At 65.2% G+C, this 56,356-nt stretch carries 50 protein-coding genes and 1 tRNA gene (2 of these 51 cut by a window edge); 28 read left to right on the forward strand and 23 right to left on the reverse strand.

Annotation, left to right across the window (positions count from 1 at the left end):
- The 3 genes from ACM1PE_RS25615 to ACM1PE_RS25625 all read right to left on the reverse strand — a co-directional run.
- Window positions 1–342 carry the start of an MFS transporter gene (locus ACM1PE_RS25615; protein ID WP_419341367.1) on the reverse strand. 858 nt of this gene lie to the left of the window's left edge, so 342 of the gene's 1,200 nt are visible here — the first part of the coding sequence; the start codon lies at window positions 340–342; its stop codon lies beyond the left edge, outside the window.
- A 183-nt stretch (window positions 343–525) separates the two neighbouring features.
- Window positions 526–1,299: an IclR family transcriptional regulator gene (locus tag ACM1PE_RS25620; RefSeq protein WP_059373923.1), complete on the reverse strand. Its 774-nt coding sequence runs from the start codon at window positions 1,297–1,299 to the stop codon at window positions 526–528.
- Complete coding sequence (locus ACM1PE_RS25625; protein ID WP_059374027.1) at window positions 1,289–2,086, reverse strand: IclR family transcriptional regulator; 798 nt, start codon at window positions 2,084–2,086, stop codon at window positions 1,289–1,291. Before ACM1PE_RS25625 ends, ACM1PE_RS25620 begins: the two co-directional genes overlap by 11 nt.
- Window positions 2,087–2,261: 175 nt before the next feature.
- Here ACM1PE_RS25625 and ACM1PE_RS25630 point away from each other — a divergent pair, with 175 nt between their 5' ends.
- From ACM1PE_RS25630 to ACM1PE_RS25655, 6 genes are all read left to right on the forward strand, one after another.
- Window positions 2,262–3,428 (forward strand): acyl-CoA dehydrogenase family protein, encoded by a 1,167-nt coding sequence (locus ACM1PE_RS25630; RefSeq protein ID WP_419341368.1) that lies wholly within the window; start codon window positions 2,262–2,264, stop codon window positions 3,426–3,428.
- A gap of 62 nt (window positions 3,429–3,490) precedes the next feature.
- Window positions 3,491–4,474: a Bug family tripartite tricarboxylate transporter substrate binding protein gene (locus ACM1PE_RS25635; protein ID WP_118931493.1), complete on the forward strand. Its 984-nt coding sequence runs from the start codon at window positions 3,491–3,493 to the stop codon at window positions 4,472–4,474.
- 18 nt (window positions 4,475–4,492) lie between these two features.
- A complete protein-coding gene (locus ACM1PE_RS25640) occupies window positions 4,493–5,464 on the forward strand; it encodes a tripartite tricarboxylate transporter substrate binding protein (protein ID WP_419341369.1) in 972 nt (323 codons plus the stop codon).
- A 3-nt stretch (window positions 5,465–5,467) separates the two neighbouring features.
- Window positions 5,468–6,631 (forward strand): acyl-CoA dehydrogenase family protein, encoded by a 1,164-nt coding sequence (locus tag ACM1PE_RS25645; RefSeq protein ID WP_419341370.1) that lies wholly within the window; start codon window positions 5,468–5,470, stop codon window positions 6,629–6,631.
- Between the two features lie 18 nt (window positions 6,632–6,649).
- Entirely contained in the window at window positions 6,650–7,645 is a 996-nt protein-coding gene (locus tag ACM1PE_RS25650) for an acryloyl-CoA reductase (protein WP_419341371.1), read from the forward strand.
- Between the two features lie 17 nt (window positions 7,646–7,662).
- Entirely contained in the window at window positions 7,663–9,801 is a 2,139-nt protein-coding gene (locus ACM1PE_RS25655; protein ID WP_419341372.1) for an acetate--CoA ligase family protein, read from the forward strand.
- Window positions 9,802–9,901: 100 nt separating this feature from the next.
- Here the strand turns inward: ACM1PE_RS25655 and ACM1PE_RS25660 are convergent, their stop codons facing one another.
- The 3 genes from ACM1PE_RS25660 to ACM1PE_RS25670 all read right to left on the reverse strand — a co-directional run bounded on the left by ACM1PE_RS25660 (window position 9,902) and on the right by ACM1PE_RS25670 (window position 13,759).
- Window positions 9,902–10,171, reverse strand: coding sequence for a helix-turn-helix domain-containing protein (locus tag ACM1PE_RS25660; RefSeq protein ID WP_059373930.1), 270 nt, complete (start codon window positions 10,169–10,171; stop codon window positions 9,902–9,904).
- A gap of 112 nt (window positions 10,172–10,283) precedes the next feature.
- Complete coding sequence (gene htpG, locus ACM1PE_RS25665) at window positions 10,284–12,182, reverse strand: molecular chaperone HtpG (protein WP_419341373.1); 1,899 nt, start codon at window positions 12,180–12,182, stop codon at window positions 10,284–10,286.
- Window positions 12,183–12,355: 173 nt separating this feature from the next.
- Window positions 12,356–13,759, reverse strand: a complete 1,404-nt coding sequence (locus ACM1PE_RS25670) for a DKNYY domain-containing protein (protein WP_419341374.1) — start codon at window positions 13,757–13,759, stop codon at window positions 12,356–12,358.
- Between the two features lie 181 nt (window positions 13,760–13,940).
- Here ACM1PE_RS25670 and ACM1PE_RS25675 point away from each other — a divergent pair, with 181 nt between their 5' ends.
- From ACM1PE_RS25675 to ACM1PE_RS25685, 3 genes are all read left to right on the forward strand, one after another.
- Window positions 13,941–15,329 carry a uracil-xanthine permease family protein gene (locus ACM1PE_RS25675; protein WP_059373933.1) on the forward strand — a complete coding sequence of 463 codons (1,389 nt, stop codon included), beginning with the start codon at window positions 13,941–13,943 and terminating at the stop codon, window positions 15,327–15,329.
- A gap of 169 nt (window positions 15,330–15,498) precedes the next feature.
- Window positions 15,499–15,583, forward strand: a tRNA-Leu gene (locus tag ACM1PE_RS25680).
- Between the two features lie 256 nt (window positions 15,584–15,839).
- Window positions 15,840–16,469, forward strand: coding sequence for an HAD family hydrolase (locus ACM1PE_RS25685; protein ID WP_419341376.1), 630 nt, complete (start codon window positions 15,840–15,842; stop codon window positions 16,467–16,469).
- Between the two features lie 74 nt (window positions 16,470–16,543).
- Here the strand turns inward: ACM1PE_RS25685 and ACM1PE_RS25690 are convergent, their stop codons facing one another.
- Window positions 16,544–18,019, reverse strand: a complete 1,476-nt coding sequence (locus ACM1PE_RS25690) for a cytochrome P450 (RefSeq protein ID WP_419341377.1) — start codon at window positions 18,017–18,019, stop codon at window positions 16,544–16,546.
- Between the two features lie 173 nt (window positions 18,020–18,192).
- Here ACM1PE_RS25690 and ACM1PE_RS25695 point away from each other — a divergent pair, with 173 nt between their 5' ends.
- Window positions 18,193–18,993, forward strand: a complete 801-nt coding sequence (locus ACM1PE_RS25695; RefSeq protein ID WP_419341379.1) for a helix-turn-helix domain-containing protein — start codon at window positions 18,193–18,195, stop codon at window positions 18,991–18,993.
- Between the two features lie 154 nt (window positions 18,994–19,147).
- Here ACM1PE_RS25695 and ACM1PE_RS25700 read toward each other — a convergent pair whose 3' ends face one another.
- A complete protein-coding gene (locus ACM1PE_RS25700) occupies window positions 19,148–20,137 on the reverse strand; it encodes a tripartite tricarboxylate transporter substrate binding protein (protein ID WP_419341381.1) in 990 nt (329 codons plus the stop codon).
- Window positions 20,138–20,271: 134 nt separating this feature from the next.
- A complete protein-coding gene (locus tag ACM1PE_RS25705) occupies window positions 20,272–21,087 on the reverse strand; it encodes a LysR family transcriptional regulator (protein WP_419341383.1) in 816 nt (271 codons plus the stop codon).
- 111 nt (window positions 21,088–21,198) lie between these two features.
- On the opposite strand from ACM1PE_RS25705, the gene ACM1PE_RS25710 reads away from it, so the two are divergent.
- Window positions 21,199–21,933 carry an SDR family oxidoreductase gene (locus ACM1PE_RS25710; RefSeq protein ID WP_419341384.1) on the forward strand — a complete coding sequence of 245 codons (735 nt, stop codon included), beginning with the start codon at window positions 21,199–21,201 and terminating at the stop codon, window positions 21,931–21,933.
- A 28-nt stretch (window positions 21,934–21,961) separates the two neighbouring features.
- On the opposite strand, the gene gstA is transcribed toward ACM1PE_RS25710, so the two are convergent.
- Window positions 21,962–22,567 carry a glutathione transferase GstA gene (gene gstA / locus ACM1PE_RS25715; RefSeq protein WP_059373941.1) on the reverse strand — a complete coding sequence of 202 codons (606 nt, stop codon included), beginning with the start codon at window positions 22,565–22,567 and terminating at the stop codon, window positions 21,962–21,964.
- A 97-nt stretch (window positions 22,568–22,664) separates the two neighbouring features.
- Between gstA and ACM1PE_RS25720 the strand changes: the two genes are divergently transcribed.
- Together ACM1PE_RS25720 and ACM1PE_RS25725 are read left to right on the forward strand one after the other, a co-directional pair.
- Window positions 22,665–23,573: a LysR family transcriptional regulator gene (locus ACM1PE_RS25720; protein ID WP_419341386.1), complete on the forward strand. Its 909-nt coding sequence runs from the start codon at window positions 22,665–22,667 to the stop codon at window positions 23,571–23,573.
- A gap of 109 nt (window positions 23,574–23,682) precedes the next feature.
- Entirely contained in the window at window positions 23,683–24,531 is an 849-nt protein-coding gene (locus ACM1PE_RS25725) for a DMT family transporter (RefSeq protein WP_059373943.1), read from the forward strand.
- 9 nt (window positions 24,532–24,540) lie between these two features.
- On the opposite strand, the gene ACM1PE_RS25730 is transcribed toward ACM1PE_RS25725, so the two are convergent.
- The gene (locus tag ACM1PE_RS25730) at window positions 24,541–25,665 is read right to left on the reverse strand and encodes an FUSC family protein (RefSeq protein WP_419341388.1); all 1,125 of its coding nucleotides are present in this window, start codon (window positions 25,663–25,665) and stop codon (window positions 24,541–24,543) included.
- A gap of 140 nt (window positions 25,666–25,805) precedes the next feature.
- Between ACM1PE_RS25730 and ACM1PE_RS25735 the strand changes: the two genes are divergently transcribed.
- Complete coding sequence (locus tag ACM1PE_RS25735; RefSeq protein WP_059373945.1) at window positions 25,806–26,822, forward strand: amino acid ABC transporter substrate-binding protein; 1,017 nt, start codon at window positions 25,806–25,808, stop codon at window positions 26,820–26,822.
- A gap of 32 nt (window positions 26,823–26,854) precedes the next feature.
- On the opposite strand, the gene ACM1PE_RS25740 is transcribed toward ACM1PE_RS25735, so the two are convergent.
- Window positions 26,855–27,775 (reverse strand): LysR family transcriptional regulator, encoded by a 921-nt coding sequence (locus ACM1PE_RS25740; protein ID WP_059373946.1) that lies wholly within the window; start codon window positions 27,773–27,775, stop codon window positions 26,855–26,857.
- 192 nt (window positions 27,776–27,967) lie between these two features.
- On the opposite strand from ACM1PE_RS25740, the gene ACM1PE_RS25745 reads away from it, so the two are divergent.
- The 6 genes from ACM1PE_RS25745 to ACM1PE_RS25770 all read left to right on the forward strand — a co-directional run bounded on the left by ACM1PE_RS25745 (window position 27,968) and on the right by ACM1PE_RS25770 (window position 34,199).
- On the forward strand, window positions 27,968–28,942 hold the full coding sequence (locus tag ACM1PE_RS25745) for a Bug family tripartite tricarboxylate transporter substrate binding protein (RefSeq protein WP_059373947.1): 975 nt from the start codon (window positions 27,968–27,970) through the stop codon (window positions 28,940–28,942).
- A gap of 11 nt (window positions 28,943–28,953) precedes the next feature.
- On the forward strand, window positions 28,954–30,399 hold the full coding sequence (locus ACM1PE_RS25750; RefSeq protein ID WP_419341391.1) for a M81 family metallopeptidase: 1,446 nt from the start codon (window positions 28,954–28,956) through the stop codon (window positions 30,397–30,399).
- Between the two features lie 239 nt (window positions 30,400–30,638).
- Window positions 30,639–30,992 carry a nucleotide pyrophosphohydrolase gene (locus ACM1PE_RS25755; protein ID WP_306637406.1) on the forward strand — a complete coding sequence of 118 codons (354 nt, stop codon included), beginning with the start codon at window positions 30,639–30,641 and terminating at the stop codon, window positions 30,990–30,992.
- A gap of 28 nt (window positions 30,993–31,020) precedes the next feature.
- Complete coding sequence (locus ACM1PE_RS25760; protein WP_419341393.1) at window positions 31,021–32,916, forward strand: DNA/RNA helicase domain-containing protein; 1,896 nt, start codon at window positions 31,021–31,023, stop codon at window positions 32,914–32,916.
- Window positions 32,917–33,094: 178 nt separating this feature from the next.
- Complete coding sequence (locus ACM1PE_RS25765) at window positions 33,095–33,628, forward strand: HNH endonuclease (protein WP_419341395.1); 534 nt, start codon at window positions 33,095–33,097, stop codon at window positions 33,626–33,628.
- Window positions 33,629–33,917: 289 nt separating this feature from the next.
- Entirely contained in the window at window positions 33,918–34,199 is a 282-nt protein-coding gene (locus tag ACM1PE_RS25770) for a peptidylprolyl isomerase (protein ID WP_059373949.1), read from the forward strand.
- An 86-nt stretch (window positions 34,200–34,285) separates the two neighbouring features.
- Here the strand turns inward: ACM1PE_RS25770 and ACM1PE_RS25775 are convergent, their stop codons facing one another.
- The 4 genes from ACM1PE_RS25775 to ACM1PE_RS25790 all read right to left on the reverse strand — a co-directional run bounded on the left by ACM1PE_RS25775 (window position 34,286) and on the right by ACM1PE_RS25790 (window position 38,555).
- Window positions 34,286–35,026, reverse strand: a complete 741-nt coding sequence (locus ACM1PE_RS25775) for an ATP-binding cassette domain-containing protein (protein ID WP_059373950.1) — start codon at window positions 35,024–35,026, stop codon at window positions 34,286–34,288.
- Between the two features lie 12 nt (window positions 35,027–35,038).
- Window positions 35,039–36,001 (reverse strand): substrate-binding domain-containing protein, encoded by a 963-nt coding sequence (locus ACM1PE_RS25780; protein WP_059373951.1) that lies wholly within the window; start codon window positions 35,999–36,001, stop codon window positions 35,039–35,041.
- Between the two features lie 19 nt (window positions 36,002–36,020).
- Window positions 36,021–36,962 (reverse strand): ABC transporter permease, encoded by a 942-nt coding sequence (locus ACM1PE_RS25785; protein WP_059373952.1) that lies wholly within the window; start codon window positions 36,960–36,962, stop codon window positions 36,021–36,023.
- A gap of 84 nt (window positions 36,963–37,046) precedes the next feature.
- Window positions 37,047–38,555 carry a xylulokinase gene (locus tag ACM1PE_RS25790; RefSeq protein WP_419341397.1) on the reverse strand — a complete coding sequence of 503 codons (1,509 nt, stop codon included), beginning with the start codon at window positions 38,553–38,555 and terminating at the stop codon, window positions 37,047–37,049.
- Window positions 38,556–38,893: 338 nt separating this feature from the next.
- Between ACM1PE_RS25790 and ACM1PE_RS25795 the strand changes: the two genes are divergently transcribed.
- From ACM1PE_RS25795 to ACM1PE_RS25805, 3 genes are read left to right on the forward strand one after another with little or no spacing between them, the layout of a single operon-like run.
- Window positions 38,894–39,829 carry a 3-keto-5-aminohexanoate cleavage protein gene (locus tag ACM1PE_RS25795; RefSeq protein ID WP_059373954.1) on the forward strand — a complete coding sequence of 312 codons (936 nt, stop codon included), beginning with the start codon at window positions 38,894–38,896 and terminating at the stop codon, window positions 39,827–39,829.
- Between the two features lie 29 nt (window positions 39,830–39,858).
- Window positions 39,859–41,058: an ABC transporter substrate-binding protein gene (locus ACM1PE_RS25800; RefSeq protein ID WP_419341400.1), complete on the forward strand. Its 1,200-nt coding sequence runs from the start codon at window positions 39,859–39,861 to the stop codon at window positions 41,056–41,058.
- A 22-nt stretch (window positions 41,059–41,080) separates the two neighbouring features.
- Window positions 41,081–41,899, forward strand: a complete 819-nt coding sequence (locus ACM1PE_RS25805) for an SDR family oxidoreductase (RefSeq protein WP_419341401.1) — start codon at window positions 41,081–41,083, stop codon at window positions 41,897–41,899.
- Window positions 41,900–41,908: 9 nt separating this feature from the next.
- Here ACM1PE_RS25805 and ACM1PE_RS25810 read toward each other — a convergent pair whose 3' ends face one another.
- Window positions 41,909–42,838: a LysR family transcriptional regulator gene (locus ACM1PE_RS25810; RefSeq protein WP_118931467.1), complete on the reverse strand. Its 930-nt coding sequence runs from the start codon at window positions 42,836–42,838 to the stop codon at window positions 41,909–41,911.
- Window positions 42,839–42,935: 97 nt separating this feature from the next.
- Window positions 42,936–44,465 (reverse strand): DUF1254 domain-containing protein, encoded by a 1,530-nt coding sequence (locus tag ACM1PE_RS25815; protein WP_419341403.1) that lies wholly within the window; start codon window positions 44,463–44,465, stop codon window positions 42,936–42,938.
- A 144-nt stretch (window positions 44,466–44,609) separates the two neighbouring features.
- Here ACM1PE_RS25815 and ACM1PE_RS25820 point away from each other — a divergent pair, with 144 nt between their 5' ends.
- Window positions 44,610–45,197: a hypothetical protein gene (locus ACM1PE_RS25820; protein ID WP_059373958.1), complete on the forward strand. Its 588-nt coding sequence runs from the start codon at window positions 44,610–44,612 to the stop codon at window positions 45,195–45,197.
- A gap of 22 nt (window positions 45,198–45,219) precedes the next feature.
- Here ACM1PE_RS25820 and ACM1PE_RS25825 read toward each other — a convergent pair whose 3' ends face one another.
- The 3 genes from ACM1PE_RS25825 to ACM1PE_RS25835 all read right to left on the reverse strand — a co-directional run bounded on the left by ACM1PE_RS25825 (window position 45,220) and on the right by ACM1PE_RS25835 (window position 47,767).
- Window positions 45,220–46,881, reverse strand: coding sequence for a hypothetical protein (locus tag ACM1PE_RS25825; RefSeq protein WP_419341404.1), 1,662 nt, complete (start codon window positions 46,879–46,881; stop codon window positions 45,220–45,222).
- 101 nt (window positions 46,882–46,982) lie between these two features.
- A complete protein-coding gene (locus tag ACM1PE_RS25830) occupies window positions 46,983–47,531 on the reverse strand; it encodes an ureidoglycolate lyase (RefSeq protein ID WP_059373960.1) in 549 nt (182 codons plus the stop codon).
- Window positions 47,528–47,767, reverse strand: a complete 240-nt coding sequence (locus ACM1PE_RS25835; RefSeq protein WP_059373961.1) for an Arm DNA-binding domain-containing protein — start codon at window positions 47,765–47,767, stop codon at window positions 47,528–47,530. The genes ACM1PE_RS25830 and ACM1PE_RS25835 overlap by 4 nt, the downstream gene beginning before the upstream one ends.
- Before the next feature lie 83 nt (window positions 47,768–47,850).
- Between ACM1PE_RS25835 and ACM1PE_RS25840 the strand changes: the two genes are divergently transcribed.
- Window positions 47,851–48,231 (forward strand): cupin domain-containing protein, encoded by a 381-nt coding sequence (locus tag ACM1PE_RS25840; protein ID WP_059373962.1) that lies wholly within the window; start codon window positions 47,851–47,853, stop codon window positions 48,229–48,231.
- Window positions 48,232–48,253: 22 nt separating this feature from the next.
- On the opposite strand, the gene ACM1PE_RS25845 is transcribed toward ACM1PE_RS25840, so the two are convergent.
- Window positions 48,254–49,495 carry an MFS transporter gene (locus ACM1PE_RS25845; protein WP_059373963.1) on the reverse strand — a complete coding sequence of 414 codons (1,242 nt, stop codon included), beginning with the start codon at window positions 49,493–49,495 and terminating at the stop codon, window positions 48,254–48,256.
- On the opposite strand from ACM1PE_RS25845, the gene ACM1PE_RS25850 reads away from it, so the two are divergent.
- Genes ACM1PE_RS25850 through ACM1PE_RS25860 form a run of 3 tightly spaced genes read left to right on the forward strand, consistent with a single transcriptional unit; the run spans window position 49,494 to window position 55,773 of the window.
- A complete protein-coding gene (locus ACM1PE_RS25850) occupies window positions 49,494–49,823 on the forward strand; it encodes a hypothetical protein (RefSeq protein ID WP_419341405.1) in 330 nt (109 codons plus the stop codon). The genes ACM1PE_RS25845 and ACM1PE_RS25850 overlap by 2 nt on opposite strands.
- On the forward strand, window positions 49,820–52,906 hold the full coding sequence (locus ACM1PE_RS25855; protein ID WP_419341407.1) for a WG repeat-containing protein: 3,087 nt from the start codon (window positions 49,820–49,822) through the stop codon (window positions 52,904–52,906). The genes ACM1PE_RS25850 and ACM1PE_RS25855 overlap by 4 nt, the downstream gene beginning before the upstream one ends.
- Complete coding sequence (locus ACM1PE_RS25860; protein WP_419341408.1) at window positions 52,903–55,773, forward strand: WG repeat-containing protein; 2,871 nt, start codon at window positions 52,903–52,905, stop codon at window positions 55,771–55,773. Before ACM1PE_RS25855 ends, ACM1PE_RS25860 begins: the two co-directional genes overlap by 4 nt.
- Before the next feature lie 10 nt (window positions 55,774–55,783).
- On the opposite strand, the gene ACM1PE_RS25865 is transcribed toward ACM1PE_RS25860, so the two are convergent.
- Window positions 55,784–56,356: the 3' portion of an isocitrate lyase/PEP mutase family protein gene (locus tag ACM1PE_RS25865; protein WP_251878851.1), read on the reverse strand. It continues 288 nt past the right edge of the window; 573 of the gene's 861 nt are visible here — the last part of the coding sequence; its start codon lies off the right edge, out of view; the stop codon is at window positions 55,784–55,786.

Genomic DNA, 56,356 nt, shown 5'->3' on the forward strand with positions numbered 1-56,356 from the left:
GTTCAGACTGGTGACCAGGCGCGCGAGCAGCAGCGTCGTGTAGTTGGGCGACAGCGCGGACAGCACGTTGCCCACCGTGAAGATCGCCATCAGCACCAGCAAGGCGTTGCGGCGCGACCAGCGCGACAGGGCCAGCGTCATCAGCGGCGCGCCCACCATCACGCCGATGGCGTAGGCGCTGATCAGCATGCCGGCGCTGGGAATGGACACGCCCACCCCTTCGGCGATGACGGGCAACAGGCCCATGGGAGAAAACTCGGTCACGCCGATGCCGAAGGCACCGACGGCGAGCGCCAGCAATGGCAGGCCGGCCTTCACCGGCTGGGAGTCCTGGGGATTCATGTGGTTTCCTTGGGTTCGATTGCGCCGACCAGGGACCGGGCCGGCGCGAAGGGCCGGAGCGCGGGACAACCCGATCGGAAGGCAGGCGGCCAGTATGCCGCCGTCATCCTTGCGGAAAAAGGCAGGAAACAGCGAAACACTTTTGACTTGGAGTCACGAATCCGGGCGGCTAGCCGAGTCGTCTCAGGCCAGCCCGAGCAGCCTTTCCGTCTCGCGCGCCAGGGCGACCAGCCGCGGGCCGATGTCGGCTGCGCGCTCGCGGTAAGGCCCGTCCTGCGCCGGCACGCCGCAATTGAAGACGTACAGCAACGACTGATAGGGCCTGCCCAGCGGCGCGGCAAAGCCATAGGCGTCCGGCCGCCACTCCAGATTGTTGCCGCAATAGCCTTTGCGCTCCAGATCGCGGCGCGCAGCCGCCAGGCTGGGAAAGTGGACCTCGTAGTGCCGGGGATCCGCCACGCGCAGCTGGTTCAGGACGACCGCCCTCTCCTCATCCGACGCCCGCGCCAGCCACGCCTTGCCGGCGGCGCTGGACAGCAGCGGCAGCGACGCGCCTATGTCGGGCCGCGTCTGCAAGGCCTCGTTGGAGCGGGCGGTTTCCACGTACACCATCTGCAGGCGGTCGCGCACCACCAGCGACACGGCGCCGCGCGCGTGGTCGGCCAGCTGCTTCATCAACGGCCGCGCCAGCTGCCGGATCTGCATGCTGGCCAGCAAGGGATAGCTCAGCGCCAGGACCGAGGCACCCAGCCGGTAGCGCGCGGGCTCGCCTACGCTCTGCAGAAAACCCAGCTCCACCAGCGTGTGGGTCAGCCGCGCCACGGCACTGCGGGACAACCCGGTCTGCTGCGCGAAGTCCTTGTTGGCCAGCACCGGCCGGTCGGCGCGAAAGCACGCCAGGATGTCGATGCCGCGCGCCAGCGTGGTGGTGAATTCGCGGTCCTGGTCATGCGTCATGCTGGCGCTCCAGCATTTTTTCCACGCGCGCCACCAGCGTCAGCAGGCGCGGCGCGATGCGGCCGCGCAAGTCGCCCGGCCGCAACCGCGTCACGGGCACGCCGCAGTTGAACACCAGCGCCTGGCCGTCGACGGGGGTGCGCATGGGTACCGCCACCGCATGCACGTCGGAATGCCAATCGCCCTGCCCCACGCAATAGCCGTGTTCGGCGTAGTCGCGCTGAGCCTGCTCCCAGTCCGGCGCGTGGCGTCGCCAGATGGCGGGATCCTGGCGCCGCAACGCCGCCAGCAAGGGCTCCGCCTCGTCCGCCGGCGCCTGCGCCAGCCAGGCCCGTCCCATGGCCGAAGGCAGCAGCGGCAGCAAGGCGCCGATATCCGGCCGGAACGACACGGCGTCGTGTCCGCGGCAGGTTTCCACGTACACCATGTTCAGGCCGTGATGCATGCCCAGCGAGGCCGAGCCGCCCGCCGCGTCCGCCAGGCGCTTCATCAACGGGCGCGCCAACTGGCGAACCTTGATGCTGGCCAGAAGCGGATAGCTCAGCGACAGCACCGCCGTGCCAAGCCGGTACCGCCGCAAGCCCCCGTCGTAACGCAGCAAGCCGCGCTGCATCAGTGTGGTGGTCAGGCGTGAAATCGTGGCCTTGGACAGGCCGGTGCGGTCCGCCAGCTCGCGGTTGCTGAGCGCGGGTTCGCCATGCCGGAACGCCTGCAGCACCGACAAGCCGTGCGCCAGCGTGGTGGCGAAGGCGGGGTCGGCATGGCGCTCGCCGGGGCGGGTGGTCATGGTGGAGGTCCTGGGCGCGGAATGCGCGGTCTGTCCCTGCCGATCATAGAGCAGCGACGGCTCGCCATGCATTCAAGATATCGAAACACTTGTCTCAAATCCCTTGGCCTTTTGCTAGCCTGGATTCAACACGGCGCGGCACGCATCAGCGCCCATGATGAAACGGAGACTAGCCATGATCAGGGACCCCGACGGATTCCCGCAATTCCTAGCATCGCTGCGCCGCTACGTGCGAGAGCAACTGGCGCCGCGCGAAGCCGAGATCGCCCGCCTGGACGAGGTGCCGCAGGATCTGGTCGCCAGCATGGCCGCGCAGGGGCTGTTCGGGTACTCCATTCCCGAGGAATACGGCGGCGCGGGCATGACGACCGAGGAGCTGATCCTGGCCGCCATGGAACTGTCGCAATGCTCGGTGGCGTTTCGCGCCCGGGTCGGAACCAATACCGGCATCGGCTCCGAGGCGCTGGTGGCCGACGGCACCGACGCGCAGAAGGCCCGCTACCTGCCGCGGCTGGCCTCCGGGGAACTGACCGGCTGCTTCGCCCTGACCGAGCCGCAAGCGGGTTCCGACGCCACGGCCCTGCGCACCACGGCCGTGCGCGACGGCGACCACTACGTGCTGAACGGCGAGAAGTGCTTCATCACCAATGCGCCGCTGGCGGGGCTGTTCACCGTCATGGCGCGCACCGATCCCGATGCGCCTGGCGCCAAGGGCATCACCGCCTTCATCGTGGAGCGCGGCACGCCGGGCCTGTCCACCGGCCAGCCCTACGACAAGATGGGCCAGGCCGGATCGCCCGTGTCCGCCGTGCATTTCGAGGACTGCCGCGTGCCGGCCGACTGCATCATCGGCGGCCAGGAAGGCTTGGGCTTCAAGACCGCGATGAAGGTCCTGAACAAACAACGCATCCATCTGGCCGCGCTGTGCATCGGCCCGGCGATCCGCATGCTGGACGACACGCTGCGCTTCGTGGCCGAGCGCCAGCAGTTCGGCAAGCCGTTGATGGACTTTCAGCTGATCCAGGCCATGCTGGCCGACTGCCAGACCGAGATCCAGGCCGCCCGCGCCCTGGTGCTGCAAACCGCCCGCGAGCGCGATGCCGGCGCCGACGTGACGCTGAACGCCTCGATCTGCAAGTATTTCGCGTCCGAGATGTGCGGCCGCGTGGCGGACCGTTGCGTGCAGATGCATGGCGGCTACGGCTACATCGCCGATCACGGCATAGAACGCTTCTACCGCGACGTACGCCTGTTCCGCCTGTACGAGGGCACCAGCCAGATCCATCAATTGAACATCGCCCGCCATACGCTGAGCCAGGCGGGCTACACGCCCGGCCGCTAGGGCAATACAGGGACCGCAGCCGCAAGAAGCCGGCGGCCCGCCAACCAAAGGAGACTTCCATCATGCTGCACAAGCACCTGCCGAAGTGGATCGGCGCCATGGCCGCCGCCTTCGCCTGCGCGGCGCTGCCGCCGCAAGCCGCGGCCGCCTATCCCGACAAGCCCGTGAGGCTGATCGTGCCGTTCGCCCCCGGCGGCTCGACCGACATCCTGGGCCGCCTGCTGGCCGAAGCGCTGCATCCCATCCTGGGCCAACCCGTCATCGTCGAGAACAAACCCGGCGCCGGCGGCAACATCGGCGGCGACTTCGTTGCCCGCGCCGCGCCCGACGGCTACACGCTGCTGTTGGCGGCGGCCGGACCCACCGTCATCAATCCCAGCCTGTACGCCAACATGCCGTTCAATCCGGCCAAGGACCTGGCGCCCATCACCTGCCTGGAGCGCGAACACAATCTGATGGTGGTGACCAAATCCATGCCGGTGAAGACGCTGCAGGAATTCCTGCAGTACGCGCGCAACAACCCCGGCAAGCTGTCCTTTGGCTCTCCCGGCAACGGTTCGCCGGCGCAGCTGGCCGGCGAACTGCTCAAGCAGCAGACCGGCATCCAGGCCGAGCACGTGCCCTACAAAGGCACCGGCCCCGCCGTCACCGACCTGGTGGCCGGCCACATCGATTTCATGATCGACAACATGCCGGCGCTGCTGCCGCAGGTAAAAGCCGGCGGCCTGCGCGCGCTGGCGGTGCCCAGCGACCAGCGCGCCACCGCGGCGCCCGACATCCCCACCTTCGATGAAGCTGGGCAGAAGGGCTTTGTGGTGATGGCCTGGAAGGGGTTGATGGCGCCTGCCGGCACCGATCCGGCGGTGATCGAACGGCTGCACGCGGCAGTGGTCAAGGCGCTGCAGGACCCGCAGTTGCGCACCCGCTTCCAGGAGCTGGGCGCGGAACCGCTGGCCAGCACGCCGGCCGAGTTCGCCAAGCAGATCGCGGACGAAACCGCCTGGTGGGGCAAGCTGGTGCAGTCCACCGGCACCCGCATCCAGTAGGCCCGCCGGGAGACCGCCATGCAAATCCTGATCCGAACGCTACGCGCGCTGTGCGCCGTCGCCCTGCTGGGCGCGGCCGGGGCGGCACAGGCCGCCGCCTATCCCGACAAGCCGATACGCCTGATCGTGCCCTACGCGGCCGGCGGCGGCACCGACACCGCGGCGCGCATGATTGCCCGCAAGCTGGCCCCCTTGCTGGGCCAGCCCGTGGTGGTGGAAAACAAGCCCGGCGGCGCGACGCAGATCGGCACCGCCTTGGTCGCCAGCGCCGCGCCCGACGGCTACACCCTGCTGATGGGCACCGCCAATCTGGCGACCAACAGCGTGCTGTACGCCAAGCTGCCCTATGACGTGAAGAAGAACCTGACGCCCGTGGTCTGGGCGACGGACGTGCCGGTCTACCTGCTGCTGCCCGCCGCCAGCCCCATACGCAGCCTGGAAGACTTGAAGCGCGCCGCCGCGCAGCAGCAGGGCCTGACATTCGCCACGGCGGGAACGGGCAGCATCCCCCATCTGGCGGGCGAGCAGTTCGCCCACCAGACCGGCATCGGATTGCGGCACATCCCCTACAAGGGCAGCAGCGAAGCCGCCACCGCGCTGGTCGGCGGCCAGGTCCAGATGAGCTTCGACAACCTGCCGCCGGTGTATGCCCAGGTCAAGGCCGGGCGTCTGCGCGCGGTCGCCATCGCCTCGCAAACGCGCAATCCCGAGCTGCCCGACGTGCCCACGCTGGCTGAACTGGGCGTGCCGTTGTCGGCCTCGTCCTGGTGGGGCGTGATGGCGCCCGCCGGTACGCCGAAGGACGTGATCGCGCTGCTGAACCGGCAGATCAACGTCGTGCTGGCCGATCCGGAAGTGCGCAGCTACTTCAACGGGCTGGGCATGCAAGCCACCGGCGGCACGGCCGAAGCGTTCGGCCGGCACATCGCCGACGAAACCGACAGATGGCGCGCCGTGGTCAAGCAGGCCGGCGTCAAGATCGAGGAATAAGCCATGCAGTCCAAGCAAGAACGCAACGGCGGCGACGCCCTGCAAGACGTATGCGCGCGCGTGCGCCGCTTCGTCGACGAGGTGGCGATACCCGCCGAGTCCCCCGCCATTGCCCGCGACGTGGCCGCGCTGGATCGCTGCGTCGCCCAACTGCGCATACAGGCTCGCGAGGCCGGCCTGTATGCGCCGCAGTTGCCGCGGGAATGGGGCGGGCTGGGACTCGGCTGGCGCGCCCTGGCCCAGGTGCTGGAAGAAGCGGGGCGCGGCTTCCTTGGACCCGCGGCGCTGAACTGCGCCGCGCCCGACCAGCCCAACATGCTGACGCTGCTGCGCCTGGGCAACTCCGCCCAGCAGGAACGCTTCCTCGCGCCGCTGGTGCGCGGCGAACAGCGAGCCTGCTTCGCCATGACCGAGCCCGCGCCCGGTGCCGGTTCCGATCCGTCCATGCTGCGCACCCGCGCCGAACGGCGCGGCGCGCGTTGGGTGCTGAACGGCCGCAAGCAATTCATCAGCGGCGGCGTGGGCGCGGATTTCGCGCTGGTGCTGGCGCGCACCGATACCGGCGCCACACTGTTCCTGGTGCCGGCAGACACGCCGGGCTACCAGGTGGTGCGCGACATCGGCATGGTGACGGGCTACCAGATCGGCGGCCACGCCGAGATCCTGCTGCAGGACTGCGAGGTCGACGATGAAGCCGTGCTGGGCGAGCCCGGACGCGGCCTGGAGTATGCGCAACTGCGGCTGGAGCCTGCCCGGCTGTCCCATTGCATGCGCTATATCGGCCGCGCCCGTCGCGCGCTGGAGACGGCGCAGGCCTATGTGATGCAGCGCGAATCCTTCGGCTCACGCCTGGCCGATCTGCAGCAGATCCAGGCCATGGTCGCGGACTCCCACATCGACCTGCACGCCAGCCGCCTCATGACGCTGGATTGCGCAACCCGCATGGACGAGGGCCTGTCGGTGAAGCAGCACAGCGCCATGGCCAAGGTCTTCGTGTCCGAGGCGGTGAACCGCGTGGCCGACCGCGCCGTGCAGATGATGGGCGCATCGGGCCTGTCGGGCGACACGCCCGTGTCCATGGTCTGGCAGGAGATGCGCCCCTTCCGCATCTACGACGGCGCCAACGAACTGCACCGCGCCACGCTGGCGCGCCGGCTGCTGGCCTGAGCCCTCAAGGAGACGAACATGGAAAACCTCGAATTCCAGGCCTACCGCCTACATGCGGGCGCAGCGGGCCAGCCCCCGCAAGGCCGCTACGAAACCTTGTCCGCGGACCAGCTGTCCGCGGGCGACACGCTCATCAAGGTGGCCTATGCGGGCCTGAACTACAAGGACGCGCTGGCCCAGGCCGGACGCGGCGGCATCATCCGCGAGTATCCGCGTATCGGCGGCATCGATCTCTCGGGCACCGTGGTGCATTCCGCCGACCCGGCGCTCGCGCCCGGCCAGGAGGTCGTGGTGCACGGCTTCGGCATCGGCGTGGACTGCGACGGCGGCTACGCCGAGTATGCGCGGGTGCGCCATAACTGGGTGCTGCCGCTGCCCCCAGGCATCGGGTTGCGCGACGCCGCCGTGCTGGGCGCGGCGGGCTACACGGCCGCGCTTTCGCTGCACTGGATGGAACATTGCGGACTGACGCCGGAACAAGGCGAGGTGCTGGTCACCGGCGCCACCGGCGGCGTTGCCGGCGTCGCCATCGACATCCTGAGCCAGCGCGGTTATCGCGTCTGCGCCATGTCCGGCAAGCCGGCTGCGGCGGACTATCTGCGCTCGTTGGGCGCGCAGGAGGTGATCGCTCCGCCCGACCTGTCGGCCGGCATCAAGCCGCTCATGAGCGCGCGCTGGGCGGGCGTGGTCGACTCCGTGGGCGGCCCGCTACTGGCCCACGCGTTGGCCAGCCTGAAGCCCGACGGCGTGGCCGCCGCCTTCGGCAACGCCGGCGGCGCGGAACTGCCCACCACCGTCATCCCTTTCATCCTGCGCGGCGTCAAGCTGCTGGGCATCAACGCCAACAGCCCCATGCCGCTGCGGCGCCAGGTATGGAACAAGCTCGCCGCCGAATATCGCCCCGCGCATCTGGACCTGATCGCGCGCGTCATCGAACCCCGCGAGCTGCCGCTAGCCCTGGCCGCCATGCTCGAACGCGGCAGCACGGGCCGCAGCGTCGTGCGCTACTCCTGATTCTTCATCGCCACATCATGACTGACTCCTCCCTGTCCCGCCTCTTCAATCCGCAAGGCATCGCCATCGTTGGCGCCTCGGCCACGCCCGGCAAGATCGGCGCGATGCCGGTCAGGTTGCTGCTCCAGCACGGTTACGGCGGCCGCATCGTTCCCGTCAACCCGCGCGCGGACGCCATCGCCGGCCTGCCGGCCCTGCCCGGCCTGGACGCGCTGGACGCGGACGTGGACCTGGCCATCCTGGCCGTGCCTGCCGCCCATGCCGCGCAGGCGCTGGAACGCGCCCGGCCCGGCCAGGTAGGCGCCGCCGTGGTGTTCACCTCGGGTTTTTCCGAGACCGGCGCGCAAGGGACCGCGCAACAGGAACGGCTCTGCGCCATCGCGCGCGAACGCGGCATCCGCCTGCTGGGACCGAATTGCCTGGGTTTCATGAACGTGCGGCGCAACGTCTACGCGACGTTCTCGCCCGCCCCCGCCAACGGCATCGTCGCCGCAGGCGGCATCGGCATGGTGTCGCAGAGCGGCGCATTCGGCGCTTATGCCTACAGCATGGCGCGCGAGCGCGGCCTGGGCCTGTCGCACTGGATCAGCACCGGCAACGAGGCCGACATCGACGTGGCCGATTGCATCGAATGGCTGGCTTGCGACGCCGATACCCGCGTCGTCATGGCCTACATGGAAGGCTGCCGCGACGGCGCCAAGCTGCGCCGCGCCCTGGCCGCGGCGCGCGCGGCGGGCAAACCCGTGGTCGTCACCAAGATCGGCCGCACCCAGGCCGGCGCGCAAGCCGCCGCCTCGCATACGGCAGCGCTGGCCGGCGACGACGCCGTGTACGACGCGCTGTTCCGCCAATATGGCGCCCTGCGCGCGCGCACCATCGAGGAATTCTTCAACCTGGGCTATGCGCTGGACACCTGGAAACGGCCGCCGCAGGGCCGCCGGCTGGGGATCTTCACCATCTCCGGCGGCGTGGGCGCGCTGATGGCCGACGAAGCCGAGGACACCGGCCTGGCGCTGCCCGAGCCCGCCGCCGAAGCTCAAGCCCGCCTGCTGGAGCGCGTGCCCTTCGCCAGCGGCCGCAATCCCGTCGACGTCACCGGCCAGGCCGTGTCCGAACCCGGACTGCTGCTGGCCACCGCCGACGACATGCTGGCCGATGGTCGCTACGACGCGCTGGCCGTCTTCCTGGCCGCTGCTGGATCCTCCGAAGCCTTGTGGCCTACCTTCGAGGCTTTCGCAAGGCAGATGCAGGCCCGCCATCCGGACGTGCCGCTGGCCATCAGCGCACTGTTTCCGCCCGCACGCCGCCGCGAGCTGGAACAGCTGGGCTGCCTGGTGTTCACTGATCCCAGCGCCGCCATCCGCACGATAGGCGCGGTGGCCGGGCTGGCTGCTCATACGGGTAGCGACGTTGTTGACGATGCTCCCACGATGCCCGCGGCGCACACACCGCCATTGCTGGACGCCTACAACGAAGTCCAGGCCATGGCGCTGCTGCGCCAGGCCGGCTTGCCGGCCTCGCCCTGCATGCTGGCCGCCGACGTGGACGCGGCAGTGCGCGCCGTCGCCGAGCTGGCTGCTACGAACGGCGACGCCGCTCCCGTCGTGCTCAAGGTGGTATCGCCCGACATCACGCACAAGAGCGACGTAGGCGGCGTAAAGCTCAACATCCGCGGCGAAGACGCCGTGCGGCGCGCCTACGCCGACATCATGGCCGCCGTGCGCCAGCACCGGCCCGACGCCCGCATCGACGGCGTGCTCGTCGCGCCCATGGCGCCCAAGGGCGTGGAATGCATAGCCGGCGTGCATTGCGACCCGGTGTTCGGCCCGGTCGTCATGTTCGGGTTGGGCGGCGTCTTCGTCGAAGTGCTCAAGGATGTGAGCTTCCGCCTGGCCCCCTTCGGGCGCGACGAAGCCCTGGCGATGATCCGCGAGATCAAGGGCTACGCGCTGCTGCAAGGCGCGCGTGGCGCGCCTCCTTGCGACGTCGACGCGCTGGCCGACGCGCTGGCGGCGCTATCCCGCTTCGCCCACGCGCGGCGCGCGGACTTCAGTTCGGTGGAGATCAATCCCTTACTGGCTTTACCTGAGGGTAAGGGGGTGGTGGCGCTGGATGCTGTAGTGATACGCGGCGAGGGGGCCGCGCAGACGGTCTAGCCGATGGGGCCGCGGACGGCTACGAAGCGCAACGGCCGCTCGTCGAACAAGCGGCCGACCTTGCGGTCCGCGTGATAGATGTCCAGCGCATCGGCGACGGTCATGGCAGACTCGGGCGCTTGGGCGCTACCTGCACTTCCAGGCCCAGCAGATCCAGCATGTCCAGCACCTTCTGCAATTGCAGCGTGGGCTTCCCGCGCTCCAGATCCACCACATAGCGGTTGCCGGTGCCGGACAGGCCAGCCAGATCCGCTTGCAGCAAGCCCTGCGAGCGCCGGACGGCCTTCACCAATTCGCCCAATTCGGTCGATGTGCGAATCGTTACGCCGGCCCCGCCTGCGAGCGCGGCAGGAACATCGTTCGAGGCCATGTCCACCCCCAAAATTACCGATCGGTAATTTTTAAGCCACTGCTTGTGAAGCGTCTTCCTGACGAAAAAAAGGCGCCAGAGGCGCCTTTCCTTCTTCAAACGGATGCGCTGCTTACTTCAGCAGCAACGCATTCAAGCGCTTCACGAACGCGGCCGGGTCGGCGATCTGCGCGCCTTCGGCCAGCAGCGCCTGATCCAGCAGCAAACGCGCCCACTGGCCGAACTCGCCGTCTTCGGCGGCGCGGATGCGGGCCAGCAGCGGGTGCTCGGGGTTGATTTCCAGCACCGGCTTGACGTTGGGCGCTTCCTGGCCGGCGGCCTTGAGCATGCGCAGCAGATGCGGGCTGAGTTCGTTCTGGCCCACCACCACGCAAGCCGGCGAGTCCACCAGGCGCAGCGTCACGCGCACTTCCTTGACCTGGTCTTCCAGCGTCTTCTGCAGGCGCTCGACCAGCGGCTTGAAGTCCTCGGCCACTTCGGCCTGGTGCTTCTTTTCTTCCTCGTCGGCCAGCTCGGCCAAGTCCAGGCCGCCCTTGGCCACCGACACCAGCGACTTGCCGTCGAATTCACGCAGGTAGGACAACATCCATTCGTCCACGCGATCCGACAGCAGCAGGACTTCGATGCCCTTCTTGCGGAAGATTTCCAGATGCGGGCTGTTGCTGGCCGCGGCGAAGGTATCCGCCGTGACGTAGTAGATCTTGTCCTGGCCTTCCTTCATGCGCGACACGTAGTCGGCGAACGACACGGTCTGGGCCTGGTCGCCCGTGTGGGTCGAGGCAAAGCGCATCAGCTTGGCGATGCGTTCCAGGTTGGCGTGGTCTTCGCCCGCGCCTTCCTTCAGCACCTGGCCGAACTCGGACCAGAACGTGGCGTAGTCTTCCGGCTTGTTCTCCGCCATGTCTTCCAGCAGCGACAGGATGCGCTTGGCCGAACCCTCGCGGATGGCGCGCACATCGCGGCTTTCTTGCAGGATCTCACGCGACACGTTCAGCGGCAGGTCGGCCGAATCGATCACGCCGCGCACAAAGCGCAGGTACGAAGGCAGCAGCTGATCGGCGTCGTCCATGATGAAGACGCGCTTGACGTACAGCTTCACGCCGCGGCGGCCGTCGCGGTCCCACAGGTCCATGGGCGCGTGCTTGGGCACGTACAGCAGCTGCGTGTATTCGCTGCGGCCTTCGACGCGGTTGTGGGTCCAGGCCAGCGGGTCGTCGTAGTCGTGCGACACCGTCTTGTAGAACTCGCGGTACTGGTCTTCAGTCACGTCCGACTTGCTGCGGGCCCACAGCGCATTGGCCTGGTTCACCGTTTCCAGTTCTTCGGTCTTGACCTGCTCGCCCTTTTCCTGGTCCCACTCTTCCTTGGCCATGCGGATGGGCAGGGAGATGTGGTCCGAGTAGCGGCGCAGGATCTCGCGCAGCTTCCAGCCGTTGAGCAATTCGTCTTCGTCGGCGCGCAGGTGCAGCGTGACGTCCGTGCCGCGCGTGGCCTTCTCGGCCGCGGTGATGGTGAATTCGCCCTGGCCGTCGGATTCCCACTGGATCGCGTCCGTGGCGCCGGCGCGGCGGCTGACCACCGTGACCTTGTCGGCCACGATGAACGAGGAATAGAAGCCCACGCCGAACTGGCCGATCAGCTGCGCGTCCTTCTGCTTGTCGCCGGTCAGCTGCGAGAAGAATTCCCGCGTGCCGGAGCGCGCGATCGTACCCAGGTTGGCCACCGCTTCTTCGCGCGACAGGCCGATGCCGTTGTCGGAGATGGTAATGGTGCGGGCAGCCTTGTCGTAGCTGACCGTGATGGCCAGTTCGCCATTGCCTTCCAGCAGCTCGGGCCGGTCGATGGCCTCGAAGCGCAGCTTGTCGCAGGCGTCCGATGCGTTCGACACCAGCTCGCGCAGGAAGATTTCCTTGTTGCTGTACAGCGAATGGATCATCAGGTGCAGCAGCTGCTTCACCTCTGCCTGGAACCCCAGGGTTTCGGACGTGGAAGGCGTGGCGGTTTGGCTCATAGTTCTACGTGGCTAGGTAAAAAATTAGGGACGGTTATTGGCTGCCGGGACTTCAGGCCCGCGCGGCCGCCGGGAAACCCTACTGATGTGGGGGCCAATGGCGCATTTTCAAGGGCGGGCAGGAAAACCCCAGCCGGCCCCAACCTCCCATTTTGGGGAGTGGCGGCGGCGCCTCAGAAAATGGAGAACACCTTCCGATAACGTGTCTTGGCTTCCAGCACGGTTTCATACTGCGGCACCGCCAGCTTGCCGGCCCGGACCAGCTTGCGGATGTCGGCAGCCGTGATCTGCCGAGTTTCTTGCGAGCGCAGCAGGAAATCCGCCGCGCTGCGGTCCATGATCTGATAGATCGAGTGGGAAATCAGCTGCGAGGGTCCAAGCTCGTCGAGGTAATAGAGTTTCTCGCCCTTCTGCCAGACCGTGCCGAAGTTGTGATAAACCACGCCGCGCTTGATCCATTCCCCAGCCGGCGCATCCGTCAGCTGATTGACCAGCGTGGAACGAGACACCAGCCCGCCGCCCCCGCCCCGCGAGTTGCGAGCCCAAACTTCCTGCGCCTGCAGGAACAACGTCTGTTTGCCGTCCGTGTACACGTATGGCGACAGCTCGGTGAAGGATCCCGAAGCGAAGGGGTCGTCCCCCGCCCGTTCCACCTGCCGCGTCTGCGTGTTGTAGAAAAAGATGCCGTTCTTGCTGCGGAACAGCGCCTGGTACACATGCCGGCCGTGCTCGTTCAGCAGGCGATACGGCGCATGCGCCGCGTCGAAGGGCTGCGCGCCCACGTACACCATGCCGTCGCGCGGATCTTGTAGATAGGGCTGGCGGTACAGGTCGCCCACCATGAAGGTGTACAGCGCGGGATCATCCGACAGCGGCAGTAACTGCTCGTGGAAATAGACGCGGCGGCCGTCGGCGAAAAAATCGTCGCTGGAACGGACATCGCCATCCCTGCCCGCGGGCAGGCGGCGCAACGAAGCCGGCGCCGCCTGCGGCATTTCGCGGCCCCGGTAGTACACGCGCACATCGTCGGTGGCCAGCTCGCGGTCCAGCAGCGGCCGGTAGGGCCGGGCGCTGGCCGGCAGGACGACGAACGGATACAGGTAGGTCTGCGGCTTGGGGCCGGCGTCCGCCTGGTACTGGATCTTCTGCCAGAACTCGTCCAGCATGCCCAGCTTTTCGTTGCGCACGCTGTGCATCGAACAGAAAACCGTGACCGCGCCATCGCTGAAATAGCTGTTGCCCAGGTAGCGCGCGGACGCGGGCTTCATGTCCGGCAAGACCTGGTTGCCGCAATACACGTGGCGCTGGTCCCTGGCCGCCTGCCTGCCGTCGAAAGCCCCGGTATCGAAGGCCGTGAAACTGGCTGGATCGGCGTCGTCCATGCGGTAGTAGCCGTTGCTGGGGACGGCGGCGTAAACGCCGCCCTGATAGTTCTTATAGATGCTGTTGCCGTAGGACTGTCCACGGTCGACGGCCGCGAAGTCGTCGCCGTCCATCAACCAGAACAACAGGAACATCGGCAGCGCGGCGATGATCAGGACCAGCGAGATCACGGCCCATTTGGCGCGTTTTTGCATGGAGTGGCGGGGCTGACCTGCCGTTGATTGGCGACCAGGGATTCTAACCAGCGGCCGCAATCCCGGCCCGGGTCTGCGGCGCATCCGCGCCCGCTCCCGGTCCGTCCCCGGACGGCGCGAGGCCTTCCCCGCTAAAATCCCGCACTTTCCCCCCTACCCATCCCTGGCCGGCCCATCCGCCATGCAACCCGCCTCCCTGACCCAACCCGCCCCCCACGGCTCATCCGACGCCGACCCCAGCCCTGACCTGGTCTACGGCCCCGACGACCGCCCCGCGCCTCCCGTGGCCTTCGTCGCCGCCCTGCAGCACCTGCTGGCCATCCTGGTTCCCATCGTCACCCCCGGCCTGCTGATCTGCCAGGCCCTGGGCGTGAGCTCCCGCGACACCACCCTGATCGTGTCCATGTCGCTGGTCATCTCAGGCATTGCCACCTACGTCCAGTGCAAGCGTTTCGGACCCCTGGGCGCCGGCCTGCTGATCGTGCAGGGCACCAGCTTCAACTTCGTCGGCCCGCTGATCGCGGGCGGCTCGGTCATGGTCAAGCAAGGCACCCCGGTCGAAGCCGTCATGGCCGCGATCTTCGGCGTCGTCATCGCCGGCTCCTTCGTCGAAATGGGCATCAGCCGCATCCTGCCCTTCGTCAAGCGCCTGATCACGCCGCTGGTCACCGGCATCGTCGTGCTGCTCATCGGCCTGACCCTGATCAAGGTCGGCCTCATCAGCATGGGCGGCGGCTATAGCGCCATGGGCAACGGCACCTTCGCCAGCGCCGAGAACCTGACCCTGTCGGGCCTGGTCCTGGGCACCATCATCCTGCTGAACCGCGTGCCAGTCGTGTGGGTGCGCAGCACCGCCCTGGTACTGGCGCTGGCCGTGGGCTACATCGCCGCCGCCTACATGGGCCGCCTGGACTTCACCGGCGCCCGCGAAGCCGCCCTGTTCCAGATCCCCACGCCGCTGCACTTCGGCCTGGGCTTCTCGTGGGCGCTGTTCGTGCCCATGCTGATCATCTACCTGGTCACGTCCCTGGAAGCCATCGGCGACGTCACCGCCACCAGCAAGGTCTCCAAGCAGCCCGTCGAAGGCCCGCTGTGGATGCAACGCATCAAGGGCGGCGTCCTGGTCAACGGCGCGAATTCGCTCCTGGCCGGCGTCTTCAACACCTTCCCCAGCTCGGTCTTCGCGCAGAACAACGGCGTGATCCAGCTGACCGGCATCGCCAGCCGCCACGTCGGCGTGTGGATCGCCGGCATGCTGATCCTGCTGGGCCTGTTCCCGGCCGTGGCCGGCATCCTGCAGGCCGTGCCCGAGCCCGTCCTGGGCGGCGCCGCCATGGTCATGTTCGGCGCGGTCGCCGCGTCCGGCATCAACATCCTGGCCGGCATCCACCTGGACCGCCGCGCCCTGCTGATCATCGCCGTGTCCCTGGCGCTGGGCCTGGGCGTGTCGCAAGTGCCGGAAATCCTGTCGCACCTGCCCCATGCCGTGAAGAGCGTGCTGGAGTCGGGCGTGGCTACTGGCGGCATCTGCGCACTGGTGATGAACTGGTTCCTGCCTGAAAAAAAGTAAGGCGGCGGATTCCTCGGAAAGCCGGTCCCTACCTGCCCCTGTGTGCAGAGGGACTGGCCCCTGTCAGATGGCTGGATCCAGGGCCGCCTGACAATTTTTCCCAGACCGCATATAATCGCCGTCTTCGCTTCTCCCGCGACCGTCATCTGGACGTGTCCGCGACCTCCTAGCCCGGGTGGTGAAATTGGTAGACGCAGGGGACTCAAAATCCCCCGCCGCAAGGCGTGCCGGTTCGATTCCGGCCCCGGGCACCAGAATTCAAAAAGCCGTTGACGTTTGTCGTCAACGGCCTTTTTCATGGCAGATTGCCGCACGCGGCGCTTCGCACATATTCATTTCGACGCTCCGCGCGCAACGGGCGCTCTCAAATGCGTGCAACGTATACGCCCCAAGCTAGCGGACAATATCGGGACTTGGACCAAATTGCGGCCGATAGAGTTTCCTCGCAACAAGGTTGGTTCCGTCCCCCGACCGCGCGGTGCAAGCCTACCCTGACAAGCTGGAGGTTCGATGGCAATCAAGGCCGTAGCATTCGACGTTTTTGGAACATTGGTCCGCATAGAACGGCCCACCCGCCCGTTCCGCAAGCTGGTCCGCCTGCTGCATGAGGCGGGCCGCCGGCGCCAGAGCGACGACGGCATCCGGGCGATGAGCAATGCGATGGACCTGAGACAGACAGCCCGCTTGTTCGGCGGTATGGTCAGCGAAGAGAACTTGCGCTCTCTGGAAGCCGAACTGCATGAGGAAATCCAATCCATCACGCTATTCGCTGATGCAGCCCCGACTCTGGCCGCCTTGAAAGATCAAGGAATCAAAATAGCGCTTTGCTCCAACCTCGCTGCGCCATACGGACCTCCGGTATTGGACTTGCTACCCATCCAACCGGACTTTTGCGCCTGGTCATACGAAGCCGGCGCCGTGAAGCCACAGTCTGAGATCTACCGATACCTCTGCGATGGTATTGCGTGCCAGCCCGAAGAGATACTCATGATCGGCGACACCATAGAAGCCGATATGCTCGGGCCTCGGAAATTTGGCATGCATGGGTACCACTTGGACAGACACGCGACGGCGACGCGCTCATGTGAATCGGTGGACTCACTGAATGACGTACTGACTATCCTGGCTGCTCGCTATTGATGAATTGCTTACGAGTACAGGCAGGCGGAAAGGCCGGCCCATGTCGCGTTGATGACATGTCGCAGGATGAACTGCTACCGAACTGATCTGAGCGAGAGATGCAGGGGCTCATCCGGCCTGAGTGCCACTTGCTGCACTGGACGCGGTGATTTCATGCCGGCGGGTATGGACAATGTCCACCGCTGCAAGATCATAGCTGCCATTACCTTCATTTCCGCCGTTGCAAGATGTTGCCCGAGACAAACACGCGGGCCCAACCCAAATGGCGCATACGCGCCCCGAGGGGGACGTCTTGGCTCGTCATTGAACCGATCCGGCCAATAATCCTGCGGATCAGTAAACCAACTTGAATCCCGCTGCATTAGCTGTATCGGCAGCATGAATAGCGTGCGCTGCGGAAACTGCCATGGGCCCAAGCTCACGGGCTTGACAGCGCGACGGGTCATGAGTACTGGTGCGGCAGGGTATAGGCGCATCGTTTCGTCCAGTGTCCGCGCCAGATAAGACAGTGCCGGAAGTGCTTGCATCGTGGGCGCTTCGCCCTGCAACACTTGTGCGACTTCAGTCCGAGCCTTTTCCTGCATGGTTGGATTCGAAGCCATGCACCAAGCCCACCAGGTTAACGTTGCCGCGGTTGTTTCATGTCCGGCGAGGAACGTCGTCATGCATTCATCGCGAATATCCTTGTACGACCATTCGGACGGATTGGTCTGTTGCAGACGCAACAGACGGGACAGCAAATCGTCTGGCCAGCTTTTCTCGGGTGCTTGTAGCCGCTCTTGCATGTGGCGCTCGATCAATTCATCCAACTTTTGAATTGCCCGCCTCTTGCCTAGTTTCCATGGCACCCAGTCGGGCCAATTTACTAGCGAGAAGAATTCGGCATCCATCACCTTGCCTACAACACGAACAGCCTCTGCCGCTTGCCTGGCCTCGTCGCCAACTTCGGTCGAGAACATTGTTCGGATGATCGCGTCCATGGTCAGTGAAGTAAACGCACTCTCTATTGGCCAGCGGTCATCGTTTGGAGGCCAGGAATCAAGAGCATCTCGCGTTGCACCGATGATGGACGGTATCGTGCTTTGCAGCGCTCTTGGGGTGAAGTTCGGCTGCATGACTTGGCGCTTCTGAATCCATTTCTCACCCTCAGCTATGATCACGCTATGTCCGTGCACTTTTGCAAAGACACGAATGCCGCGTTCCCAGCGAATTAGCGCGTCGTGGTGATTCACAAGTAGTTCACGGGCCAACTCCGGATCCGTGAGAACTATGAAATTCTCGGGCCAAATCCGCAGATGAAACACCTTGCCAAAGGCCTGTTTCCATTCAGATAGCGTCTCGAGCATGTTGTGAGACATCTTTCTGGACAGACTCCAACCAGTGACGCCTGATGGCGGACCGGGAGGCCACTCTCCCGCTTCAAACTGTCGCGGGGATAGGGGAGAATCAGACTGGCCGGTCGATTCGAAAGGGCATGAGAAGGGGGCATCTTTTTTCATAGGCAGTACTACATGCCAATTTGCCGGAGACGTCTTGTATCGAAACGACATCTTAGGTCCCGAAGCGATTCCACACCCAGCCTCGTAGTCCCATGGATTGCCAATCAAATCAGATTTTTGTTCCCGCCTTCAGCGCGCGAGCCCCTCGTGTGGAGACCGGAACCCAAGACTCTCTGGCGCAACTATATCCAGCGCCTAAGGCACTGTCTGGCGCCATTGTGGCAGTGGTTAGTCGAAACACCTGCGGTATCGCTCTTAGCGATGCACAGCGCCTCTCTCATTTCCCCGCATCGCCGTTCGTCTGCCTCTCTTGGCACAGCAATACCGACTTCGGTCTTGTGGAGCGAAACAACCATGGGACGGAATGGCGCCGCTTTGACGCCGATGTCTTGATTTCAGGCAGTCAATCAGGACCGACAGCAAGTTGGTCTAGGGGAAGTGGCCGCGGCGGAATGATTTACTTCCCTATAAGCGCGGCGACGGAGTTGTTCCAGATAGATGTATCCATGATCCAAGACCGGGCTATTTGCGCCCGCCAGATACTTGGAACGACATGGCTTGAGATGCTTGACGCTCTGGTTGATTGCGATGACGACCAAGCTACCCTGGAAATTATCGAACGCTATCTTGAACCGCGTTGGCGGCCATCACATCCACGCAACGCCACAATAGGCATCTTGAGAGGGGCGGGCCGTCAGTGGGTCGACGGACTAGCCCGACAAGCAAATGAATGGCAGCGCAGTCGTGGCATTCGACAGGTCGAGCGTCGCATTAAAGCAATCAGCGGGCGATCTCTGCGCGAATGGCAGTCACTTGTCGGCACTGAACAAGCCTTCTTTGCAGCGCGAGATCGTCAAGAGTCTATAAAATCGCTGGATTGGGCTGCTTTTGCACTGGAAGCAGGATTTGCAGACCAAGCCCATCTAAGTCGGGCAGTAAAACGTATAACTGGATTTCCTCCGGCCGAGTTTGCTCGGCGCTTCATTGAGGACGAATCGTTCTGGATCTATCGACTCTGGGTCTAGCCCCCCGTCGCAATGAGACAAAGAGGCGTCCGCCAGAACCCAAAAAGCCGTTGACGTTCACCGCCAACGGCTTTTCTCATGTCCGACCCAGGCACAGTCTGCGCAGACGATTAGCAGGCGATGCCAGTCCCGTGCCCAGTTTCGCGCGAAGTGATCAATTAACCGTCACGCCCGCCTCGCGCACCACATCGCCCCACAAGGAAATCTCCTTCACGATCTGACCGCGAAAGTCCTGCGGGCTACCCGGCGCGGCCTCTTCCCCGGTAGCCTTCAGACGATCAGCCATCTCGGGCATGACAACCGCGGCATTGATCGCGGCGTTGAGCTTGGCCTGCACCTGCGGCGGCACGCCCTTGGGCGCGATGATGCCGTACCACACCGTCACGTCATACGGCACGCCAGCCTCGCGCACCGTCGGGATGTCGGGCGCCGAGGACACGCGCTGCGGCAAGGTCACGGCCAGCACCTTCAGGCGCTTGTCCTCGCGATAAGGCAGCGTCGAACCCGCCGTGGTCAGCATTACGTTGACCTGGCCTGATACCGTGTCCGTCAGAGCCGGCGCGGACCCCTTGTAGGGGATGTGGACCATGGTGATACCGGCCGTCTTCAAGAAGGCCTCCATCGCCAGATGCGATATGCCGCCCGTGCCGGACGAGGCATAGGTCAATCCGCCCGGCTTCTTCTTGGCCAGGGCCACCAGATCGCCCAGGCTGTCCGCCGGCACGCCGGGATTGACCGACACGAAGAAGGGGGCACGCGCGATCATGCCGATCGGCGTCATGTCTTCCACCGGATCGAACGGCAGCTTGTACAGGCTGGGGTTGACGGAATAGCTATTGGAAATCAAGGTCAGGGTGTAGCCATCGGGCGCTGCCTTCAGGCCCTGCTCCACGCCCAGCTTGCCGCCCGCGCCTGGGCGGTTCTCCACCACCACGGGCTGCTTCAGGCCATCGGACAGCAACTGCCCCAGAAGACGCGCGATCCCGTCATTGCCGCCTCCAGCGGCAAAGGGCACGATCAGCTTGATCGGCTGTGAAGGGTAGTCGTCCGCGTGCGCATTGGAAACCGATGCGGCAAACGCCACGGCAGCCAGCGTCATCCCCAGTACCGCCTTGCCCAGCTTGGCGCCGGATAGCATCGTCATAGTTATCTCCTCTCTTATCGGCCGCTGCGCGGCCACGTTTATTGGCGAAAAGGCGCAAGACTACAACTTAACGAGTGAAGTTGCAGTCTTGCGCCCTGCTTTCCGCGACGCTCGGTTGCGTTGGCCGGTCTTTTTTATGTTGCGTGCGTGGCCTGAAACGCATGATCCCGAAACCGCTCCACCAGGGTTGCCACGGCGGATTTGTCCAGCGCTTGCACCGCATAGCAAAGCCCGATGCGCCGCGACATCTCCAGCCCTTCCAGCGGCCTGGTCTCCACGCCGGCCTGACTGCGAGCAAGGGACTCCGGCGCCACGCATATGCCTGCGCCGGCCGCCGTCAATGCCAATGCCAGGCGCAGCGATCCTGCGTGGGCGGCCGGCGTGTTTGCCCCGACGCCATAGTAGGGAAGCAGACGCTGATGCGTCGGATGATCCGGGCACACGATCCAAGGCAATGCGGCTTCGGCGCCGCTGCCTGCCGGTCTGGCCAGCACGTAAGGATCGACGGATAGCGGCAGGAACAGCTCGTCCTCGCAGCGCTCGTCTTCGGTCGCCAGCCGGGCATCGCCCTGACAACCCTCAAGCAGGCTCACGAAAAGCGTCGGCACAGCCTCCCGCGCCGCGCGCATGAAGGCGGCGATGTCCTGTCCCGCGATATCCGCCTCCACGCCGATCTCGATGCGCGACGCAGACGAACCCTGGCGAAACTGATGCGTCATCGAGTCCGTTTGCGACAGGATGCGGCGCGCCTGCGGATACAAGATGCGGGCGTCCTCCGTCACGGCCACGCCGCGCGCCTGGCGCGCGAACAATTGCGTGCCCAGCAAGTCCTCCAGGCTCTTGATCGTGCCGGACAGAGCGGGCTGGCTCAGGTGCAGACGGCGGGCAGCGGCCGTGATGTTGCGCTCTTCGAAGACGGCGACAAAGGCCTTGAGCTGACGGCTATCCATAAGTTTTTCCGATTTCTTCCAAAGGAATAAACCATTTCTCAGGGAACACCCCTGGGAATAGAATGATTCCCGACACTCAAGCATACATAAAACCGATACCAGGAGTCCGCCATGTCTACCTTGAAAAAGTCCCTCGTCATCATCACGGGCGCCAGTTCCGGCATAGGCCTGGCCACCGCCCGCCTGTTCTCGGCCCATGGCCACCCGCTGCTGCTGCTGGCCCGCCGGCTGGAAAAAATGCAGGCGCTGAACCTGCCCGACACCCTGGCGCTATCCGTGGACGTGACCGACCGCGCCGCGCTGGCCGCCGCTGTGCAGGAAGGCGAGGCGCGCTTCGGTCCGGCCGATGCGCTCATCAACAATGCGGGCGTCATGCTGTTGGGCGACATCACGCGCCAGGACCCGGATCAATGGGACCGGATGCTGGACGTGAACGTCAAAGGCGTGCTGAACGGCGTGCATGCGGTCGCGGCGGGCATGGTCCAGCGCAAGCGCGGCAGCATCATCAACATCAGTTCAGTGGCCGGGCGCAAGACCTTCCCCAATCACGTGGCTTACGTGGGTACCAAGTTCGCCGTGCACGGCCTCTCGGAAAACCTGCGCGAGGAACTGTCGGCGCACAACGTGCGCGTGACCACCATCGCGCCGGGCGCCGTGGAAACCGAGCTGCTGGGCCATACCACCGACGCGGACATCAAGACGGGCTACGAAGCCTGGAAGGCCGAGATGGGCGGCAAGGTGCTGGCCGCCGAGGACGTGGCCAACGCCATCCACTACGCCTATGCACAGCCGGACGGCGTGTGCGTGCGTGAAATCGTGCTGGCGGCCACGCGCCAGCAAGCGTGAGGCATCCGTTGCCGTGACCGTATGACGTTCAGCCCTGCGCCTCCGCGCGCAGCGCGGCCCGCACCGCAGGGCGCTCTCCGATGCGCGCGGCGTATGCCGCCAGGGAAGGCCAGCGATCCAGGTCGATCGCGAAGAACCTGCACCACCCCAGCACGGTAAACAGATAGGCATCGGCGACGCTGAACTGCTCGCCCATCAAGTAGGTGCTTTCGGCCAGGATGCCGTCCAGGTAGTCGAAGCGCTTGTAGAGCCGTTCGCGGAAATGCGCCTTGGCGGCTTCGGGCAAGGCAGTCTGGAACAAGGGCGCCGAGCCCGCGTGGATCTCGCCGCTCACGAAATTGAGCCATTCCTGCAGGCGTGTACGCTCGCGCGTGCCGTTGGGCGGCGCTAGCTGCATGGCGGGCCGCAGGTCGGCAAGGTACTGAACGATGGCCGGCCCTTCCGTCAGCACGTCGCCCTGGTCCAGTTCCAGCGCGGCGACATAGCCTTTGGGATTGATGGTGCGGAAATCGCGGCCGTCCGCGGTCTGCTTGGTCTGGTTGTTTACCTTGACCAGTTCGAATGGCAGCTCCAGTTCGCGCAAGACGATATGCGGCGACAGCGAGCAGGTATGCGGGGCGTAGTAGAGCTTCATGACATCTCCAGGGAACAACAGGGGAGCAGTCTCTCGCGCCGCGACACACATGTAAAATTAATGCTCCATTCTCTTATCATTAGCTCAGCTACTTAATATGTTGAACCTGGGGCATTGGCGCCTGCTCGTCGCGACGGCCGACACGGGCAACATCTCGCGCGCCGCCGAGCGCGTGGGCATTACCCAGTCCGGCGCCAGCCAGGCCATTGCGCAACTGGAAGCGTCGCTGGGGCTCCAGGTTTTCACCCGTTCGCGCAAGGAAGTGGCGGTAACCGCGCTGGGCGAACAGGTCATCGATCACGCCCGCGCGATGCTGTCTCACCTGGAGTCCATCCGCGCGCTTGCCGACGACAGCCAGGGGCTGAGCCAGGGCCGCATCCGCCTGGGCAGCTTTCCTTCGGTCATCTCGACGCTGCTGCCCTCCCTGCTGCATAGCTTCCGGCAGCGCCACCCCGGCATTGAGGTGGTGGCCTTGGAGGGTACGGATGAAGAGGTCGAGGATTGGCTGTCGCGCGGCGCCATCGATCTGGGCGTGGTGATGAACCCGACAGAGCCAAGGCAAGCCCTGATCCTGGGCCGCGACCGCTGGATGGCGCTGCTGCCCGGCGCACACCCATTCAGCCGCCGCGCGTCGTCGCGGGGTATTGCGCTGGCCGACTTGGCCGATGAGCCGTTCATTCTGGCGACCGGCGGCTGTGCCGTGAATGGCCTGAGCCTTGCGCGCAAGGCCGGGCTGGAGCTCAACGACATCCGCGTTACGGTCCGCGATTGGGCCAGCGCCTGCGCGTTGGTGCGCGAGGGCATGGGGGCCGCGGTGGTTCCCGAGTCCACCCTGCCCTCGGACATGCGCCAGCTCCGGGCCTTGCCGCTGACGCCGGCGGCGCGCAGGGAGTTCGGCCTGGTGCGCTCCGCGGCCAGCCGGAAATCCGCGGCGGTGGACGCGCTTTGGAAGCATGCAGCCCTCGCCTCCAGCCCAAAGGCTTCGGCCAAAGTACGTACCCGCTGAGACGAACCGCACGCGCATCCCCCTCCCCCGGCAGTGGAAACTCCGCGCTACGATCTGGTTGTCGTTCCATCTGGATTCGCGAAGCGCTGCCCTAGGGAAACAACGCGCCATGACACCCCGCCTGTACGCGCTCACCCTGCTCTCCATGCTCGCCTTCGCCGGCAACTCGCTGCTGTGCCGCCTTGCGCTCAAGCACACCGCCATCGATCCCGCCACCTTCGTGGCCATCCGCATCGCTTCCGGCGCATTGGTGCTGTGGCTGGTGTTGCGCCTTCGCAAACCGGCGAAACAGCTGGAAGGCAATTGGCGTGGTGCGTTGGCGCTGCTGGCCTATGCCGTGGCCTTCGCCTATGCGTACACGCAGATCTCGGCTGGCACGGGCGCCTTGCTGCTGTTCGCGTCGATCCAGATCAGCATGATCCTGTATGGTTTCTTCATCGGCGAGAGGCTGAGCGCCACGCAGGGGCTGGGCATAGGACTGGCGTTGGCCGGCCTGGTGATCCTGATGCTGCCCAGCGTCAGCGCGCCGCCGTTGCTCCACGCCTTGCTGATGATAGTGGCCGGCATCGCGTGGGGCGCCTATTCGTTGCTGGGCCGCGGCGCCAAGGACGCGGCGTCGGCGACGGCAGGCAACTTCATCCGCGCCACGCCTGTCGCGTTGCTGCTATTCCTGCTGCATGGGTTGAGCTCACGCGTGAGCTACGATGCCGCGGGCGTGGCATATGCCGTGACTTCCGGTGCGGTGACCTCAGGCCTGGGCTATGTCTTCTGGTACGCGGCGCTCAAAGGCCTGAAAGTGACTCACGCCGCCACCGTGCAGCTCAGCGTGCCGGTGTTGACGGCATTTGGCGGCACCCTGTTCCTGGATGAGCCTGTGACCGGCATCCTGGTAACGGCGTCGGTACTGATCCTGCTCGGCATCGCGTTGGTGGTGCTGGTCAAGAAGCAGCCCCCCTGAAAGCCCGCCTCAATTCACCCGCTTGGGCAGCACCGCCCGCATCCAGCGCGACAGGCGCGGCCGGATGCGCTGGTTGTGCAGCAGCACCGCGCCCACGGCGCCGATGAATGCGCCGACCACCGTATCCAGGAAACGCGCCTCGATGACGGCCGCGGGATAGCCCTGGCCCAGGTGCGGCGCCTCGGCCAGGAAGATCGTCAGGGGCGTGATCAACACCACGGCGCTGGCGTAGTGGCGCACCACCAGCGTTTCGATGCCGAACGACAGCGCCATCATCACCAGGCTCAGCGTCCACACGTTCAGCGGCAGGCTCAACAAGGCCCATGCCACGCACAAGCCCACGGCGGTACCCAGGATGCGATGCAGCTGACGGTTCCACGCCGCCATCAAGGTCGCGCCCTGGATAATGGCCAGGCAGCTGACGGGCACCCAGTACGGGCGCGGCAATTGCAGCAGCTCGGCCACCAGCAGCGACACGCCCACGAAGAGACCGATGATCACGGAGTCGTAGACCACGAAATCGAACGTGGGCCTGGGCAGCGCGGTTTCGGGCGGCGGCGGCGCGACCCGCGTCATGTGCAGGGAATACACAAACGCCACCAGGCACGCGACCAGGCTACCCAGGGCCACCATGCCGACGCGTGTGGGAATTTCTTCCACGCGCCCCGGCGTGTAGGCCGCGATCGCGGTCGCCATGATGTAGAACAGGCTGCCCGGCGGACCCAGCCGGTAGCAGCGGCAGACCATGTTCACCACCATGGCAATGAAGGTCAGCGCCACCAGCATGACCGCGGGCCAGAACTGCGTCAGCGCACCCACGGCATAGCAGGCCACCATGCCGAAGGACGCCGCCAGCAGCATCATCATGCGGTGCTGCAGCGAAGAATTGGGCAGGCTCAGGAACACCATTCCGCCCAGGCTGGACATCAGGCCGTAATCCATGCGTCCGAAATAGGCGCCCACCAACAAGGGCAGCCCTGAGGACAGGGCCGCGGCCAGGGGCATTTCCCAGGGCCGGTCGCTGGCGTTGACCCGGATCAGTTCGCGCCACACGCCCAATAGGCGCGCCTTGGCCCAGCTGTACCCGCGCCATGCGGCGGAGCCGCGCTCGGAGGGTTCTTCGTTATTGTTCATGGACAGGCCTGTAGAAAATTCCGCCGGACGGATTTAACGGGAATTCCCTGATTCTCCCCCCTTATGCCGCTGGCTACCATTCGCCGCACCTCAGCCTTCGGCTGATCGCTACAAATGCGCCGGATGGCGCGGAGACACCCATGAAAGCACTCAAACTGGCCGCGGCAGGCACCGCCTTACTCATTTCGTCCTTGACCGCCCACGCCGGCGCGACTTTCGAGGCGGTCAAGAACAAGGGCTTCGTCCAATGCGGCGTGTCCACCGGCGTCGCCGGCTTCTCGGTGAACGACAGCAAGGGCGGCTGGATCGGCCTGGACGTGGACCTGTGCCGCGCGCTGGCCATCACCATGTTCGGCGACGCTTCCAAGGCCAAGATCATGGCCGTCAGCGCGCTGCAACGCTTCACCGCCCTGCAATCCGGTGAAGTCGACGTGCTGCCCCGCAATACCACGCTCTCGTTGACCCGCGACACCACGCTGGGCCTGATCGGCGTGGGCGTGAACTACTACGACAGCCAGGGCATCATGGTGAACAAGTCCCTGAACGTGAAGAGCGCCAAGGAGCTGGACGGCGCCACGGTCTGCGTGCAGCCCGGCACCACCACCGAACTCAACCTGGCCGACTGGTTCCGCTCGCAGAACATCGTCTTCAAGCCCGTGGTCGTCGAGCGCCTGGACGAGATCATCCGCGCCTTCGCGGTGGGCCGTTGCGACGCCTTCACCGGCGACAAGTCGCAGCTGGCCGCGGCGCGCAGCAACCTCGAAAACCCGGAAAAGTACGACATCCTGCCGGAGAACTTCTCCAAGGAGCCGCTGGGTCCGATGGTCCGCCAGGGCGACGAGCAATGGTTCAACGTCGTGCGCTGGACCCTGTTTGCCATGCTGGAAGCCGAGGAATACGGCATCACGTCCAAGAACGTCGACGAAATGCTCAAGAGCACCAATCCCAATGTGCAGCGCCTCTTGGGCGTGACGCCGGGCATGGGCAAGAACCTGGGCGTGGACGACAAGTGGGCCTACAACATCATCAAGAACATCGGCAACTACGGCGAGAGCTTTGAGAAGAACCTTGGCCCCAGCAGCCCGCTGAAGCTGCCGCGCGGCCTGAACGCGTCTTACCGCGACGGCGGCCTGATGTACGGCTGGCCCGTGCGCTAAAGCCACGGCAGGCCCGCGCCAGGCATCGCCCGCTACGGCTTCGCGCCGTGGAACAGCGGCGATGCCTGGATTTTTTCCAGCATGCCTCTTGCGGCGCTGGTCAGCGGCCGGTTGGCACGCACGATCAGCCGCGTCTGCGCCGCTTCGAAGATGGGATTGGTGGTGCGCAGCGCCACCAGCTCGCCTCGCGCGACCTCTTTCACCACCGAGTTCGCCGACGTGAAGGTCAGCCCCAGACGGCTTTCCACATAGCGCTTGAGCGTCACCACCGAGTTGGCGATGAAGTTGGGCGACAACACGATGTTCTCGGACAGCTCGGCCATTTCGATCAGCTGGCGCAAACCGAAGCCCGGCCCCATCAGCGCGATCGGATAGCGCGCCACGTCCTTCAGCGTCGGCCGCTTGCGCTGCCGGGCCAGCGGATGATCCGGCCACGCGATCACGCACAGCGGATGGTTGCGCGTGTGCACCACGCGTATGCCGGGGTCCGCCGGCGCGCCGAACACCACGCCAATATGCGCGTCGTCGTGCACCACAGCGCGCACCGCATCGGAAGCGCCGGCCACTTTCAGCGAAACCCGCACGCCAGGATGCTGCCGGCAGAACGCATCCACCACGCCGCTCATCAGGATATCGACGAAGCCCTCGCTGGTAACGATCTGGATGTCGCCGCGTTGCAACCCGTTGACCTCATCCAGCCGGGCGCGCAAGGCCTGCTCGCTGGCCTGCCGGTCGCGGCAGTGATCCATCACAATCGCGGCCATGTCGGTGGGCACGATACCGCGGCCCTTGCGCTCCAGCAGCGCCACGCCCAATTCCGTCTCCAGCAGCTGGATCTGGCGGCTGACGATGGAAGGCTCCACGCCCAGGCGTTCCGCCGCCCCGCGCACCGATCCGGTGGTGACCGCCTCGAAGAAGTACTGCAGGCGCCGCGCGCTCAAACCCCCGTCCATACTTGTCCCCATTTCTATGATTTCTTCAAATCGTTGCCTTTTTAGCAACAAACTTCCCCTCAGCTTACATTGATTTACAGGGCGACGATTGCGAATAATGCGCGTACTTTCAAATCCGCTCGGTTGCGAGCCGCAAGCTGGAAGCCAGCAGCGGCGGCAATGCGAGGTAACGCCCATTTCGAGCCTTAAAGCATGAAACTCTTCGCTTCGATCCTCGCTGCCGCAACCCTGAGCGTATTCAGTCAGCAAGCCGCGGTCGCTTCCCCGGAGGCCGCCTACCCGAGCAAGCCCGTCAAGCTCGTGGTCGGCTACGCGCCGGGCGGCTCGTCCGACGCCGTGGCGCGGCTGATCGCCGGCCGCCTGTCGGACAAGCTGGGCCAGACCTTCGTGGTCGAAAACCGTCCCGGCGCCGCCAGCAACATCGCCGCCGCCACCGTGGCGCGCTCGCCCAACGACGGCTACACCATCCTGCTGGGCTCGAACGCCAGCACCATCAACGTGTCTCTGTACAAGGAACTGTCCTTCGACTTCCAGAAGGACTTCGCGCCGGTGGCGCTGCTGACGCGCTTCCCCAACATCATGGTGGTGAACAACACCGTGCCGGCCAAGACGGTGCAGGAGTTCATCGACTACGCCAAGGCCAACCCCAAGAACATCTTCTTCGCCTCGTCCGGCGCGGGCTCGTCCACGCGCCTGTCGGCGGAACTGTTCAAGATGATGACCGGCGTGCAGATGGAGCACGTGCAGTACAAGGGCAGCGCGCCCGCCCTCACCGACCTGATGGCCGGCCGCATCCAGGTGATGTTCGACACCGCGCCTTCCGTCATGCAGCTCATCCAGGGCGGCAAGCTGCGCGCGCTGGGCGTCACCAGCGCTACCGTGCAGCCTTTCGCGCCCGAGATCCCCACCATCGACGCCACCGTCAAGGGCTACGAGATGACGTCCTGGTACGCGCTGTTCGCGCCCACCGGCACGCCCGCGGGCATCGTGGAAAAGCTGAACAAGGAAGTCAACGCGATCCTGGCAGAGAAGGAAATCCAGGAAAAACTCGCCGGCATGGTCGCCACGCCCGGCGGCGGCACGACTGAAGAACTGCGCCAGCACGTCGCTTCTGAAATCGCCAAGTACGCCGACGTGGTCAAGGCCTCCGGCGCCACCGCGGACTAAGCACTCGTACCATGCGCGTTTTCACCGGTTCGCTGTCCACGGAAACCAATACATTCGCTCCGCTGCCCACCTCGCTGGATGACTTCGCCGACCGGGGCTACTACCCCGCCGGCACCCATCCTCCCGAGATGACCATATTCAGCGGACCCCTGTGGGCAGCGCGCCAGCGCGGCGCGCAACACGGCTGGACCGTGATCGAAGGCATGGCCGCCGGCGCCCAGCCCGGCGGCATCACCACCCGCCACGCTTACGAAACGCTGCGCGATGAACTGCTGCGCGACCTGCGGCAAGCGCTGCCCGTCGACATGGTGGTGCTGGGCCTGCACGGCGCCATGGTGGCCGACGGCTACGAAGACTGCGAAGGCGATCTGCTGGCGCGCATACGCGAAATCGTCGGCCCCGAGGTCGTGGTGGGCGCGGAGCTGGATCCGCACTGCCACCTGTCGGACGCCATGGTCGCCAACGCCGACATGCTGGTCGCCTACAAGGAATATCCCCACACCGACATCCGCGAACGCGCGTTGGAATTGGTGGACTTCTGCGCGGCGATCGTCGATCGGCGCATTGCTCCTGTGGCCGCCATGGTCGACTGCGAGATGGTCGTCACCATCCGCACGCCACAGGAACCGGCGCGCAGCTACATCGACCGCATCAGCGCGCTGGAAGGCCGCGACGGCATACTCTCCATTTCCTTGGTGCACAGCTTCGCCTGGGGCGATGTGCCAGACATGGGGACCAAGCTGCTGGTCTATGCCGACGGCGACGCGCAGATCGCCCAGCAGCTGGCACGGCGCCTGGCTGACGAGCTGATAGGCATGCGCGAAGTTTTGACGCCCGCCTACCCCAAACCGGACGAAGCCATCGACCAGGCTTTGGCATACGGCGCCACGCCGGTCGTCATCGCCGATGCGGCCGATAATCCGGGCGGGGGTGGTGCGGGCGACTCCACCTTCCTGCTGCGGCGTCTGTTGGAAAGGGGTGTGCGCAATGTGGCTATCGGCCCCATGTGGGACCCCATCGCCGTCCGCATCGCTTTCAGCGCCGGCGTAGGCGCGCGCTTGCCCTTGCGCATCGGGGGCAAGATCAGCCCCCTGTCCGGGGACCCGCTGGACCTGATCTGCACGGTCAAGGCGCTGGTGCCGGACATGGTCATGACGGGACTGTCCGGATCGCCGGCTGTCGTAGGGAATTCCGCCCTGGTCGAGGCAGATGGCATCGAGATCGTGCTGATCACGGTACGGGCCCAGGCCATGGATACCGATGTCTTCACCCAGCTGGGCTGCCGGTTGGAGGAGAAGACGCTGATCGTGGTGAAGTCGGCGCAGCATTTCCAGGCGTCGTTCGCCAAGGTGGCGCAACATGTGGTCTTTGCGGATGCGCCCGGGTCGGCGACGCTGGATTTCAGGGGGTTGGGGTATCGAAGGGCGGGAAGGCCGAAGTGGCCGATTGACGCATAAAGAGCCTGTCAACGCATACTGACGGGATATTGACGGGCGTTCTCCTGGGAATGTCCGCCAATTGCATTGTGACATCAAAGCCGCTTTCCCTCGCTGACGATCCAAAAGCCTCAGCCCCAACGGTATTGGCTTTCCTTTCGTTCAACTCGTGTAAGACCGAGTAACATGTGTCCCTAGATCAAATATCGGACTAAAGGAAGGCTGTGAAGGCTATCAGCGACCAAAAGTCTGGCGAACTCCTGATCGATATCGCACGCCTCAGCGCAGCGCAAGACAAGTTCGCCAAGGACCGCGACTGGGAACAGTTCCACTCCCCCAAAAATCTGGTCATGGCTTTGACCGGGGAGGTTGGCGAGCTGTCCGAAATCTTCCAATGGATGACCGAAGCGGATTCAAAGGCCGCTGGCACAAACCCCTCCACCGCGGAAGCCGTCAAGGACGAGCTCGCGGACGTACTGCTCTATCTCGTTCGGTTGTCATCTGCGTTGGGTGTCGACCTTAACGAAGCCGTCACCCAGAAACTGCTGAAGAACGCGCAGAAGTATCCCGCGGAGAAAGCCAAAGGCTCCAGCAAGAAATACAACGAACTCTAAGAAGAGCCGTGACTCGCGGTAGAAAACAATGATCGTTTACGAAGCAGACAAGAAGCAGTTTTTGTTCGATAACGACCACAATGACATTGAAGACGTCATTCTGAGCCGCTACAAAGCGGCAACTGGAAGATCCGTTAGAGATAGCGAGATTCAATCCTGGAAGGGGTCTCTAGGAGATATCGCAAAGGTCTTGCGCGACGAGGATATACCTGACGGCCTCGGCATAGCTGTGGAATTGCATATCCCACAATCAGGAAAGCGCATTGACGTAACACTGACGGGCAAGGATAGCGCTGGCAGGAAAAAAGCAATCCTCGTCGAACTCAAGCAATGGCAGACCGCGTCAGCCACTACGAAGGATGCCATGGTAACCACGCTGTTGGGAGGCGGGTTGCGTGAGGTGGTGCATCCCTCCTATCAGGCTTGGTCTTATGCAACGCTGCTGGAGGGCTTCAATGAAGCCGTCTATGCTGGCGGCATTTCGATTCTCCCCTGCGCCTATCTTCACAACTATATCCAAGATGGAATCATCGATTCTGACCACTACGCTGGATATCTAGCTAAGGCTCCCCTCTTTCTGAAGGGCTCGGAAGAGCGGAATCGCCTGCGTCAATTCATCAAAGACCATATTGGCTGTGGTGACGGAAAGACCGTACTGCATGAACTAGCCAACGGGCGTATACGTCCATCCAAAGCGCTCGCAGACGCACTCTCAGGGCTGCTCAAGGCTCAGCCCGAGTTCGTACTGATCGATGAACAAAAGGAAATCTACGAGGCTGCTCTCGCGGCTGCCCGAACGGCATCGTCCGATCGTCCTCGGGTAGTAATTATTGAAGGCGGGCCCGGAACGGGAAAAACGGTGCTCGCCATCAATCTTTTGGTGCGGTTGACTGGGCTTGGCCTGGTTGGCAAGTACGTATCAAAGAATGCGGCTCCCCGGAAAGTGTATGAATCCCGCCTCGCGGGTTCAATCACACGCAGCAAGTACGGCACCATGTTTTCCGGATCGGGGAATTTCTTTGAAGTTGAAAAGAATAGGTTTGACTTTCTCGTCGTAGATGAGGCGCACCGCCTCAACGAAAAGAGTGGGCTATACGGCAACCTCGGCGAGAATCAGGTGATGGAGCTGATCGAGGCTTCCAATTGCGCCATTTTCTTCATCGACGAAGATCAACGAGTCACGCTGAATGATATCGGAAGTAAGCGCGCGATCCGAGACTTCGCCGAAGCCAAGGGCGCGACGGTCGAAGAGTACCAACTTAGCTCGCAGTTTCGTTGCAGTGGCTCAGATGGGTATCTGGCCTGGTTGGATAACACCTTGGATGTCCGTCCAACCGCCAATGAAGTTCTGGATGCTTCTGAATATGAGTTCAAGGTATTCGACACAGCGGAAGAACTACACGCAGCTATTGAAGCCAGAAACTTCCAAAATAAGGCGCGTGTCGTCGCCGGCTACTGTTGGCCCTGGAAAAGCAAGAAGGTCTCCAAGGCGTTCGACATTGAAATCGGTGAACACTACAAGCGGAAATGGAACCTCGACACCGACGGCAGTCTTTGGATTGTTGCCCCAGAGTCCATCGAGCAGGTTGGGTGCATTCACACGTGCCAAGGGCTTGAAGTCGACTATATCGGCGTCATCATCGGCCCAGACCTGGTCGTGCGTAACGGTGCGATCTTTACGACACCAGAGGCGCGCGATCGCCACGACAAGTCAATCCGTGGCTACAAGACCCGCCTCAAAACCGAAGGGCTTCATGTCAAGGCGGAAGTAGATCTAATTATCAAGAATACGTACAGGACTCTCATGACGCGGGGCATGAAAGGATGCTACGTCTTCTGTACCGACGAGGAAACCAGAGAGTACTTTCGGCAGCGAATCGGTGTCACGCCCGAGACAGTATCGCGAACGGTCAAGTATGCGTAATCCACCTTGGTCAAGAGACGAGCTGATCCTCGCCCTGGATCTCTACTTGAAGCATCGGTCCTCCCTGCCTGGACACGAAAGCCCTGAGGTCATCGAGCTATCAAAATTGTTGAACAGAATGGCTGGAGCGCTAGGGCGGCCAAAGGCTGATACGTACCGAAATGTCAACGGTGTCTATATGAAGCTGATGAACTTTCGGCGCCTAGATCCTTTGTACATTCATTCTGGAAAAAAGGGCCTCACGCGCGGCAATAAGGACGAATCTGTAGTTTGGGATCTCTTTGCCTCGAACGCAGCCCAGTTGGCTCAGGTCTGCAACGCTATCCGGAAAGGATCTAGCCGCGACGACACTCTACAATTGGAAGACGAGGAAGCCTGTGACGCCCCCGAGGGCCGCATCCTGACTCGCTTGCATCGCTATCGCGAACGAAATAAGGAATTGGTCCGGAAAGCAAAGCAAGCAGCGCTCAAGAAACATGGCCGACTTGCCTGCGAAGCGTGTGGTTTTGACTTCAGTGCTGTTTATGGGCCAAGAGGCGAGGGCCTGATCGATGCACACCACACGAAGCCACTACACACCGTAGCGGATGATCACCGCAGCAATGTTGAAGACCTCGCCCTGCTCTGCGCGAACTGTCATCGCATCGTTCACGCTCGGCGTGAGTGGCTTACGATGCAAGAATTGCGAAAACTAGTGCGTACCAACACGTGAAAAAATGACTTGCTTGTTATCTACTAGAAATTCAGCCATTCCCGATTGTGAGCTTGTTCAAGAGGCACCGGGTACTAAGGTTCAAATCGGCCACCCACCCCGACCCATAAATGCCACGCTCCAAGATCAGACTGCTTGCCTCGCAGTACGCGAGGCTATGTCACATTTCCTGTGCGCATCGGCTCAAGTGTTACACGATTGAGCAACGTAGTTGAGGTACGCTAACCGCGTATTCCCCTCAAATGCGTTACTCTCCCCCTCCCCAATTCAAGTCCGCAAGGAGCCCCAAATGGCACAAGCCTCCGCCCGCCACATCCTCGTCTCCACCGAAGCCAAGGCTAACGAACTGAAGACCGCCATCGAGAACGGCGGCGACTTCGCTCAGCTGGCCAAGGAAAACTCCAGCTGCCCGTCCTCGCGCGACGGCGGCAACCTGGGTACGTTCGGTCCGGGCCAGATGGTCAAGGAATTCGACACCGTGGTGTTCAGCGCCCCGGTCGGCGTGGTCCAGGGTCCGGTGAAGACCCAGTTCGGCTACCACCTGGTTGAAGTGACCAGCCGCAAGGACTAAGTCCCGCTGCTGCACGCGAAAAGGCCGCCGCCAGAAGAATCTGGCGGCGGCCTTTTTTTGTCTGCTCGAAAGAGCGAGCCAGGAATCTATTCCTTGCCCGTCATCACCATGTGCGCCAGCGCATCCGCGTCCAGCCCGGCCACGTCGCGCTCGATGACCTTGGTCCCGCTCTTCAGGATCGCAACCCTGTCCGCCAACGCCACCACGTCGGCCATATTGTGGCTGATGAGGATCACGGTGCGCCCTTCCTCGCGCAGCTTGCGCACCAGGTTCAGCACCAGCGCGGTTTCCTTGACGCCCAGCGCGGCGGTGGGTTCGTCCATGATGACGACGCGGGCGTCCCAGCGCAGGGCGCGGGCGATGGCGACGGCCTGGCGTTGGCCGCCGGACATGCGTTCCACGGGCCGGTCCATGTCGTCGATGGGCACGGACAGGCGCTGCAGGTAGCCGCGCGCATCCTGCGCCATGCGGCGCTTGTCCAGGACGCTGAACGGACCCACGCGCCGCACCAGTTCGGCGCCCATGAAGATGTTTTCCCAGATGGACAAGCGCGGCGCCAGCGCCAGGTCCTGGTAGATGGTGGCGATGCCTTGCACCAGGGCGTCGTGGGGCGAGCCGAACATGACCTGCTGGCCGTTCAGGCTCATCGCGCCGCCGCTCGGTTCCTGCGCGCCCGAGATGATGCGGATGAGCGTGGACTTGCCCGCGCCGTTGTCGCCGCAGATGGCCATGACTTTGCCCTGGGGCACGTCCAGGTCCACGCCCTTCAGGGCTTCGACGGCGCCATACGACTTCTTGATCTGGCGTAGCGACAACGCGGCGGTCATGGCTGCTGGCTCTTACTTGGCGGGTTGCAGGAATTTCTGGACGTTGCTGGCGTCGACCAGGACGGAGTCCATGAACAGGTAGGGGCCGGCGGCGATGGTTTCCCTGGGTTCCTTCTTCACCACGATGCGGTCGATGGCGTAGATGGCCTTGGTGCCCATCTGCTCGAAGGGAATCATCATGGTCGCGGTGATGAGACTGTTGGGATCGGCGATGCGGCGGTAGGTTTCCGGGCTGCCGTCGACGGACACCAGCGTGATGTCGCCCTTCTTCATGCCCTGGGCCTGCAGCAGATCGTCGATGACATAGGCCTGGCCGTCGAACGAGGCCCAGATGCCCTTGAACTGGCCTTGATGGCGCAGCAGCAGGGCCTGCATGCCGTTACGCACATCGTCGCGCCAGCTCTGGGTGCGGGCCATGCTGAACTTGGCCAGGTCCTTGACGGCGGTGTTCTCGGTCAGGACGGCGTCCAGCATCTTGCCGCGGATGCGGGTGCCGGAATTGCCGTCGAAGCGGGCGGACAGGATATTGCCCTGGTAGCCCATCTTGCCCAGCAGGTAGAGCACGGACTGGGCGCCAGTGGCGTATTCGTTGACCTCGACGTCGAACAGCATGTGGGGGCTGGCGCCGGACATCACGCCGACGACGGGTATGCCCTTCTCTTTGGCGGCCTGCAGCTGCGCATCGGTTTCGACGGGCTTGCCCATGGCGATGACGATGGCGTCGACCTTTTTGTTGACCAGGGTGTCGAGCTGTTCGGCCAGCTTGGGCAGCGACCCTTCGGCGTTCAGCTGGGTCACGGTCCAGCCCTTGGAGCGGGCGGCTTCGGCAGCGGCGTTGGCGACGCGCGCGTGGGTTTCCGAAGACATCTGGAACGCGACGATGCCCACATCGAAGGCGTGCGCGGCCGCGCCCATGGCCAGGGCCTGCACCGAAAACGCGGCCAACAGCAGATTGCGCATCAAGGATTTACGCATGGTTCTCTTCCCCTTCCGATCAGAATTTGAAGGCCGCTTTCTTCAGCACGGCCGATGACACCGCGACGGACGCGATGATGATGAAGCCCAGAACGATGTCCTGCACGTAATACGGCGCGCCCATGAGGACCAGGCCGTTGCCCAGCACCTTGAGGATCAGCGCGGCCACCAGCGTGCCAGGTATGTTGGCGTGGCCGGGGTTGAACATGGTCATGCCCAGCAGCACCGCGGCGATGGCGTACAGGAAATAGTCGCCAGCCATGTTGGGCGCGGCCGAAGACAGGCTGGATGTGAGCAGCACGGCCGCCAGCCCCGCGCACAGGCCGGACAGCGCCAGGCCTATGCTTTTCATGGCGCGGATGTTGATGCCGGCCAGCCGCGCGGACTCACCGGCCTCGCCGGTGGCGGTCATGCGGGCGCCGGTGCGGGTCCATTTCACCAAAAAGTAGGCAAGCAGCACGGCGCCCAGCATCCACAACACCAGGGCGGGAACGCCGAAGGGCTTGCCGCGCGCGAGGTCCGTGAAGACGGCGGGCCAGCGGCCGACATAGGACACGCCATCGGTCAACATGAAGGCGAAGCCGCGCGCCATGGCCGCCATGCCCAGCGTCGCGATCAGTGAGGGCACGCGCAGCCGCGTGACGGCGATGCCGTTCACGAGGCCGCACAAAAGGCCTACGCCCAGGCCCGCGCCTATCGCCAGAAGCACCGGCTGACCGGTATGCACCAGGGCGCCCGTGACGACCGCCGCGAGGCTGGCGACGTCGGCCACGGACAGGTCCAGTTCGGCCGTGACCAGCGCCAGCGTGAAGCCGATGGCGATGATGGCCAGGAAGCTGGTTTCCTTGGCGATGTTCAAGAGATTATTGGGTGCCGCGAAATTCGGGGCCGCCAATGCGAAGAAAACCACCAGGACCAATCCCGCGATTGCCGTGCCGTACTTTTCCAGGATGCCGCGCATCGACTCAACCCTTGCTGCGTTTTGCTTGTTATGTGGGCGCGTCGCTGCGCCCCGCTGATGGCGAGGTAGTTTATACCTGGGCCATCAGCCCATGTCGATGCCGGCCAGCGCGCGCGACACGGGCGCCAGCGCGGCTTCCGCGGCGCGGAACTGGCGGTACATGCGGCGATAGGCATGCGCCCGCTCGGTCTGGGGCTCGTAGCGTTGCGCCACGCGCACCAGCGCGTCCTGGGCGGACGCGAAGCTGCCGTAGCGGCCCAGGCCGGTCCAGGCGGCGACCGCCGCGCCCAGCACGCCGGGCTGCTCGGCCTGGCCTACCACCAGCGGACGTTCGCAGATGTCGGCCTTGACCTGACACCATTGGGCATTGGACGCCGCGCCGCCGCCAAAGCGGATTTCTTCCACGGGACAGCCCAGCGCGCTTTCGGCGCGCTCCAGCACGATGCGGTTGAGAAAGGCCACCCCTTCCAGCACCGCCCAGGCCAAGTCGCCGGGGCCGTGGCGGCGGTTCAAGCCCAGGAAGGCGCCGCGCAAGTGCGGATCCCAATACGGCACCCGTTCGCCTTGCAGATAGGGCAGGAACAGCGCCGGCTGCGGATCACGCGGCGCGTCGAGCAAGGCGTCCATGGCCTCGCCCACCCCGGCCATGCCTTCGTCGCCCAGGCGGCCCAGCAGCGGCAAGAGCCACGCCACCGTATCCGCGCCATTCTGGCCTGGTCCGCCAATCTGGTGATGCCCGCCGCCCCAGTCCACCGTCATCAGGCCTTGAGCCTGCACCGGCTCCGCGCCCACGGCGCCAAAAACTTCGGTGGTTCCGGAGATGTTGTAGGCGTAACCCGGGCGCAATGCGCCCAGGCCAGCCACGGCCGCCCAGGTGTCGTTGGCGCAAGCGACGACAGGACGTCCCGACAGACGCGCCAACGCGCCCGGCAGGCCCGCCTGCACGGCGCCGACGACCTCCAACGGGTCGAGCAGGCGCGGCACCCAGGCCGGATCGGCTCCCGCCGCCGTCAACAGGTCGGCGCAGTCGGGCCCGGCCGTCGCCGCTGCCGCCAGCCGCGCCATCGACACGGTGTCGCTCACGGCGCGTCCGGTCAGGCGGAAATTCAGGTAATCCTTGGGTTCCAGCACCAGCCGCACCCGCGCCGCGTGTTCGGGTTCGGCTTGCAACAGCCAGGCCACGCGCGCCCACGGATGGAAGGCGTTGATCTGTCCATGTTCGGGATGCGACGACGGCACAGACGCGAGCCATGCTTCCACGTCCGCCGCCGCGCGCGTATCGCGCCAGGTGATCGCCGGCCGGATGGCGGCGCCATGCGCATCGATGAAGACCTGCGTGCGCGTGACGCCGCAGATCGCAATGGCCTCTACCGCGTTGAAAGCGGCGTCCGCCTGCGCCGCCAGCGCATCGGCCAGGGCTTGCAGCCCTCGCCACCAGGCATCGGCGTCGATCTCGTCCCACCCCGGATGGGCGGCGGGACTGGCGCACGCGGGGCTTTCGATGAAACACGAATGCGCGATGCCGCCGCGATCGTCCACCAACGCGGCGCGAAAGCGCGTGCCACCAAGATCCACCGCCAGGACGTAGCTCATGCCGGCACCTGCATCAGGCGGATCTGGCCGCACCCGGGCTGCATGGCCCGCAGCGGGCGGAGGGTCTGGATATCAAGCATGGGAGGCGACTTCTGCGTGATCGGATGGCCGTCGGAACGGGCGTTCCGGCACAGGCAAATTGTAGTCCTGTCAGGGCTCGCGCGCAGCGTTCGCGTCGGGCGTCGCTGCACCGCAGCACCGGAAATCCTATCAATTGATTATTTCTGTTCAGGTGACATGGGCGGCGGGCGTGGGACAGAATGGCCCACACCCGGAGGAGACAGCCGGGGCCATGAAAACCATCAAGAACGCATGCGCAAGCGCGCAGCCCGAGGCCCATGAAAAAGTCCAGGAACAAGGTCATCATCACCTGCGCCATTACCGGATCGGTCCACACGCCGTCGATGTCGCCCCATCTGCCCGTCACGCCCGACGAGATCGCGCAATCCGCGCTGGATGCCGCCCAGGCCGGCGCCGCCATCGTGCATCTGCACGCGCGCCAGCCCGATACCGGGCAGCCGACCCAGGATCCCGCGCTGTATGCGCAGTTCCTGCCCCGCATCAAGAACGCGTCGGACGTGGTGATCAACATCACCACGGGCGGCTCGCCCGTGTTGCCGCTGGCCGACCGCATGGCGCCGGCGCTGCAATTCAAGCCCGAGGTCGCCTCGCTGAACATGGGGTCGATGAACTTCGGCATGTACGAACTGCTGGAGCGCTTCAAGGAGTTCAAGCACGCCTGGGAACGTCCCTATCTCGAAGGCAGCAACGACCTGATCTTCAAGAACACCTTCAAGGACATCGAGCGCATCCTGACCTCGTGCGGCGACAACGGCACGCGCTTCGAGATCGAGTGCTACGACATCGGGCACCTGTATACCGCCGCGCACTTCGTCGACCGCAAGCTGCTCAAGCCTCCATTCCTGATCCAGTCCGTGTTCGGCATACGCGGCGGCATCGGCACGCATCCCGAAGACGTGATGATGATGAAGCGCACCGCGGACCGCCTGTTCGGCGACGACTACATCTGGTCGGTGCTGGCCGCCGGACGCAAGCAGACGCCGCTGGCGACGATGGCGGCGACCCTGGGCGGCAACGTGCGCGTGGGCCTGGAGGACTCGCTGTGGGACGGGCCGGGAGAACTGGCGCGCTCGAACGCGGACCAGGTGCGGCGGATCCGCCGCATCCTGGAAGACCTTTCACTACAGATTGCCACGCCCGACGAGGCGCGCGAAACGCTGCAATTGAAGGGCCGCGACAACGTCGCGTTCTGAACCAGATCCATTCAGTGGGGAGACCAGACATGAAAAAGACATTGTGCGCAGCCGCGCTCGCGACGCTGTTGGGGACTGCCGGCATGGCGCAAGCCGACGACGGCGTGATCCGCATCGGCTTCATCACCGACATGTCCGGCCTGTCGGCGGACGCCGACGGCCCGGGCGGCGCCGAAGCAATCAAGATGGCGGTGGCGGACCTGGGCGGCGTGGTTGCCGGGAAGAAGGTCGAGGTGCTGGTGGCAGATCACCAGAACCGGGCCGACATTGCCTCGTCCCGGGCGCGTGAATGGCTGGACCAGAAAGGCGTGAACATGCTGATTGCGGGCGCCAATTCGGCGGCGGCGCTGGCGATGGCGAAAGTGGCCGAAGAAAAGAAGACGCCGTTCTTCGTGGTGAGCGCGGGCGCCTCCGAGCTGACGAATTCGCAATGCACGCCCTACACCGTGCACTATGTGTACGACACGGTTTCGCTGGCGCGCGGCACGGCCCGGGCGATGATGAAGGAAGGCAACAAGGACTGGTACTTCCTGACGGTGGACCATGCCTTCGGACACGCGCTGGAGCGCGATGCGTCAGCGGTGGTGCAGGCCGACGGCGGCAACGTCAAGGGGCGGGTCCGGCATCCGCTGAACGCGGCGGATTTCTCTTCCTTCATCCTGCAGGCGCAGGCATCCGGCGCATCGGTACTGGGGCTGGCGAACTCGGCCAGCGACACCAGCAATGCCGTCAAGGCCGCCAATGAATTCGGCCTGACGCCGAAGATGAAGATCGCGGGCCTGCTGGTATTGATCACGGACGTGCACGCGCTGGGGCTGCAAGCCGCGCAGAACATGTACCTGACCACGGCCTGGTACTGGGACCAGGATGATGCCTCGCGCAAGTGGGCCACGCGCTTCGAAACCACCATGAAGAAAAAGCCGTCGATGCTGCAGGCCGGCGACTATTCCGCCGCCACCACCTATCTGAAGGCGGTGGAAGCCACCAAGAGCACCGATGGCGACACCATCATGAAATGGCTGAAGGCGAATCCGGTCAACGACTTCTTCGTAAAGGACGGCAAGATCCGCGCCGACGGCCTGATGGTGCACGACATGTTCCTGATGCAGGTAAAGAGCCCGGCGGAGTCGAAGGCGCCCTGGGATTACTACAAGCTGGTGGCCCGGGTGCCGGGCGACCAGGTCTATACCTCGCCGGCGGAATCGACCTGCCGTTTGATGAAGCCCTGAGGCGTAACGACAAGGATCTGGCATGACTGTGAAGAACGCTGTTCCCGGGGACATCTCCGCGTTGCCCGTGGACCTATCGGGCAAGCGCGTCATCGTGACCGCGGGCGCCGCCGGCATCGGCGCGGCAATCGCCGGCGCATTCGCGGACCGCGGCGCCAGCGTACACATCTGCGATGTGGATGAGCAGGCGCTGGCGGCCAGCCCTCACCCTTGGTCGCGCGCCGACGTGAGCCGGCGCGAAGAGATCGATCGCTACATGCAGGAAGCGCTGGCGCAGCTGGGCGGCCTGGACGTGCTGGTCAACAACGCGGGCATCGCCGGCCCCACGGCGGGCATCGCGGACATCCACCCACAGGAGCTGGATGCAACGCTGGACATCAATCTGGCATCGCAGTTCCACACGGTGCGCCATGCGCTGCCGGCGCTGCGCGCGTCGGGCGGCGGCAGCATCATCAACATCAGTTCGGTGGCTGGCCGCATGGGCATCCCCATGCGCACGCCCTACGCCGCGACCAAGTGGGGCGTGGTGGGCTTGACGCGTTCGCTCGCGGTCGAGCTCGGCGGCTATGGCATCCGCGTCAACGCGTTGCTGCCGGGTTTGGTGGCCGGGCCACGGATCGACCGCGTGATCGAGGCGCGCGCCAGAAACATGGGCCTGACCGTGGAAGAGGAGACCCGGCTGGAGTTGGCCGGCGTCAGCCTGCGGCAGTTCGTGCGGGCCGCCGACATCGCCAACATGGCCTTGTTCCTGGCCAGCCCCTTCGGGGCGATGATCAGCGGGCAGGCGATCAGCATAGACGGCGACCTGCAATCGCTGCCCTGGCAGCCGCCGGCCGAGTAAGGCCGTGGCCTACTCCAGCAACTGGACCGTATGGGCATAGACGCCCTGGCGGCGGTCCTGCGCCGTGGCGCGCAGGGCGTCCAGCAGCCGCGCGGCCAGGTCCTGGCCGCGCTCTTCCTTGCGGGTGATGAGGTAGAAATCGAACCACTGCCGCGAGGCCAGAGGCCGGGCCACCAGATCGGGATACGCCATCACGATGTCCCAGGCGGACAGCGCATTGACCAGGCTGATGCCCCGGACCGCCCGCACCGTGCCCGGCAGCAGAGACATGTGCGCCCGCATGCCGGAGCTCAGCAACAGCGTGTCCGCGATGTCGCCCTGGGCCACTACATAGTCGGACCACAAGGGTTTCACGTAGGTGTCTGGCGGAATATCGGCCGCCGCGATGGTGTCGCGCGCCGCCAAGGGATGATCGCGATGCGCGATGGCCATGACGTCGGCTCGCAGGAACGGCGTGAACGCCAGGCGGGCGCTGTCGCGTTCCACCGCGCCCAGGCCGAAGTCCGCGCGCATGGTTTCGACCGCGCTGATGGCCTGCACGGATGATTCGATATCTATGGAAAAAGGCCGGGTGCCGTTGGCGTCCAGGTAGCGCCGCACCGCGTCGGGCGCGTAACCCAGCGCCAGCGCGGGCGAAGACGCGATGCGCAGGCCGCGCCCGCCGAATTGTTCAATGCTGTGCAGGGCCTCGTCGATGCGGACCAGTTCATCCAGCACGAACTTGGCCTCGCTGTAGAGGTACTGGCCGGCCTCGGTGGGGCGCAAGGTCTTGTGGGACCGGTCGAACAGCTGCACGCCGGTCGCGCCTTCCAGGCGGGATATCGCGTGACTGACCGCCGGCTGCGTCAGGTGCATGGACTGCGCAGCCTGCCGGGTCGATCCGGTCATGACCACCGCGTAGAAAATGCGCAGGTCGTGAATATTGAAATTGCGCTTCATGCGGCGCGAGCCTCCCTGGGTGGTCGGTTGCCCGACTGCGCCCGGCCGGGCGTCGATGGCCGGCCTGCGCGAGGCCTTCTTGTAGCCCAGACCGCCGCTAGTGTCGAACCTGGAGCGGGGACAGCGCGGGCCTGGCCTGCGGCGCCTGCCGGACCCGTTCAATCTGCGGCGAAGTCCATTTGCCTTCCAGCAGCGCGGGCTTGGGCCAGTAGTACCGCAACGTGACCATGAAGGGCCCGGCCGGCGCGGGCAGCCAGTTGGACTCCTTGCCCTTGCCTGGCGACTCCGGCTGGATGTAGATCGTGATGCCGCCATCGCGGTCGCGCTTGAGCGACGGCAGCATGGACGAATTGATCAGGTAACGCTTGAGCGGATTGGATGCCAACAACTGTTCGGGCAGGCGATACATGGTCATGGACCAGAATGCACTGACGGGCGGCAGGCTGCGCGGGGCGAAGCGCAAGGTGTATTGGTTGCGGCCGTCCAGCGGCTGGCCTGTGCTGTCGTTCTCCAGCACGGGATAGAGCGCTTCCTCGCGGCTGTTGCCGCCGATGCCGACCTGCGTGCCGGTGGCGCGCGCGAGGTAATCGTTCTTCAGTGTGTTGCGGTCGCCGAACAACCGGTCGGTCTTGCCGTTCAGGGCCTCGCGGTTCTTGTCGATGTCGTTCTGGCCGTCGTGCATGCCTTCCCGCAAGGCGCGGCGCAATGCGGGATTCATGCTGCTGAAGTCGAACTCCTGGCCGGGTTCCAGGCCGATGCTGGAAAAACGTTCGCGCAACGATTGTTCCGAAGGATGGGCCGGCGCGAACTGCAGCAGGAAGGCAAGCTGGTTGTAGAACTCCAGCGAACTGCGCATCTGCGCGGCTGGCTCGGGCGCTATCCAGTCCACCGCCGGCGCCGGCTCGGGCGCGCGCTGCTTGCGGTAGGCGGACAGCGTCTGGATCTTGTAGCGCGACTGGATGCGCTTGACGTTGGGCAGGTCGCCCGCGTTAAAGAGTTGCGTGCGCCCGACCAGATTGACCAGGTCGGTCTCCGACCTGATCACCTTGGTTATGCCGGCCGGCGCCTTGCCCTTCCAGCGCGGGCCGGCCACCAGGAACCGGCCGCCGCCATTGCCCGTGCTGCGGCTGCCGATGTAGGCGAAGTTGTAGGTGTACAGGTCCATCAGCTGCAGCACGAAGTAGCGGCGCGGCTCCATGGCGGGCACAGTGATGACCACGGGCTCGGTCCGCAGATCCAGGACCGCAAAGGTATACGGTGTATCGGCGTTGGGCGTGACGAAGGCGGTATCTTCAGGCGTGAAAACCCGCGCGACGTTGTTGACGGTATTGAACGGGCCTTTGTACTGAGGGTTGTTCTTGTCGATGCTGAAAGCATGCATGGTCTGGTAGCTTGCGACCATGGGCGTGCCGTAGAGATAGGCCTCGCGGGCGATGCCGCGCGCCTGCTGCGCCGTGACGCCGTCGATGCCGACCGATTGCGAGCCGCTCGCATCGTGGGAGTTGAATACGCATCCCGCCTGTCCGCCCGCCAGCGCGGCCGCAACGGCCAGGCGCGCCAACATCAGCGCCGGACCGACGCTGCGGCCCTTGGTGGAAAATCCAGTGCTACTCTGGCTATCGCGCATCCGGTGCTCCAACACAACACTGCGTGAGGTTGGCGACGCCCATGCGGCCGGCATCGCATTCAAAGCGTAAATTCCGGGGAATTCTGGCATATTTCCCAGCGATGTAGAAGAAACGGCGAGCCCGAACAGGAACAGCACCAGCCTATGCATACGCTAGATACGGCCGCGGAATACCCGCAGATGAACATACGCGCGTCCTCTTACTTCGTGCTGCAGGCGGCGCATACGTGCACGCGATGCGGCGAAGAAACGCCGGTGCACGCCCTAGCCGTGCCGCCCGGCCACCAATGCACCGAAGCCGACATCGAGCTGGATGAAGCCGATGCCGACAGCCCCGGGCTGAGCCCCGCTGCATTCAGCACATGGCTGTTCAGCCCGCCGCAATGGCTGGATATTGCCGACCCCGCGCTGATTTCCCAGACCTGGCTACTGTCGCCCACAGTGACGCAGACCATGCAGGCGCTGTCTCCCGGCTACCGCCAGAACCCCGACAACCAGGGGCAATGGACCAACTTTTGCGCCCATTGCGGCAGGCCGATATGGGAGGGCGATCTGTATCCGAAACCGGGCCAGGCTTTCAGCCCCGCGGACGCCGAGGCCGCCGCGCGGATCCAGGTCCGCACGGTGGACGAACCATTCGAGGCCTACTACGGCATGTGCTGGACAGCCAACTACCGCAACAAGTGGCCGCTGTTCGCCCGCCTGGGCTACGAATACAGCGAGGCGGACTGACGACGGGCACGGCCCGCCCTGCCTAGCGAGACGCCTTGCCCGCCACGAACTCCAGCCCCTGTCTGGCCACGTCGAACGCAGGATAGGCCAAGGACTGCATCTTGATCATGGTGTCCAGCACCGCCGTCAGCACGGGTTGCCCGCCACCGGCCTGCGTCCAAGCCTGATAGGTGGGATGCGAGGTCAGCGGCGTGCTGATGGCCACGCGCGCCAGCAGGCAGACCAGCAGCACCGCGGCCAGCAGCGCACCCGCCTTGAGCAGCGGACTCCTGAAGCGCCAGCCGCTCGCAAGCTGCGCGAGCAGCAGGCCGGTCTTGCCGATGTGGACCAGCGCGCCCAGCAGCGACAGCGTCAGGGCGAACACGGGTGCGATCATGGCTTCATAGGCCTTCCTGCCTTCGGCCTCGCGCTTGCCGCCGGCGCCGTAGTCGCGGGCCTGGCTGCGGTAGTCCTGCAGGCGGTCCATGGTGCGGCCGGCCAGCACCGGCTGGTAGTAGCGCTTGTTGAATTCATCCGCCGAGATCACGGCCAGCGTCAGGCGCGCCACTTTGTCCGGATAGCCCAACCCCGCGCGCCATTTCTTCTGCACGACCGGATGCGCGGCGAACGCCTCCAGCCCCAGGTTGGGCGGCATGCCTTCCAGTTCGCGTTGCAGCGCCTCGTTCATCTGCTTGCGGTACTTCTGCTGCGCCAGGCGCACGAAGTAGGCCTTATCGCCGGTGCGCCAGGAATCTGGCACGTCCAGTCCCATCTTGCGCACTTCGTCCCGCACGCGCGGCGCCACGAAGCCGGGCACCAGCTCGCCGCTGCGGTCGCGCAGGCGGGCGCGACCCCACTTGCGGTTCTTGGCGTCCAGCCGGTCCAGGTAGCGTTCCCAATCGCGCTCGGCGCGCGCCGGAATTTGCGCCAGTTCTTTCTGGTGGTTCTGGATGCCGCGCTCGTAGAAGTATTTGTGGCGGCCGCGGATATCTTCCTGGCTATCGACGAAACGCTGGTACTCCGCGTCCCGCCCGCCCACGTTCTGTTCGATCACGGCGCGCACCACCTCGGGCGCGATCGCCATGGTCTGCCGGCGCGCCGCGTCGGATTGCGCGGCCATGTAGGACACTACGCCCACGAAAGCCTTGCCGGCCACCGACTGCGCGTTCTCGTCGGCCCAAAGCCCATCGAGCATGCTGGCGCTGACGGTGCCGGTCGCCAGCCCTTGGCGCAGCAAGGCGCCGGTGACGGCGGCTGCACGGCTTTCGGCGGTGGAGCTGTCCACCAGGGCGTCGATCAGCTTGCGCTCCCCCTGATACACCGCGGTGATGATGGCCAGCGACACGACGATCAACAACGGCACTGTGACCCGCCATCGGCGGGTGCGCGCGAAGATGACGGGCCAGACCAGCAGGGCCACCGCAAAGCCGGAAATCAGGCGTCCCCATGCCTCGGCCGTGTCCACGCGGTTGCTGGCGTTTTCGGACATCACGTCCAGCAGCCAGGCGCTGAAGCTGAATTCGATGTAGAGATACAGCAGCGTGACCACGGTCAGGACGCGCAGGCCGCGGGCCTTGGGATCGCGCGTCAGGAAGCGCTGGCGCAGGCGCTGCCAGCGGGTGGGCGGTGGACTGGGGGTTTGGGTGGCCTGCTTTATCTTGGCTGCGAGATTTCGTCTCAGCGCCTCGATCGACACTTCACTCATGGGGAAATTCTTGGGTTGCTATGACCGGAGGCGGCAGTCTGCCATCCCGCCTGCCTGCCGGTAAGCGGGAATACGCCGCGACTCGCGGCGAAGATCAGCGTTTAGGCGGCCTGAGCCTGAGCTTCGAGCCGTTGGACCGGAATCGCCACGATGGCGCTTTCGCTGGCGGAAGCATCCGTGGTCAGGTGCTGGATCAGGTCCACGGTGGTGGACCGGCGGGTCAGCATCAGGCAGGTGACTTCCTCGTCCGTGACGCGCGTGGCGTGCCAGCAGCCCGGACGCATGCAGACGCCCTGCCCCTGCGGCACGCGGAATGCCGCCAGCGTGGCCAGGTCCGGACTGCCGTCAGCCGCGCTGCGCGCCACGACCTGGATGATCTCGCCCGTCAGCGGCACGATGGCCTGCTGCGTCAGCAGATGCTTTTCCAGGCTGGAGATTTCAAAGGACTGGCTGCGATAGTTGACCCACAGCAGCTCGGCGTCGCCGCCGGCGCCGGTATTGAACTGGTGCTCCTGCCAGAAGTCGGTGTCCTGGTTGGAGAACAGGGGTACGCCGTTGCCGTCCGGCATGGGCTTGCCCAACATCCAGCCGTAGGCCTTGAAGGCGTCCGGTGTCAGATCGTTGATGTCCAGCTGTTTTTCGCTCGTCATGCGGAACCCTGTGATGGCTTGGTCGCGCCGCCGCGCTTGGGAAACTCGGCGTCGTAGTCGAATTCGCCGCGCGCGATGGCCTCGAGTATGGCGGCCCGCCGGTCGGCGGCGCGCTTGAGGTTGGCAGCGGTGGGCTTGACGCGGATGCGTTCGACGCAATGCCGGCCTTCATAGAAGAAGCCGATCTCGATGGAAGACTCGGACGCGGGCCTGACCCCGTCGAATCCCTGGCGCATCGCCCTCTCCTGTTATAGCCGATGAAGATGCACATGATATCGCTTTACACTGGCCCGACCTCCCTCACCCCAGGAAGCGCAACATGACTACCAATCTGTCGTCGCACTATCTCCTGCTGGACGCCTCGGGCACTTGCTCCGCCGTCGAAGGCGGAAACGCCTTCTGGTCGCAACCCGAAAAGGAACTGGAACGGTTCGGCCTCGGCTGGCTGGTGTCCGAGTACGCCTTCGAGAGAGACTGGCCGCAATGGGAAATGCACCCGCAGGCCGACGAGGTCGTGCGCCTGATCGAAGGCGCCGCGGAATTGCGGCTGGAATGGCCGACGGGCGAGCAAGCCGTGCGGATGCAGGCGGGCGACGCCTATGTGATCCCCAAGGGCATCTGGCACACGCTCAAGGTGGCCGGTCCCTGTCGCATGCTGCACATCACCATGGGCGCGGGCACGCAGCACCGGCCGCTGTAGGCCGCCCGTCGTAGGCTGCCCGCTATCCGGCCGCGCCCGCGGCGCGCACGCGGGAAATCTCGCGGTCGTCTATCGGCCAGTGCAGCGCCGCCGACAACACGCCCAGCGCCATCGCACCCAGCCAGATCAGGTCATAGGACCCGGTGGCCTCGAACACCACGCCGCCCAGCCACACGCCCAGGAAGGAGCCGAGCTGGTGGCCGAAGAACACGAAGCCGAACAGGGTCGTGATGTAGCGCACGCCAAACACCTGCGAGATCAGGCCATTGGTCAGCGGCACCGTGCCCAGCCAGACAAAGCCCATGACCGCCGCGAACACGTATACGGTCCATGACGACAGCGGCAGCAGCACGAACAGTGCGATGGCGGCCGTGCGCAGCAGGTAGATGCCGGCCAGCAGGTACTTGCGGCGGTGGCGTCCGCCCAGGACGCCGCAGACATAAGTGCCCATGACGTTGGTCAGCGCGATGATGGCCAGCGCCGCCACCGCGTCGGACGCGCGCAGGCCCTTGTCCATCAAGTAGGCGGGCAGGTGCGTGCCGATGAAGGCCAGCTGGAAGCCGCAGGCCAGGAAACCCAGGTTCAGCAACCAGAAGCCAGGTTGGGCAAAGGCTTCGCGTATGGCTGCGGACATGGACAGCCCCGCCTCGCCCGCGGACGCGCCCTGCTCCCGGCCGGGAGACTCCCGCAACGGCCAAGCCAAGGGCAGCAGCACGGCCAGCGCCAGCGCGAACGACAGCAAGGCCGCGACCCAGCCCCAGCCGCTGATCAGCCATTGCGCGGCCGGCACCATGGTGAACTGGCCCAGGCCGCCCACGGCGCCCGCCACGCCCAGCGCCCAGCTGCGGCGTTCGGGCGCCACCAGCCGGCTGAGCGCGCCGTAGATCGCGGCGAACGCGGTGCCGGACAGCGCGATGCCTATGCATACTCCTGCAGTCCACAGAAACCCTGCGGGCGTAGCGGCATGCGCCATGCCCACCAGCCCCAGCGCATAGAACACCAGCCCGCCCGCGATCACCTTGGCCGAGCCGTAGCGGTCGGCAATCATGCCGGTAAAGGGCTGGGCCACGCCCCAGGTCAGGTTCTGCACCGCCAACGCCATGGCGAAGGTCTCGCGGCTCCAGCCCCGGTCCATCGTGACGGGCAGCAGGAACAGGCCCTGCACGTGGCGCACGCCCAGCGCCAGGCCCATGATGACGCCGCCTGCCAGGACCAGCAGCAACAGCTGAGAAGCATCCAGTGAAGACTTGCGCAGGACGGGCATGGCGAACCTCGGCAGTGGAACGTCGCCTGCGTGCAAGCAGGCACCGGCGTCCATTACAGGGCCGCCGGGCGCACGCATCAACCGATTATTTTTTGTCCGCTGCATGCATGGCGGGAATGCCATCGCAGTGCTGAAACCGCGCTTTCCGGGCAGCGGCAGCGGTGTTGTTAACGGTTTGTTTTCTACAGTTACATTTGCCGTGCAATTGCAGGCTGACGCTGGTTACAGTGCTGCCTTTCCCATCATTCTTGGCAGGCATACGACCATGTGGCACGCCCAGCCCGGCCTTTACGCTTGCGCGGTTGCACCCCGCGCCGCTGCACGATGAAGACCCCGCTCGCCCTCAAACCGCTGGCGCTGGCCGTGGCGCTGGCCGCCCTGCCCGCCGTCCCTGGCGCGGCGCAAGCCAGGTCCAACTGGATCGACCAGTGCGCCCCTGGCTACAACGAATACAACGGCGCCAACCTGGAATGCCAGCAGGCCTTCCATGAAGGCCTGGCCGCGGTGCTGACCGGGTCGGCCGATGACGACGCCGGACGCTGGGGCTATCTCGACAAGCGAGGCCGCATGGCCATCGCGCCGTCCTTCCGGGAGGCCAAGTCCTTTCAGAACGGCCTGGCCGCCGTGAACCAGGATGGGCTATGGGGCTATATCGATACGCAAGGGCAATGGGCGATCAAGCCGCGCTTTTCCGAGGCGACGGGCTTTAACGCCGAGGGTACCGCGCTGGCCGAGGAAGACGGGCACGACGTGCTGATCGACCGCAAGGGCAACATCGTCAAGACCTTCGAGCTGGGCACGCGTTCCTGGGGCTTCCAACGGGGGCAGAAGCTGGCATCGATGGAGATGCCCATGCCGCCGCGCCTGTTCAACACTGCAACCGGCAAGGCGACGGCGCTGCCCGCCGGCGTCATGGCGCTGGCTGCGCCCAGCGGCGGCTACCTGCCTGCCCAGTTGCGCGATTCGCGCTACAGCGGCTGGTGGGGCCTGCTGGACGAGCAGGCCCGCTGGGCGATCGCACCGGACGTGTTGCGCGCCCGCGAACCCGCGCTGCGCGACGGCGACGTGCTGGCGGTGAGCCGCGACGCGGGCTGGACGTTCGTCGATCCGCGCGGCAAGACCATCCACAAGCAGCGCTACGAGCACGTGCAGCTGGCGGGGCCGGGGCTGTGGCTGGTCAAGCAGAAAGGCGCGGGCAAAGCGCTGCTGTTGAACGGCAAGCTCGGCGTCCAGCATGCATTCAAGGGCAATTACATCGGCCTGGATGAACGCGAGGGCTGGCGCGTCATGATCGATGACGACGCCGTACTGCTGATCGACCCCGCCGGCAACTTCCGCAAGATAGACGCGCGCAATGGCCGCGTGCAGCTAAGCAACGGGCAGGCCTGGGTGACGGCATCCCTGCCTCCGCGCGCCGAGGATATGGCGGTCGATGCTGCCGCGGCAGCCGATGCCGCAGCAGCCGGCGCCGCCGCGGTCGCTGATGATGGCCCCGGCGAGGCGGTGGAGGCCTCGGCCGACGCCGCAGTTGCCGCGCAGGAAGCGGTCGCCGCAGCAGCCGCCGCCTCGGAAGCCGAGACCGTGGCCGTCGACGTCGCCACGCCTGCCGCAATGGACGTAGCAGCCGCTGCAGTGGACGCCTCCGCAGCCGCCATGCAAGCGACGAGCGCGGATGCCGCTCCCGACACCGGCGGCGGCCTGCTGCAGATCTATACGCGCGAAGGCAAGCCGCTGCTGGACGCAGACACCCTCGCTCGCCTGCAGGATTACGACATCAGGCCTTTTTCCGCCCGCGAGTCCGCCCACGGCCGGGCCAGCGCGGACAGCCTGCCGCTGGCCCTGCTGCGGCCGCTGGACTATACGCAGCCTCTCGGCATCCTGACGGCCAAGGGCAAGATCGTGACCAACCCGGACTGGGAGGACATGTCCAGCTACGACGTGTCCATGCCCTTGCCCGTGCGCGCCGCCAACGGCAAATATGGCGCTATCGATGCCGACGGCAACTGGTCGGTGCCGCCCCGCTACAGCGTCATCCGTCCGTTCCGCGGCGGCTACGCGCAGGCGGCCTCGGGACGCAGCCGCAGCGACGGCGACCAGCTGATCGACGCCCGCGGCAAGGCCGTCGCGGTCCCGGCCGAGGTGCTGGACGGCGCCAGGTACTTCGACGGCGAACTGATCCAGTACCGCGCGCCGGACGAAAACCGCGAGAACCGCTGGGGCATCTGGAACGTCGCCAAGGGCGCGCCCGCCGTCAAGCCCGTGTACGAAAGCATGGAGAAGTTCGAAGACGACTGGGCCAAGGTCCAGCAGCAGGATCGCTGGGGCGTCATGAACCGCGAGGGAAAATGGGTGGTGCCCGCCACGCAGGAGAGCTCGTACAAGCTCGAGTATCTGGGCAACGGCCTCATGCTGGTCGAGGACAACGCTTCCGGACAGCGCGCCCGCAGCTCTTTCGATACCACCTACCGCTTGGTGAACCTGCGTACCGGCAAGTCCAGCGAGCCCGTGACCGGCAAGCCGGAGCGCCTGAAGGACGGACGCTACCTGGGCGCGCTGGCGAGCGGAGGAACCATGGTGTTCGACGCACAGGGCGGCGCCACGCGCGTCTCCGACGGCCGGGCCAAGCGCACGGAGCTGTACCAGCACTGGCTCTACATCGAGCATGACGACCGCGAGGGCGCCATCGACGCGCGCGGCAACATGAAGGTCCCGGCCATCTATGGCGAGTTCAATCCCTTCTTCGCGCAGCCCGAGGGACTGGCGCGCGCCTACACCGGATCCAGCTACCGCGTGATCGACCAGGACGGCAAGACCGTGCTGGGCAAGCTGGGCGACGGCTCGCCGCTGGCAACCATGCAGCGCATCGTGTTCCACGACTCGGAAAATTCCGTCAGCATCATGACGGACCTGCAAGGCCGCGAGATCACGCGCATCGACGGCACCTACAGCGTGGAAGACCGCAGCGCCAACGAAGGCGTGGCGCCCTATCGCAGCCGCTCGGGCAATGGCAGGCATGGCTTCATCGATGCCAGCGGCAAGCGCATCGTGGGACCGCACTTCGACACGCTGGGCCCTCTGAACAACGGCCTGGCGGTGGCGCGCCGCCTGCAGTATTCCGGCACGCTATATGGCTACATCGACCTGACGGGACGCTATGCGATTCCGCCCGTCTTTACCTGGGCCGGCAACTTCAGCGAGGAACGCGCGCTGGTCCGCAGCAACCATCAGGGCCGGAACACGCAGTACATCGACACCAAGGGCGTGCCCATCGCCACGTTCACCGAGGTATGCGACACGGTAACTATCCTGGACGACCAGGGCAGGATCACCTGGCCGCAGCAGAAAATGGATTGCCCCGTGGCCGACAAGTTCGAACTCGCCCCCGACAACGCCAAAGCGAAACAACCATGAAGTCACGCGCGATACGCACCACCCGCCTTGCCTGCGCCCTGGCCGCGCTGGGCGCGTCCCTGTCGGCGCATGCGCAATACTCGTACTGCATCGATGAGAAGCCGTATAGCGTCGCGGCCGACGACGATATCAGCCCCTACGCCAACGGCTGCATCCGCACGCTGGCGGACCAGCGCGCCGCAGTGCTGCTGCCGTCCGCGCTGGTGAACATCGACCGCGTGCCGCGCGATCATTCGCTGCGCCGCCACGCCTGGGGCTTCCTGGACCAGAACGGCCGGCTGGCGATTTCGCCCATCTTCGAGGCGGTGGGCGATTTCCGTCACGGCCTGGCCGCGGTGAAATGGAAAGGCAAGTGGGGCTTCATCGACACCAAAGGCCGGATGGCGGTGCCGCCGCGCTACGACGCCGTGCAGGACTATGCCGAGATCGGCCTGACCGTGGCCGTGCTGGACGGCCGCTATCTCTTGATCGACCGCAAGGGCCAGCCGGTGGGCGAACCGATGGACGAAGGGGTGCAGTCCTTGCACGTGGGCGCGGGCGTGCCGGCGCTGGCGACGGTGGAGTACAAGCCGGAATACCGCTCCAGCACCGGCGAACGCCGCTACAGCGACGCCGATGTCAGCATCTTCAAGTCCTATGGCAACGGCCTGTATATCGCCATCAACAAGGAAGGCCGGTACGGCCTGGTGGACCGGGACTGGAAGTGGGTGATCGAGCCCAACTATCAGGACATCTCGGTGCCGGGCGAAGACGGCTCGATGGCCGTCGCCTATGGCGACGGCGATGCGCTGCTACTGGACCGCGACGGCAAGCCCGTGGGCGCGGACCAGGGCTACCGCAGCCTGAGGCCCGTGACCAAGGCATTCTGGAGCGCCGAGTTCGGCCGCAATTCCTATGTCGTGCTGGACAGCGGCGGCAAGCCCGTCGTCACGCTCACGTCCGCCGAGGCCCAGGAATCGCAGCGCCACGGCGACGCCATCGTCTACCCGTCTGGCGGCAAGCAGATGGCACTGGTTCCAGGGCGCGCGGAGCCGCTGACGCTGGGCGCGGGCCTGTTCGTGGCCGAGGACCAGAACGGCTACGTGCTGTTCTCGAACGAGGAACGCGTGCCGGTTGGCCTGTTGACGCCGATGGGCAGCTGGCTGCATGGCGACACGGCTCCCGCCTGGCTCAAGGACACCGGCAGGATGGTGGTCAGCCAGGGCAAGCTGTGGCTGTTCAAGCAGGAAGGCGAACTGCTCAACGTGCTGAACGATGAAGGCCGCCTGCTGCTCAAGCCCGAAACCGTGGAAGCCGCCAAGAGCCGCTCGCTCAAGGAGCTGCCGCTGGACATACCCGGCAGCGCGCTGGGCCTGCTGGCCCAGGACCACTGCCAATGCACCGAGGACGGCGCCGGCCTGCTGCTGGCCGACGGCGGCATTGCCTCCGACCCGGCCTGGCGCAGCATCATCCCGCTGGACGGATCCGACGAGGATTACGACACGCAGGCGGATGCGGAAGCCGCAGGACTCAAGGCGGAGCAGTTGCGCTACGCCGCCCAGACCGCCGCGGGCCTGCTGCTGCTCGATGCCATGGGCAAGCCCATGGATCTGCCCGCGCAGCAGCACATCGGGCCGTTCCGCCATGGCTATGCGCCGGCCTACGCCGATGGCGTGAGCCGCATGCTGGACCGCAACGGCAAGACCTACGACCTGCCCCGCGATTTCTTCGAAGCGCAGATCGTCGCCCCCGGCGTGGTCCGCTTCCTCAAGACCGCGGCCGAGGGCTCGCCCTGGGGCCTGTACGACTTCGTCGCCGGCAAGGAAATCGCCGCGCCCGCGTTCCAGGACATCGGCCTCTTCCTGGACGGCCAGGCGGTCGCCTCGCTGGGCCAGGACCGCGTCGGGGTCATCGACCTGCAAGGCAAGTGGATCGTGCCGCCCAGCCACCACAGCGCCGAACGCATCGCCGCCAAGATCTGGAAGCTGCGCCAGGCCGGCCCGCAGCAGGAAGAGTACGAACGTCCCGCCGCCGTCTTCAACGCCGAAGGCCGCGCACTGACCGCCTTCCGGCCCAAGCTCTCGGTCGGCGTGGACAGCGACGGCGCCATTGCGGCCAGCGACGACAAGCACCGCTGGACCATTGCTCCTGACGGCTCGGAAGCGGTCGACATGGAGGACGCGGACTACGTGCGCATGGGCGACTGGACGGTGCTGCGCCGCCAGCCGCGCCAGGGCTATCTGGACAGTCAGGGCCAATGGCAGATCGCACCGCTGTCCGCCACTGCCGGCACCTTCCGCGGCGAGCCCGCCCGCGCCCTGCTGACGGGCGAAGACGGTCCGCGCCTGATCGACGACCAAGGCAAGACCGTGACCGCGCTGCCCGCCGGCGAATGGCGCTGGCCGCAGGGCTCCGACATGCTGCTGCGGCATTACTACGCGGGCAACCGGGAGATGACCGACTACACCGGCCTGGACGGCAAGAAGCGGCTCTCCGTCGAGGGTCTTGCGTCAGCCTATTCCGAAGGCCGCGCGGTAACGCGCGTGTCCAACCGCGGCATGCGCGCGCTGGACGGCAAGGGCGCCCTGGCCGGTCCCGCGTTCGACGCGCTGGGCCCGCTGCGCGAGGGCCTGGCGCCGGTCGGCATCGATAGCGGCTACGGTTACGTGGACGCGCAGGGCAAGCTCGCGATCGCCGCGGATTACCGGGCGGTCGCGCCGTTCAGCAACGGCCGCGCGGTGGTGTCCACGGTGGAGCAGTCGATGATCATCGACGCCTCCGGCAAGCAGGTGGCGCGGGTGGAAATGGTATGCGGCATGCGCACGCTGTATGGTTCGCACAACCAGCGGCTGTGGCCGCTGAGCCTGCCCAGCCGCTGCACCCGCTAGCGCCGCGCGCCTACTGCGCGTCCAGCGCCAGGTAGCGGCGCGTCTGCACGATCTCTTCCCGCTCCTTGAAGCTGGTGAGCTGATCGGCCAGCGCGCTGCTGTCGCCCGTCTGCTTGATCGCCGCCAGCGTGGCCTGCATGGCGTGGATGGCGGCGCGCTGCAGGTCCGACGGAATGATCGCCAGGCGGTAGCCCATGGCCGCCAGGTCGGCCAGCGGTGTGAGCGGCGTCTTGCCGCCGTAGAACATGTTGATGAGCTTTAGGCCCGGCAGGCGTTCGGCGATGGCGCGGATCTGCTCCAGCGTCTCGGGCGCTTCCACGAAGATCATGTCCGCGCCCGCCTTCAGGTAGCGTTCGGCGCGCGACAGCGCGGCCTCGAAGCCTTCGACGGCGATGGCGTCGGTGCGGGCGATCACCAGCGCATCGGGGTCGCTCAGGGTCTGCCGCGCGATGTGCACCTTGCGGCACATTTCCTCGGCGGGAACCAGGCTCTTGTCGTCCAGGTGGCCGCAGCGCTTGGGAAAGGACTGGTCTTCGATATGGAAGGCCGCCACGCCGGCGCGTTCCATGATGCGCACCGTGCG

The sequence above is a fragment of the Achromobacter sp. PD1 genome, assembly GCF_048541815.1.
GTDB lineage: Bacteria > Pseudomonadota > Gammaproteobacteria > Burkholderiales > Burkholderiaceae_B > Achromobacter > Achromobacter bronchisepticus_A.

Coding starts and splice junctions, on each gene's coding strand:
- ACM1PE_RS25735 (WP_059373945.1), top strand. CDS start 25,806: ATGAAAGCACTCAAACTGGCCGCGGCAGGCACCGCCTTACTCATTTCG.
- ACM1PE_RS25840 (WP_059373962.1), top strand. CDS start 47,851: ATGACTACCAATCTGTCGTCGCACTATCTCCTGCTGGACGCCTCGGGC.
- ACM1PE_RS25835 (WP_059373961.1), bottom strand. CDS start 47,767: ATGCGCCAGGGATTCGACGGGGTCAGGCCCGCGTCCGAGTCTTCCATC.
- ACM1PE_RS25825 (WP_419341404.1), bottom strand. CDS start 46,881: ATGAGTGAAGTGTCGATCGAGGCGCTGAGACGAAATCTCGCAGCCAAG.
- ACM1PE_RS25710 (WP_419341384.1), top strand. CDS start 21,199: ATGTCTACCTTGAAAAAGTCCCTCGTCATCATCACGGGCGCCAGTTCC.
- ACM1PE_RS25685 (WP_419341376.1), top strand. CDS start 15,840: ATGGCAATCAAGGCCGTAGCATTCGACGTTTTTGGAACATTGGTCCGC.
- ACM1PE_RS25660 (WP_059373930.1), bottom strand. CDS start 10,171: ATGGCCTCGAACGATGTTCCTGCCGCGCTCGCAGGCGGGGCCGGCGTA.
- ACM1PE_RS25675 (WP_059373933.1), top strand. CDS start 13,941: ATGCAACCCGCCTCCCTGACCCAACCCGCCCCCCACGGCTCATCCGAC.
- ACM1PE_RS25625 (WP_059374027.1), bottom strand. CDS start 2,086: ATGACCACCCGCCCCGGCGAGCGCCATGCCGACCCCGCCTTCGCCACC.
- ACM1PE_RS25760 (WP_419341393.1), top strand. CDS start 31,021: ATGATCGTTTACGAAGCAGACAAGAAGCAGTTTTTGTTCGATAACGAC.
- ACM1PE_RS25720 (WP_419341386.1), top strand. CDS start 22,665: ATGTTGAACCTGGGGCATTGGCGCCTGCTCGTCGCGACGGCCGACACG.
- ACM1PE_RS25810 (WP_118931467.1), bottom strand. CDS start 42,838: ATGAAGCGCAATTTCAATATTCACGACCTGCGCATTTTCTACGCGGTG.
- ACM1PE_RS25670 (WP_419341374.1), bottom strand. CDS start 13,759: ATGCAAAAACGCGCCAAATGGGCCGTGATCTCGCTGGTCCTGATCATC.
- ACM1PE_RS25780 (WP_059373951.1), bottom strand. CDS start 36,001: ATGCGTAAATCCTTGATGCGCAATCTGCTGTTGGCCGCGTTTTCGGTG.
- ACM1PE_RS25690 (WP_419341377.1), bottom strand. CDS start 18,019: ATGTCGTTTCGATACAAGACGTCTCCGGCAAATTGGCATGTAGTACTG.
- ACM1PE_RS25855 (WP_419341407.1), top strand. CDS start 49,820: ATGAAGACCCCGCTCGCCCTCAAACCGCTGGCGCTGGCCGTGGCGCTG.
- ACM1PE_RS25850 (WP_419341405.1), top strand. CDS start 49,494: ATGGCGAACCTCGGCAGTGGAACGTCGCCTGCGTGCAAGCAGGCACCG.
- ACM1PE_RS25635 (WP_118931493.1), top strand. CDS start 3,491: ATGCTGCACAAGCACCTGCCGAAGTGGATCGGCGCCATGGCCGCCGCC.
- ACM1PE_RS25815 (WP_419341403.1), bottom strand. CDS start 44,465: ATGCGCGATAGCCAGAGTAGCACTGGATTTTCCACCAAGGGCCGCAGC.
- ACM1PE_RS25740 (WP_059373946.1), bottom strand. CDS start 27,775: ATGGACGGGGGTTTGAGCGCGCGGCGCCTGCAGTACTTCTTCGAGGCG.
- ACM1PE_RS25785 (WP_059373952.1), bottom strand. CDS start 36,962: ATGCGCGGCATCCTGGAAAAGTACGGCACGGCAATCGCGGGATTGGTC.
- ACM1PE_RS25845 (WP_059373963.1), bottom strand. CDS start 49,495: ATGCCCGTCCTGCGCAAGTCTTCACTGGATGCTTCTCAGCTGTTGCTG.
- ACM1PE_RS25860 (WP_419341408.1), top strand. CDS start 52,903: ATGAAGTCACGCGCGATACGCACCACCCGCCTTGCCTGCGCCCTGGCC.
- ACM1PE_RS25745 (WP_059373947.1), top strand. CDS start 27,968: ATGAAACTCTTCGCTTCGATCCTCGCTGCCGCAACCCTGAGCGTATTC.
- ACM1PE_RS25805 (WP_419341401.1), top strand. CDS start 41,081: ATGACTGTGAAGAACGCTGTTCCCGGGGACATCTCCGCGTTGCCCGTG.
- ACM1PE_RS25820 (WP_059373958.1), top strand. CDS start 44,610: ATGCATACGCTAGATACGGCCGCGGAATACCCGCAGATGAACATACGC.
- ACM1PE_RS25650 (WP_419341371.1), top strand. CDS start 6,650: ATGGAAAACCTCGAATTCCAGGCCTACCGCCTACATGCGGGCGCAGCG.
- ACM1PE_RS25700 (WP_419341381.1), bottom strand. CDS start 20,137: ATGACGATGCTATCCGGCGCCAAGCTGGGCAAGGCGGTACTGGGGATG.
- ACM1PE_RS25730 (WP_419341388.1), bottom strand. CDS start 25,665: ATGAACAATAACGAAGAACCCTCCGAGCGCGGCTCCGCCGCATGGCGC.
- ACM1PE_RS25630 (WP_419341368.1), top strand. CDS start 2,262: ATGATCAGGGACCCCGACGGATTCCCGCAATTCCTAGCATCGCTGCGC.
- ACM1PE_RS25800 (WP_419341400.1), top strand. CDS start 39,859: ATGAAAAAGACATTGTGCGCAGCCGCGCTCGCGACGCTGTTGGGGACT.
- ACM1PE_RS25770 (WP_059373949.1), top strand. CDS start 33,918: ATGGCACAAGCCTCCGCCCGCCACATCCTCGTCTCCACCGAAGCCAAG.
- gstA (WP_059373941.1), bottom strand. CDS start 22,567: ATGAAGCTCTACTACGCCCCGCATACCTGCTCGCTGTCGCCGCATATC.
- ACM1PE_RS25830 (WP_059373960.1), bottom strand. CDS start 47,531: ATGACGAGCGAAAAACAGCTGGACATCAACGATCTGACACCGGACGCC.
- ACM1PE_RS25765 (WP_419341395.1), top strand. CDS start 33,095: ATGAAGCTGATGAACTTTCGGCGCCTAGATCCTTTGTACATTCATTCT.
- ACM1PE_RS25775 (WP_059373950.1), bottom strand. CDS start 35,026: ATGACCGCCGCGTTGTCGCTACGCCAGATCAAGAAGTCGTATGGCGCC.
- ACM1PE_RS25795 (WP_059373954.1), top strand. CDS start 38,894: ATGAAAAAGTCCAGGAACAAGGTCATCATCACCTGCGCCATTACCGGA.
- ACM1PE_RS25620 (WP_059373923.1), bottom strand. CDS start 1,299: ATGACGCATGACCAGGACCGCGAATTCACCACCACGCTGGCGCGCGGC.
- ACM1PE_RS25750 (WP_419341391.1), top strand. CDS start 28,954: ATGCGCGTTTTCACCGGTTCGCTGTCCACGGAAACCAATACATTCGCT.
- htpG (WP_419341373.1), bottom strand. CDS start 12,182: ATGAGCCAAACCGCCACGCCTTCCACGTCCGAAACCCTGGGGTTCCAG.
- ACM1PE_RS25645 (WP_419341370.1), top strand. CDS start 5,468: ATGCAGTCCAAGCAAGAACGCAACGGCGGCGACGCCCTGCAAGACGTA.
- ACM1PE_RS25655 (WP_419341372.1), top strand. CDS start 7,663: ATGACTGACTCCTCCCTGTCCCGCCTCTTCAATCCGCAAGGCATCGCC.
- ACM1PE_RS25640 (WP_419341369.1), top strand. CDS start 4,493: ATGCAAATCCTGATCCGAACGCTACGCGCGCTGTGCGCCGTCGCCCTG.
- ACM1PE_RS25790 (WP_419341397.1), bottom strand. CDS start 38,555: ATGAGCTACGTCCTGGCGGTGGATCTTGGTGGCACGCGCTTTCGCGCC.
- ACM1PE_RS25705 (WP_419341383.1), bottom strand. CDS start 21,087: ATGGATAGCCGTCAGCTCAAGGCCTTTGTCGCCGTCTTCGAAGAGCGC.
- ACM1PE_RS25725 (WP_059373943.1), top strand. CDS start 23,683: ATGACACCCCGCCTGTACGCGCTCACCCTGCTCTCCATGCTCGCCTTC.